Here is a 57,671-nt window from a genome sequence, read left to right as displayed (position 1 = left end):
GCGGAAAAGGTCACGGTCCAGGGCGAAGAGGTGAAGGTCAACGAGTTCGGCAACTTCACCGCGACCATCCCGACTCCCCCGGCGAAGATCGAGATCGGCGCGCAGGACGCGGCGGGCAACCGCGCGGCCGGGCGCGTCCCGGTGCGGGCGCGGCACCCCGGCATGCGCGGGGTGCACATGACCGCCGTGGCGTGGACGGCTCCGGCTCTGCGGGATCCGGTGCTGCAGATGGCGCGGGACGGGCTCATCGACACCGTCCAGCTGGACATCAAGGACGAGAGCGGCGAGGTCGGGTACAACTCGCAGGTGCCGCTGGCGAAGGAGATCGGCGCCGCGAAGAACTACTACGACCTGCGCGGGGTCGTCGAGCAGCTGCACAAGGAGGGCATCCGCGTCGTCGGCAGGCTGGTCGCCTTCCGCGACCCGGTCCTGGCCAGGGCGTCGTGGGAGTCCGGCAAGCGCGACCGGGTCGTGCAGAGCGCCGACGGGCAGCCGTGGGCCAGCGGGTACGGCGAGTACGCGTTCACCAACTTCGCCAACCGCGAGGTGCGGGAGTACAACATCGCGCTCGCGACGGAAGCCGCGCGGGCCGGGTTCGACGACATCCTCTACGACTACGTGCGGCGGCCCGAAGGCCCCATCGAGCAGCTGCGATTCCCCGGTCTGGAGGGCACACCGGAGGAAGGGATCGTGGACTTCCTCGCGGAGAGCCGCAACGCCGTGCGGGCAGAGGGTGCATACCTGGGCGCGTCGGTGTTCGGGATCGCGGTCAATCGGCCGACGCAGATCGGGCAGGACATCACGGCCATGGCACGCAAGGTGGACTACATCGCGCCGATGATCTACCCGTCGCACTGGGGCTCCGGCGAGTACGGGGTTTCCGACCCGGAGTCGCAGCCGCTGGAGATCACCCAGCGCTCGCTGGCGGCGTTCGCCGAAAAGGCCGCCGGGACGCAGACCGTGATCATCCCGTGGATCCAGGCATTCAGCATGTCCGTCCACTACGGACGGGACCAGATCCGGGCGCAGCTGGACGGCGCGCGCGCCAACGGGATGGACTCGTTCCTGCTGTGGAACGCCTCCTGCAAGTACAACGCGGCCGACCTGGCGCCCTGACCGGTCACCTCCGGAGGGGTTCGACCTCGTCCGGCGTCGCGTACTGGTACCGGGTCCCCACCCGGACCTCCAGGTGCAGGTCGCCGTCCTCATCGGACAGTACCGCGTGGACGGTCCCGGTGCGGCCGTCGCGGAGGCGCACCCGGCTCCCGGCCGACACCGCGACTCCGGAGACCACCACCTCGTCGGTTTCGGGTGACACCGGGCCGGGATCCCACCACACGTCCTCCGGGAGCCCGCGGCGCACGTACCGGATGCGTTCTTCGCCCTCCGGCACCACGACCGGGTGGTCGTACAGGGCGACCGGCGCGGCAAGCACCGCGGCGTCGTTGTCCCCCAGCAGGACCGGCCACAGCCGGTGACTTTCGCACTGCTCGGCGGCCGCCCGCGCCCACGACGGCGGGTCGGTCAGCGACACGAACCGGCCCGCGTTCACCGCGAGCACCAGGTGCGCGGCCAGCATCGCGTGCCGGAGCGCGACTTCCCGCGGCGAGTCCGGCTCGTACCACTCGGTGTTGTTGACGACGTCGGCCCGCAACCGGATGCCGCCGTTGGGGCCGCCCAGCACCTGCGCGCTCAGCCGCAGCTCGCCGGTGACCGTCCAGGTCCGGCGGACGAGCCGGTCCGCCACGCCGAGGACCTCGGTCCGCTCGGCGCCGCCGACGACGAACGGGACGCAGGTGCGCTGCGCGGTCAGCTCGGCGACCGGGAGCACGGCGTCGACCTCGCGCTCGACCGCCTCGTCCCAGCTGACGTGCTCGGCGCCGTCCTGGCGCACGACGCGCTCCTGCCCCTGAAGGAACCGCAGCCGGACGTGCAGCACGGCGTGGGAGCGGGGTTCCAGCAGGCACTCGACCCGGCAGTCGGCGAAGTCACCGGCCTGCGGTGAGGCGAACGCCGGCGGCATCAGCACGCCGAACCGCCAGTCCTGCGTCCGCGGGCGGTACAGGACCGCGTCGCCGATCGCCCTGGCGGTGTCGAACGCGGTGGTCATGCGACACGGTAAAACTGTAATACACGTCACACAAGCGCTATCGTCCGCGCGGGGGGCGTAAACGCTGGTCAAGAACAAGCGGGAGCCGATCGGGCACCGATCGTGGTTCACCCGATCAGCCCAGTTCGCGGCAAGCCGGACGCGGGTACGGCTGACGGACACGGGAGGGCGGCCCATGCGCACCGAACTGATCGACGCCCTGCTCGAACTGCTGGCGCGCGAATCCGAGGGCTTCGACGTGCACCGGTTCGCGCAGGACCTCGCCGAGCGCGCCACCGTCCTCGTGCCCGCGCGCGACGCCGGGGTGCTGGTGTCGTTCCCGGCCGAGCCGGCGGAAATCGCCGCCGGCACCGGGACCGCGCGCGATCTGGTGCGCCTCCAGCTCGAGCTCGGCGAGGGGCCGGCGCCGGAGTGCCTCCACAGTGGATCATCGGGCGGCGGCCCGTGGCCGCGGTTTTCCGCCGCCTGCACGGAAGCCGGTTACTCATCGGTACACACGTTGCCGATCGACGCCGACGGCGAGATCTTCGGCGCGCTGTGCCTGTTCGACGTCGGCGGAAATACCCACCCCGTCGGGCCGCGCCTGGCGCACGCGGCCGCGCTTCGCCTGGCCCACCAACGGGATCTGCACCAGCTCGGGGTGCGGTTGCGGCACCTGCAGACCGCCTTGGACAGCCGAGTCGTGATCGAGCAGGCCAAGGGCATGTTGGCGGAACGGCACAAGATCGGTGTGGACACGGCGTTCGAGGGCCTGCGGCGGTACGCGCGCGACCACAACCAGCGGGTCGCGGACCTCGCGCGGGCCATCGTCGAGGGTCGCGACCCGGTGCGGCCGAACGATTTCTGACCGATGAAGGGTCGTGTTCCGGACAATCGCCGGTTAGCATCGGGTTCCGCCGTCGCCAGGAGGCAGGCAGACGGCGGACGAGGAATCCGCTCCGGACCCCGGCGGTACCCGCTGTTGGAATTGACAATGCGAGGGGAGCACCGGATGACGACGACGTCCCACGACCACGAACTGCAGGCGGACGCCTTCCCGGTCGGCGAACGGCTGATGTACCTCGACCGCGACGACGACGGGCCGGACAAGGTGACCGTGCGCGTGGGTGTCGTGTCCGGAGAGTGCCGGGCAGGCGAGGACGGCCTGCGCGTCCCGATGACCGACGAAGACGGCGCCCAACGGTGGGTGGCCGCCTCGGACGTGCTGGGCAACGGCTCGAGATCGGGCAATCGGCACGAAACCGACCGGCCGGCGCGGTGGCGGCACCACCTGTCCCCTTCCGGGCGGCACCACCGGCGGGACGAACCTGGACACTGACGGGGCGGCCGTTCGGCCTAACCCGGGAAGGGGATTTTTCCAGGGGCGATTTTCACCGTGTCGCTGGGCGGCCCGGGGAACCGGACCGCCCAGCGTCACGCGAGAGCCTCGCTCAGCAGTTCGACGGGGCGTCCGTCCCGGCGAACCGGTCCACGATCCACCGGTGGGCATCCGCGTTGCCGGCGAAGATGCCGCTAAGGTGGTCGGACACGTAGGTGTTCCACTGCTCCGTCACGCCCGCCGCGCAGTACTGCTTGTGCAGGGCGTCCGCCTGCGGCGTGTTCACGATCTCGTCCGTCGCGGCGTGGTACTGGAACACGGGGACCCGCGGGGGCGCCGCGCCGAGCTTGTTCTCCGCCAGTCGCGCCTGCCACGCCGGGGTGTCCAACGGGTTCGACGTCGTGTAGTCGGAGATCTTCTTGAACGCGTAGTTCGTCAGCAGCTCGACCACGCACGCGTTCTGCTTGGCCTCGGCGATCTGCTGCCGTCCCGTGTCGTTGAGGTAGGAGTCCAGGTGGAGCTCCGGGTACGCCGCGTCCAGGCCGACCGCGGCGAACGCCAGGAAGCCGAAGCCGAGGTAGCCGTCCAGCCCCTTCGCCACCTCGGTCAGGTCCGCGGGCACCCCGCCGGCCACCACGCCGACCAGGTTCAGCTCCGGTGCGTACGCCGGCTGCTTCTCCGCCGCCCACAGCGCGCCGCCGCCGCCCTGCGAATAGCCCTGGAAGATCACCTTGGCGTCGTCGGACAGCCCCGCCTGCGACAACCGCTGCGCCGCGCGCACCGAGTCGATCACCGCGGGGCCCATGGACTGGCCGGTGATGTAGGTGGGCACCGTGGTCGGCGAGTAGCCCTCGTAGTCGGTGACCGCGACCGCGTAGCCGCTGGCCAGCGAGTCGTTGATGGCGGGCTGGTCGTAGAGCGTGCCGCGCTCGATCGCCTTCGACGGGGTGCACTTGAACGCCGGGCCCTGCGTCCCGACGGCGAACCCGACGATCGGCGCCTTCGCCGGGTCCACCCCCTTCGGCACCAGCACCGTGCCGGTCACCGCGTTGCGCGCGCCCAGCGCGTTCGTCGACAGGTACATGACCTCCCAGGCGTCCGCGTTCGCCGCGTTCATCAGCGGCACCGCGGGCCGCCAGCGGATCACGTCACCGGCGTCGCCTGCCGGGAGCGGTGACGGCGGGGTGTAGAACGAGTCGTCGAACGGGCCCGGCAGCACCGGGGCCGACAGTATTGGGCTCGACAGTATTGGGCTCGCCGCCACCGCGGACGGCGCCGAGAAGGCCACCGCGCCGCCGGCGAGCAGCACGAAACCCACCAGTGCGGCCAGCAGCCGTCGGCGGAAATTGCGGTTCTTCACAGATTCTCCTTCACAGACCAAGAGCCGGAGCGAGCACCGGCCACGAGTTGTGCAGTGCCCGTTCCCAGTACGGCCAGCTGTGCGTGCCTGCGCCGTAGTAGTCCACAGTGGCCGGAACGCCCATCCGCTTCAGCTTGTCGGTGAAGCTCTTGGACGTGAGCAGCGCCGCCGGTTCCAGCGGATCGGACTGCCCCGGCGGATCCAGCGGGCCGGTCCGGCCGTCGCCGCACGAGATGTAGAGCGCGGTGCCGCGCAGGTCGTCGATGTGGTCGTACGGGTTGCGGGACCACCAGATCGGCCAGCTGGCCTTCTCGTCGCCCCACAGGTCGAAAAAGTTGTAGTGCCCGGCGCGGATCAGGATGCCTTGGATCACCTCGGGCGTGCCGGGGAACAACGTGTTGGGGATCCCGCTGTAGGAGGCGGCCGCGCCGAACATCCCCTTGTGCAGGAACGCGTACGCCAGCGCGCCGTACCCGCCGATGGACACCCCGGCCACCGCGCGTTTCGTGCCGCCGCGGTAGCCGCGCTCGACGATCTGGCGGACCTCCTCGGTGTGGAACCGGTCCCAGTCCGGTGTGGACTTGAGCCCGAAGTTCCACCACTTCGTGTACATGCCGGCCTCGCCGTCGGAGGGCATGACGACGATCGCGTCCTTGTCCGCGGTGAAGGCCTTCACGTCGGTGAACCGGTCCCAGGACTGGTAGTCCGCCGGTTCGCAGCACCCGTGCAGCAGCCACAGTGTCGGCCAGGTCCGGGTGGGTTCGGCGCGCCACTTCACCGGCACGATCAGCCGCACCATGCCGGTCTCGCCCAGCGCGGGCGAGTCGATCTCCAGGTCGACCGTGCGGTCGTCGATCCAGGTCTCCTTGACCACTTTCGCTCCATCGTCGGCGCTGACCGTGGCGGCCGACACCGGCGCGGCAAGCGCGGCACCGGCGATCACGGCGACGACGGGTGACACCAGCAAGGCCCAGCGGCGACGGCGGCGCCCGGCCCGGTCGGTTCTCATCGGTTCTCCTCGGGTGGTTTCACAGCGGGATGTTGCCGTGCTTCTTCGCCGGCAGCGTTTGCCGTTTCGTGCGGAGCGTGCGCAGCGCCCGAGCCACCTGGAGCCGGGTCTGGGACGGCGGCACGACCATGTCCACGTATCCGCGCTCCGCGGCCAGGTACGGGCTCGCGTGGCGCTTGCGGTACTCCTCGGTCAGCCGCCGACGCGCCACCTCGCGCTCCGATGTGGACAGTGCGGCGAGCTCGTGCCGGTGCAGCACGCCGACCGCGCCCTCGGCACCCATCACCGCGATCTCCGCGGTGGGCCAGGCCAGGTTGACGTCCGCCCCGAGGTGCTTGGAACCCATCACCGCGTACCCGCCGCCGTAGGCCTTGCGCGTCACCACGGTCACCTTCGGCACCGTCGCCTCGGAGTAGGCGTAGATCAGCTTCGCGCCGCGCCGGATGATGCCCTGCCGTTCCTGCTCGGTGCCGGGCAGGTAGCCGGGCACGTCGGCCAGGGTGAGGACCGGGATGCCGAACGCGTCGCAGAACCGCACGAACCGGGCGGCCTTCTCGGAGGCGTCGATGTCGATCACGCCGGCCTGCCGGAGCGGCTGGTTCGCCACGATCCCGACCGACCGGCCCTCGACACGGCCGAACGCGCAGATCATGTTGGGCGCGAACGCGCCGTGGATCTCGGTGAACTCGCCGTCGTCGACCAGCCGCCGGATCACCTCGGTCATGTCGTAGGCCTGGTTGAGCGAGTCCGGGACGATCCGGTCCAGTTCGAGGTCGGCCGGGGTGATCTCGCGGGAGGTCTCGTCCGCGTACTCCGGCGGCGCGTCCAGGTTGTTGAGCGGCAGGTACCCGAGCAGGGTCTGCACCCAGTCGATCGCGTCCCGCTCGTCGGCGGCGCGGTGGTGGGCGTTGCCGGAGATCTCGCTGTTGACCGCCGCGCCGCCGAGCTGCTGCGCGGTGACCCGCTCGCCGGTCACGGCGTGCACGACATCCGGCCCGGTGACGAACATGTGCGAGGTGTCCTCGACCATCACGGTGAAGTCGGTGATCGCGGGCGAGTACACCGCGCCGCCCGCGCACGGGCCCATGATCATGGAGATCTGCGGGATCACCCCGGACGCGTGCGCGTTGCGCCGCCCCAGCTCGGCGTAGTAGGCCAGCGACACCACGCCTTCCTGGATGCGCGCGCCGCCGGAGTCGTTGATGCCGATGACCGGGCAGCCGATCGACATCGCCAGGTCCATCACCTTGAGGACCTTCTCGCCGAAGACCTCGCCCATGCTGCCGCCGAACACGCTGAAGTCCTGCGAGAACAGGCACACCTGCCGGCCGTCCACAGTGGCGTGCCCGGTGACCACGCCGTCGCCGTAGGGGCGGTTGCCGTCCATGCCGAACTCGGTGCAGCGGTGCCGCGCGAACTGGTCCAGCTCGACGAACGACCCGTCGTCGACGAGCAGGTCGATGCGCTCGCGGGCGGTCAGTTTGCCCTTGGCGTGCTGCCGGTCGATCGCGCGCTTCTCGGCGATGCGCACGGCCTCGTCCTGCCGGGCGGCCAGGTCGGCGATCCGGTAGGCGGTCGTCGGGGCGAACGGGACGTCCACTGCGGTCCTCACTTCCGTGTGATCCGGTCGCCGAGCGCGGCCGCGATGACGGACACGTGCGGCGGGTCGATCATCGAGACGTGGTCGCCGGGCACCCGCACGATCTCCAGGTCCGGGCAGAACTCGTCCCAGCCCAGCGCCTCGTCGGCACGCAGGTAGCGCGGGTCGAGCGCGGTGGTCAGCGGGTGCGGCTCCTGCGCGCGGAACAGCACGACCCGGCCGGGGTAGCGGCCCGGCGCGTACCGCTCCGCGACCCGCGCGTCCACATAGGACGTGTACTGGTGGTGCAGCACGCCTTCGCCCAGTCCGGGCACCTTCTCCGCCAGCTGCCGCATCACGAGCCCGATCTGCTCGCCCTCGCCGAGCCGGGCCAGTTCATCCCGCGGAATGTCCAGCGCGGCGCCGTAGGTCTGCTCGATGTGCGTGGCGAACCGGTCGAACCGGTCCAGCAGCAGGTCCTCGGCAGGCGCGCCGGCAGGCAGCGGGAGGATGGTGTCGATCAGGAACACCAGCTCCACCGGCTCGTCCAGCTGCCGCGCGCACTCGTAGGCGAGGCAGCCGCCGAACGACCACCCGCCGAGCCGGTACGGCCCGCGCGGCCGGATCTCGCGGATCATCTCCAGGTAACGGGCCGCCTTGGCCTCGACGGTGTCCAGGTCGTCCAGCCGTTCGAACCCGTACACCGGGAACTCGCCCGGCAGGTCGCGCACCAGTCGCGTGTAGACACTCGCCGGACCGCCGGCGGGGTGGAACAGGAACACCGGGGTCCCGGTGCCCGAACGCAGGCAGCGCACCGGGCCGGAGCCCTCGATCCGGTCGCGCAACAGGTCGGCCATCGCGGCGATCGTCGGCCGGTCGAACAGGTTCGCGGGCAGGTCCGCGAGTTCGGCCGACATCGCCGCCCGCAGCTCGGCCGGATCGCCCGGGAAGTCTTCGTGCACCCCGGAGAAGCGGCCGAGCACGTCGTGCCAGTGCCGGGCGACCCACCGCTCGGCGGGATCGCGCGGCCCGACGACGACCTCGGTGACCGCGGCCGGGCCGGCGTCGAACCCGGCTTGCTCCGCGAGATGCGCCGCCAGCTCGGCGAGGCTCGCACCACGCAGCAGCATCGGCACCGGCAGCGGGAGGCCGAAGTCCCGCTCGACCGCGCCCCGCGCCCGCATCGCGAGCAGCGAGTCCAGGCCGAGCTGGGTGAGCGGCACGTGCCGGTCGACCTGCTCCGGCGCGAAGCCCATCAGCCCGGCGACCAGCGACGTCAGGTGGTCGGCGATGGCCGCGTGCGCGGTCGCCGGTTCCAGCGCCGCCATGCCCGGCCACGCGGAGGCCGCCGTGCGCCGTGGCACGAGCAGGTCGAAGAACGGCCGGTCGGCGAGTCGCGGGAACAGTTCGAGCACGGCGTCCGCGTCGAGCCGGGCCACGCCGGTGGCCGCGCGGTCGCGGGCCAGGACGGCCTCCAGTGCTTCCAGCGCTTCGGCGGTGCCGAGCGGTTCGAGCACCGAGTTCGTCGTGCCGACCACGGCGCCTGCCTCGCCCCACGCGCCCCAGTTGATCGTCGCGGCGGGCAGGCCGTGGGCGCGGCGCCAGGCCACGAGCGCGTCGGCGTACGCATTGGCCGTCGCGTAGGCGGTCTGGCCGGGCGAGCCGAACAACGCGGCCGCGGACGAGTAGACCAGCCACCAGTCCAGGTCGTGGCCGAGCGTGGCCTCGTGCAGGCGCCAGGCGCCCCTCGCCTTCGGCCGCCACGCCGTCGCCAGCTGCTCCGGGGTCAGCGACACGGCCGCGCCGTCGGCGAGCACCCCGGCCGCGTGCAGGACGCCACGCAGCGGCACCCCACCGCTGGTCGCGGCCTCGACGAGCCGTTCCGCGACCCCGGGTTCGGCGATGTCCCCCGCCACCACCACCGCGCCGGGCATGTCGACCGCGCGCACGCTCCGGGACGACAGGACGATTCGGGTCGCGCCCCGCTCGGCCAGCCAGCGCGCCGCCACGAGGCCCAGCCCGCCGAGCCCACCGGTGATCACGTAGGCGCCGTCGCGCACCGTCGGGCGCTCGGCAGTCCCGAGCCGGGGCCGCGTCAGCTCCCGGGTGTGCCGGACGCCGCGGCGCCAGGCGATCTCGTCGTCCGGGCCGTCCGCGCGCAGCTCCGCGGACAGCTGGTCCAGCGACTCCGGGTCGAGGTCGACCAGGCTCGCGTGCAGCTCGGGGTGCTCGAACGCGAGCACCCGCACCAGCGCCCGCAGGCACGCCAGGTCCGGGCGGCCCGCCTCGCCGGAGTCGACCGCGAGCGCCGAACCGGTCACCAGCCAAAGCCGGGCCGGCGATTCGGCGAGCTCCGCGACCACCCGCGTGACCTCGTGCACGAGCTCCGGGCCGTCCGCCTCCCGGGCGAACCACACGACGCCGTCCGGCCGGGTCGCCAGTGCGGCACGCAGAGCCTGCGGGTCGTCCGGCGGGACCACGACCACGCGATCGTCGCCGAACCGCAGGCCCGGCTCGCCGTGGTGCACGAGTACCCAGGCCCGGTCCTCCTCGGCCGCGCCGGGCAGATCGGTCCGCGTCCAGGACGCCTCGAACAGCTTGCCGGACAACGGAACCGGCAGCGCGGACCGACGGAACCGGCGGGCGTGCACGTCGCGGAACTCGGCCAGCACCGCGCCGTCGGCGGCGACGAGCTGCACCGTGCCACGCAGGTCGTCGCCGGACAGCGAGTCCACGACGGCGTCGACCCGCACCCCGGTCCCCGGGTCACCGGCGACCGTGACCGCACCGATCGACATCGGCAGGAACAGCCCGTCGGCCTCGCGCAGCGCCGGTCCGGTCGCGGCGGCCAAGCCGTGCAGGCAGGCGTCGGCCAGCGCCGGGTGCAGCACGTGCCCGGCCGGCTTCGGCAGGTCGACGGCCGCCGACGCGCGTCCCGCCACCGCGGTGACGTCGCGCAGCAGCCGGAACGCCGGGCCGTAGCTCATGCCCATCGCGTCCAGCGCGGCGTAGAGGTCGACCGGCTCACCGTCGACCGGGCCGAGCGGCTCCAGCGGCACCTCCTCGCCGACTCGGGCGGTCGCGTGGCAGACCCAGTCGCCCGGCTTGGTGTGCACGCTGATCACGCCGTCCGCCAGCGACGTCGTGACCTCCTGCTCGGGGCCGAGCGGCAGGATCTGGCGCAGCTCGACGTCGGTGACGCGTGGTCCGGCCGCGGACAGCGCCAGCTCGACGAACCCGGTCGCCGGGAAGATCGGAGTGCCGAACGCCGCGTGGTCGGCGAGCCACGGGTGCCGGTCCGTGCCGATCTCCCCGCGCCACACGCGCTGGCTGCTGCCGGGCACCTCGGCGTGCGTGCCCAGCAACGGGTGGCCTGCCGCCCGTGCCCGCCGGTGAGCCCAGAACCGCTCGTGCCGCCACACCGCGCCGGGCAGGTCGGCAACCGGTTGCTTCGGCTCCCGCGTGGTCAACACGTCGGGGTGGCCGAGCACGTGCAGGCGGGCGAGGCTGGTCAGGAACGTGATCTGCTCGTCGGCCTTGCGGTTCGTCGTCGGCAACCCGGTCGCCCCGGCCTGCTCGATCGCCGCGAGGGCCACCGGGTGCGGGGCGATCTCGACGAACGTGCCGTGGCCGTCCTCCACCGCCGCCGCCAATGCCTGCGCGAACCGCACCGGGCGGCGCAGGTTGGCCGCCCAGTAGTCCACGTCGAACAGCGGCTTGTCCCGCGGATCGTCGAGGACGCTGGTGTAGCAGGGCACCTCCGGGCTGCCCGGCTGCACCGCCAGCCCGGCGCGGAAGCGGTCCAGGATCGCGTCGACCGCGGGCGAGTGCCCGGCCCCGCTCACCGGCAGCAGCTTCGCGAACCGGCCCTGCCCCTCCACATGCGACACCAGTGACGCGACCGCTTCGGCGTCACCGGTGACCGTGCACTGCGACGCCGACGCGAACACCGCGACCTCGACCCCGGCGAACTCGGCGATCTCCGTGGCCGACGCCTCGACCACGGCCATCGCGCCCGAGCCGGCCGCGTCGATCTCCCCCAGCAGCCGCGCCCGCGTCGTCATCACGCGCAGACCGTCGGCGACGTCCAGCGCTCCGGCGACCACGGCGGCGGCGACCTCGCCCATGGACTGCCCGAGCACCGCGGCGGGAGTCACGCCGTGCGCCCGCCACAGCCCGGCGAGGGCGACCTGCATGCCGAACAGCGCCAGCTGCGTCGCGGCGAGGTCCGGCGGCTCGCCGGCCAGCACCTCCCGCAGCGAGAACCCGGCCTCGGCGTGGAACACCGGGGCGAGCCGGTCCACCTCGGCAGCGAACGCGGGCTCGGTTTCCAGCAGCCGCCGTCCCATCCCGGTCCACTGCGAGCCGTAGCCGGAGAACACGAAGACGACCCCGTCGAGCCTGCCCTGCTCCGGCTGCACGTCCCGCAGCGCGGCAGCCAGCTCCTCCCGGCTGGAGGCGACGACGGCGGCGCGCACCGGCAGGTTGTCGCGGCGGTGGGCCAGTGTCGAGGCCACCGCGCTCAACGGGACGTCGGAGGACTCGACCCAGCGGGTCAGCTCGGCAAGCCGGTCCCGCAGCCCGTCCGCGGACCGGTCGGAGACGGCGAACACGTGCGGCCCGCCGTCGTCTTCGAAGCGCGGGTTCGCCGGCCACTCCTCCAGCACGACGTGCGCGTTGGTACCGCCGAACCCGAACGCGGACACGCCCGCCCTGGCCACACCGGAGTACCGCGGCCACGGCGCCGGTTCGGTAACCACGCGCAGGCCGTCGAAGTCGATGTGCGGGTTCGGCTCACGGTAGTGCAGGCTCGGCGGCACCTGCCGCCGAGACAGCGCGAGCACGGTCTTGATGAGGCCGGTGATGCCGGCCGCGCCCTCCAGGTGGCCGAGGTTGCTCTTCACCGAGCCGAGGAGCAGCGGCCGGTCCGCGCCGCGGCCGAGCACGCGCTTCAAAGCCCGGGCTTCGATCGGGTCGCCGAGCAGCGTCCCGGTGCCGTGCGCCTCGACGTAGTCCACAACGGACGGATCCAGCCCAGCCGCGGCGTAGGCGTCCCGCAGCAGCGCGGCCTGCGCCTCCGGGTTGGGCGCGGTGATGCCGTTGGAGCGGCCGTCGGAGTTGACCGCGCTGCCGCGGATCACCGCCAGCACCCGGTCACCGTCGCGGCGCGCCGCACGCAGCGGCTTCAGCACGACGACCCCGCAGCCTTCGCCGCGGGCGATCCCGTCGGCGTGCGCGTCGAACGGTTTGCACCGGCCGTCCGCGGCGAGCACCCCGGCCTCGGTGAAGTTCGCGGTGATCCCCGGGGTGAGCAGCAGGTTCACTCCGCCGACCAGCGCGGTGCCGATCTCACCGCGCTGCAGGCTCTGCACCGCCTGGTGGACGGCGACCAGCGAGGACGAGCACGCGGTGTCGATCGTGAGACTCGGGCCGCGCAGGTCGAGCAGGTACGACAGCCGGTTCGCGGCGATGCTCGCGGCGGCGCCGGTGCCGGACCACGCGTCGATCGCGGACACGTCGGTCATCGTCAGGTACCCGTATTCGGCGGCCGACAACCCGACGAACACGCCGGTGCGCGTGCCGCGCAGCGACGACGGCACGATGCCCGCGTGCTCCAGCGCCTCCCAGGCGACTTCGAGCAACAGCCGTTGCTGCGGGTCCATCGCCTCGGCCTCGCGCGGGGTGATGCCGAAGAAGGCGGCGTCGAAACCCAGCGCGTCGTCTAGGAACCCGCCCCGGCGCGGCAGCGCGGCCACCTCGGCGGCGTCGGCGAAGGACTCCCAGCGACCTTCGGGCCGGTCGCCGATCCCGTCGCCGCCGGACTCGAGGAACCGCCAGAACCCGCCGGGCGAGGTGATGCCGCCGGGCAGGCGGCACCCGATTCCGACGACGGCGACCGGCTCACCCGGCTCCGGGGTCCACGGCGCTGCCGTCTCCCGCTCCAGATCGGACAGTGCGGCGACGAGGTCGTTGATCGTCGGGTGCTCCCACACCAGGGTCGCGGGCAGCGACCGGCCGAGGAACCGGCCCAGGTCGCCGGTCAGCGTCATCGCGTCGCGGGAGGACAACCCGGTCTCCTGCAACGGCTTCGCCGGGTCGACCGCGGCGGCGGGGATCCCCAGCGTGGTGGCCACCCGGTCCACCAGCCAGGCACGCAGGCCGGTCATGCGAGCCGCCGCGCGTCGAGCGAGCCGTCCAGGTAGCGCTGGCGGGTCAGCGTCCGGCTGATCTTGCCGCTCGACGTTCTCGGCACCTCGCCGGGTTCGGTGAACACGACGTCCCGCAGCCGCAGACCGTGCACCGCGGACACCTCGGACCGCAGCCAGGCCGCCACTTCGCCGAAGTCGGCCTCGGTGTCGCGGGCTCGTTCCAGCACGACCACCGCCGCCTCGCCGTCCTCGCCCGGCACCGAGAAGGCGGCGGCGGAGTGCGGCCGCACCACCGGGTGCGCCTCGACGGTCTGCTCGACGTCCTGCGGGTAGTGGTTGCGGCCGTCGACGATGATCAGGTCCTTCATCCGGCCGGTCATGAACAGCTCGCCCTCGAACAGGACCCCGAGGTCGCCGGTCGCCAGCCACTCGCCGGGCTCACCGGGCACCTGGCGGCCGAACGTGGCGTCCGGCCGGTTCCAGTAGCCCCGGCCGACGTTCGGGCCGCTGACCCAGATCTCGCCGACCGTGCCGTCCGGAACCGGGACCCCGTCCGGGTCGACGATCCGGATCCGCTGGTCCACCGGCCGTCCGCAGGACACCAGTGTCGTGGTGGCGCCGCCGGACGCGGGGGTCGCGGTGCCGGCCGCGAGGCGGTCCCGGTCGAAGGTGACCTGCCGCGACGGCGATCCGGCGTCGGTCACCGACACCAGCACGGTCGCCTCCGCCAGCCCGTAGGACGCACGGTGCACCTCGGGCCGTAGCCCGCACTCGGCGAACGCGTCCTGGAACTTCGCGATCGTCGACGGCAGAACAGGCTCGCTGCCGTTGATCAGCGACACGACGCGGCTCAGTTCCAGGTAGCTCTTCTCCCGCTCGGAGACCCGGGACGCGCTGTAGGCGTAGGCGAAGTTCGGCGCGGCGCTGATCGCGCCCGGGCTCGCCGACAACGCACGCAGCCACCGCTCCGGCCGCTCCAGGAACGCCAGCGGATCCATCAGCACCGACGTCAGGCCGCCGACCACGGGCGCGCCGGCACCGAGGATCAGGCCCATGTCGTGGAACAGCGGCAACCAGCTCACCGTCGAGGTGGCGCCGCGTCGCGCGCCGTAGGCCCGCAACGCCTGCTGGGCGTTGGTGACCACGTTGCGGTGCGTCAGCATGACGCCCGCCGGGCTGCGCGTCGAACCGGACGTGTACTGCAGGTAGGCGAGGTCGTCCGGGTCCGGCGCCGGCCACTCCCGCGTGCCCGGCTCGGCCGGAACCGCGTCCACCACCACGATTTCCGGTCCGGTCACCAGGCCCTTGACGTCGTCGCGCTCGTCGTCGGTGGTCAGCACGAGCGCGGGCGAGCAGTCGTCAAGCACCGCGGTGAGCCGGTCGCCGTGCCCGGGCAGGGACGGCGCGAACAACGGGACGGCGACCAGGCCGGCGCGGATCGCCGCGAGGAACGCCACCACGTAGTCGGCGGACTGGTTCACCAGCACGGCCGCGCGGTCGCCCGGCTGGGCCAGCTCGCGGGCGCGCTCCGCCACCGCGCTCACGCGGTAGTCGAGTTCGCGCCAGGTCAGGGAAATCGCGTTGCCGTCGGCGCTGGCGCGGTAGTCCAGGAACGTCACGGCGATCTCGTCGCCCTGCACGCGGGACCAGTGTCCGAGCATGGTCGCGAACGAAGAGTTCTCAGTCATCGAGTCCCTCGGGGAATTTCCGTGCCCGAAAAATCCGTGCGCCGGAGGTTATTTTCGGGCTGAATGGGGTGTCAATCGATCGTGTCCGGGTTACTCACCGCGGGACGAGGATCCGGCCGACTCCGTTGTCACGACGGGCAGAACTTTGCGGGCGGGAGCGCGGAACACCCACAGGGCGAGCACCGCGCCGGCGATTTCCAGGGCCGCCGCGACGATGAGCCCGGCGGTGTAACCGGTGGCGAGCGCGGGCCCGCCCAGCGCGCCCTCGTCCAGCCGGGCGGCACGCACGGCGGTCAGCACCGCGCCGATCAACGCGACGCCCATGGCACTGGACAGCTCACGGGACGCCGTCAGCAGCCCCGAGGCGGTGCCCGCGTGCCGTTCTTCGATGATTTCCAGGGAGTACGAGGTCAGCGGTGTGGTCAAGGCCGAGCCGGCGCCGATCAGGAGCAGGCCGGGTATCCGCGGCGGCACCTCGGGGATGTGGTTGATCACGGCCACCGCGAGCAGACCGAGCGCCACGACCAGCAGCCCGACGCACACCGTCCGATGTGGACCGAGACGGGTCATGATCCGCGGCACCGCCGGGGTCACCGCCATGATGGCGACCGCGACGAGCACCAGCGGCAGGCCCGCGCCCACCGGGCTCAGGCCCAGCGAGTCCTGGTGCAGCAACGGGGTGAAGAAGAAGATTCCGGACACCCCGAGTCCCCACAGCAGTTGCACGGCCAGCGCGCCCGTGAACACCCGCTCCCGCAACAGCTCGCGTGGCACGAGCGGCTCCCGCGCGCGGCGTTCCCGCACCGCGAACCAGGCGATCAGGGCCGGCCCGCCCAGCAGCGGCGCCGCCTCGGACAGCCGGGCGTCGTCGCCGAGTCCGACCATCGCGGCCGCGACCAGCACGAGCCCGGCCGTCACGAGCACCATGGCGCCGAGCGCAGGCCGCCGTGCGCCCCGCACTCGTGCGGTGCCCGCGGTCGCCGGCAGCAACACGAGCATGACCAGCACGAACGGCACGTTGCTGAAGAAGATCCAGCTCCAGCCGAGGTACTCGGACAACAACCCACCCAGCGTCGGGCCGAGCGCGAGCGCCACCGCGAGGCATGCCGTCCACAGCGTCGCGCCGATGGCTCGTTGCCTGCTGTCCAGGTTGGTGCGCAACAGGCTGAGCAGGGCCGGCACCAGGAACGCCGCGGCCAGGCCCTGCACCACGCGCGCCGCGATCAGCAGCGCACCGGTGGTCGCGAAGCCGCCGGCCACCGCGCCCAGCCCGAAGGCGACGAGCCCGCCGCCCAGCGTGCCCCGCTGCCCCCACCGGTCCACCAGCGTCCCGGCGACCAGCAGCAGGCCCGCGAACGGCAGCATGTAGCCGATGCTGACCCACTGCAGCGTCGCGAGGTCCAGCGAGAGGTCGTGCCCGATCGAGGGCACCCCGGCGGCGACGATCGTGTTGTCCAGGGTCGTCACGAACGCGCCGAGCGCGACGACCAGCAGCGTGCGGCCCGCGTTCACGGCCGCTCACCGCGCCGCGTCTTCGTCGTGGAAGTCCTCTTCCAGCTGCTCCGGGCTGTAGTCCAGATCGATCTGGCGCACCGGCATCCCGCGCGCCGACTCGATCGCTTTGAGGCGGCGCATCGCGTGGTCGGCCGCGTACTCCATGACCCCGTCCAGCCGCAAGTCGAACGGGTCGCCGTCGAGCTTCCTCGTGGTCCACTCGATCTGCGCGATGGCGTGCGGCAGCAGCGCCTGCATCTCGTCCTGCACGACCTGCCAGTTCGCGTCGTCAGCCGCGACGTGGCGGCGGCAGGTGAACGTGCCCCACGCCATGTGCCGCCGTTCGTCGTCGCCGATGCGGCGGATCAGCTCCTGCATCCCGGGCAGGATGCCGTGCGCGCGGCAGGCCCGGTTCCACACGAAGTACCCGGTCAGCGCGAGCACGCCCTCGACGACGTGGTTGTAGACCACCGAGGCGCGGACCTGGTTGGCCGGGCAGGGATCGTGCTTGAGCCGCTCCAGTGCCGTGGGCAGGGCATCGTAGAAGATCGCCCGGTAGCCGGGGTTGTCCTCGACGTGCTCGTGCAGGTTCCCGGTGACTCCGACGGCGTCCAGCCACAGCCGGAAGACCTGCGTGTGCTTGGCCTCCTCGAAGCAGAACTGGGTCAGGTACATCTCGTCGGCGAACCGGCCTTCCGCGGCCATCGCGGACAGGAACGGCTGGATGTCGTGCGTGACGGCCTCCTCGCCGCCGGCGAACTGCGCGCACAGCATCGTCGCGGCGAACCGCTGCGCGTCCGACAGCGCCGCCCAGTCCCGCGCGTCCTGGCCGAAGTCGATGTCGGCCGGGTTCCAGAACTTCGCGTTGCCCTTGGCGAACAGGCGCAGCGGCAGGACGTCCCAGTTGAGGCCGCCGGCGCGCAGCGCGGTGAACTCCTCGCGGATGGTCGTGGTCACTCAAGCCCTCCCGGGTTGCACAGGTACGTCGAGCCAGGCCGGATCGGCGGCGGTGGACGCGAAACCAAGCCGCCCGCCGCCGGAGTTCCAGTCCAGGAACAGCGGGTCCTTGGAGTCGATGACGAGCGCGAGGTGGTGGCCCGCGGCGACGGTGTACGCGGTGGGGGTGAACACGAAGTCGGCCGGCAACGGCTGTCCGGGCGTGGCGGTCTTCCAGCTGTAGGGCAGGTAGCTGATCAGGCTGCCCATGCCGATCGGGTCGACGTCGTAGAGGTAGGCGACCGCGGTGCCGGTCGCGGCGGGCGGGATCACGGTCAGGTGCGCGTGCATCGAGCCGCGGATCTCGACCGGTTCGCCCGTGGGCGCCTGGTTCCACACCGCGCCGCTGCCCGGGTCCACCTGGGGCAGGAAGATGTTCGGCGGGTTGCCGGTCATCGCCTCCAGGCTGTAGGTCGCCAGCGGCACGCCGCCGTCGGCGACGGTGTCCCGGTTCGCCGCCACGCTGCGGCTCCACGCGGCGGGCTGGTCCTGCAGGGTGTCGGCGCCGAGGTAGGCACGCCTCGGCTCGCCCAGCACATCGTCCCAAGTGGACTGGTACGCCGGTCGCTGCATCCCGGGGCGGGCGCGGGTGACGACCGGCGGTTCGCCCGCGATCGAGGTGTCGGTGCCCGCCACGTGGGCGTCGAACCAGCGGTAGACCGAGGTCCAGGTGTCGCTGGGCAGCCCGAGCAGGCCGCCGGATTCGGTGGCCGCGTGGTCGCCGGGCACGAACTCGGCGCGCTTCGGCACGGTCAGGCGCTGGTAGAACTCGGCCATCTGGCCCGGCGGGAACATCGTCTCGCTCCACGTCTGGATGGCCAGCACCGCAGGCCGGTTCGCGTTGATGCGGTCCAGGTACGTCGCGGGCGAGCGGGGCCGGGACCACTCGATCACGGCCGCCGAGTCGGCGTCGGAGATGCGTGGTTCCAGGTAGGTCCGCAGCATGGCGTCGGTTTCCGCGCTGAGCGTGCCGTTCGCCTTGCCGGACAGGTAGAGCACCAGGCCGGCGAGGCCATGCCGGGTGTCGTTCGTGCTCAGCGAGGCGACCAGGTCGGCCCACCCGCTCAGCGAGGCCACGGCCCGGATCCGCGGGTCGAAACCGGAAGCGATCAACGCGATCCCGGCGCCGTAGGACACGCCGCCGACTCCGATGCGGGACGGATCCGTGTCGGTGTTACGCAGCGCCCAGTCGATCACCGTCGTGACGTCGCTGATGTCCTCCGGCCCGGCGACCTCGACCTCGCCGGTCGATTCGCCGAAACCCCGTGCGCCGTAGGACACGACCACGTAGCCGCGGTTCGCCAGGTTCCGTGCCGGAATGATGTTCTGCGTCCGGCCGCCGCCCCACGCTCCGATGAGGACGGCCAGCGGGTGCGGACCCGGCGACGACGGCTCCATCACCATCGAACCGAGCGCGACCCCGTCGGCCGCGTGGATGTCCAGGAACTGCGTGCCGAAACCCCCGGCGGCGGTGGACACTCCCGGAAGGACGGTCCCCAGCAACGCGAGAACGACGGCGGTCACGCGGTGTTTCATCGGGCCGACGCTAACGATCAAACCCTTGCCGTTCAATGGATCCACCCGGCTTTGTCACGTGCGTCAGGAATCGGCGCGGCCGGATGCTCACGACGGCGCGATGGCCACCAGTTCGCCGCGCCCAGCCGGACCATGACGGCGGGCACGAGCAGGCAGCGGATCACGACCGCGTCCAGCAGCACCGCGACGGTCAGCCCGACGCCGGCTTCACGCACGACCCGGCTGTCCACGAACGCGAACGCCGCGAACACCAGCGCCATGATCAATGCGGCCGCGGTGATGGTGCGCCCGGTCGAGACGAGCCCGAACACTGCCACCACCACGCCGATCGTCGCGCCCGCGGTGAGCAGGTTCATCACCGCCGCGGTCAGCGGGATCAGCACGCTGCGGAACACCATTGCCAGCAGCAGCACGGAAATCGCCACGACGGCGGCGAGGAAGAGCGGCAACCGGCTGGTCACCGCGGCCGAGAAGTCGGTCTGCACGGCGACCGCGCCACCGACGTACCAGCCGGGGCCCGCGACCTCCCGCAGCCATCCCACGAGTTCCGCGGTGGCCGGATCGTCCGGGCCGGTGCGGGGCATGACGGTGAGGACCGGTCCCGGCGAGACGTCCGCTCTGGTGGCCACGATCTCGCGCAGGGCATCGGCGGCCACTGGATCGGGCCGCTCGGCAACGAGGACCAGCTGGCCGTTCGCGCCAGGGCCGAACCCCTCGGCGAGCAGCGTGTCGGCGACCTTCGTCGGGCTGCCGGGCGGATCGTGGCCGGCGCCGGGCACGCCCAGCCGCAGTCCCAGCGCCGGCGCCGCCAGCACCGCGATGACCAGCACCGCGCCGATCACGTAGGGCGCAGGCCGCCGGGTGACCGAGCGCGCCAGCCCGGCCCAGCCGCGTCCGGGCGCGGAATGCCGGGGCAGCTTCCGCATGCCGGTGAGCCGCAGCAGCGCCGGGAGCATTGTGAGCGCCGCGAGCATGGTGAGGCCGACCGACACCGCGGAGGTGATGGCGATGCCGTTCAGGAACGCCATGCCGACGGTGAACATCCCGGCCAGCGACACGCACACCGTGACCCCGGCGAACACCACGCTGCGGCCCGAGGTGTCGGCCGCGCGTTCCAGCGCCGCACCCGGTGGCAGGCCTTCGCGCAGCCCCTGCCGGTAGCGGGTGAGCACGAACAACGCATAGTCGACACCGACGCCGAGGCCGAGCAGCGCGGCGATCTCGGTGCTGATCTTCGGCACGGTCAGCAGGTGCGACAGCAGCACGACCACGGCCAGCGCGGACCCGACCGACACCGCCGCGGTGAACACCGGCAGCACCACGCAGGTGAGCGAGCCGAACGTGATCAGCAGAACGATCGCGGCCGCGATCAGGCCGATGCCGGCGTTGCCGAGGTTGGGTGCGCCGACCGTCATCGCCGCGAGCTGCCCCGAGACGCCGACGGTCAGGTTGTCCGTTCGCGCGGTTTCGACGAGTTCCCCGGCCAGTTCGGGGCCGAGCTGGTCGGCGGGGGCGTCGAAGCTGACGACGATCACCGCGGTTCGCCGGTCGGCCGACACCAGTTCCGGCGCGGCGTACGGCGAAACCACTTGGCTGATGTGGTCCAAATCGGACAGTTTGCGGAGCAGCTGTTCGATCTGGTCCCTGGCCGCGTCGATCGTGCCGGTGGTGGTGATGACCACGCGTTCGGTGTCGCCCTTGGGCAACAGCTCTGCGGCGCTCGTGCTGTCCGCGGCAGGCAACGCGACCGTGTCCCGGTACGCGGCGCCGGCGTGTTGCGCGGCGAGCACGAGACCGGCGAGGGCGAGCAACCACAACGCGATCACCCAGGGCGCATGCCGGAAGCACCGTGACGCGAGTCCTGCCATCCACCTCCTCCCAACCTGGCCGGAGCGCCAAGCTAACAACGGCGTCCGCGCGGGAACAGGGGTGACGGGGTTTTTCGCCTGCCGGTGACACATTTTCCGCGGCGGGTGCGTTCAGGCGTGACAGTGTCGGCGGGCGAGCGTTGCGTGGTGTGGGCGGATGTGCGTTGATTCGGGATATGGCGACCGGTCAGGCACGGCGACTGTGGCTCTCGCTGCCCGCGGAGCTCGCCCGGCGGTTCCGCCCGCACGCGGACCGGCTGGCGACGAAGATCCTCGACGAGATCCAGCACGCGGTGCCCGAGTACGCGAAGCCGCTGGAGGGGCAGTTCGGCGAGGTGATCGTGCGGGCGATCGAACAGGCGGTGCTGAGTTGCCTGGACAGCATCGAGGACACACGGTCCACACCGGACCGTTGGGGCAAGTTGTTCCACGAGGTGGGCAAGCGCGTGTACCACGACGGCGGGAGCCTGAACTCGTTGCAGGCGGCGTACCGCGCGGGTGGCCAGGCGGCCTGGCGGTACGTGTCGAGCTTCGGCCAGTCGATGCGGCTGCCGGTGCCGATGCTGTGCGTGAGCGCGGAGGCGATTTTCGCGTACGTGGACGAGATCTCGTCGTACTCCGTGGAGGGTTACACGCTGGCCCAGGCGCGCGCGACGGGCACGCTGGAACGGCGGCGACGCCGGCTGCTGGAGCTGATCCTGGCCACGCCACCGTCATCGCCCGCGGCGGTCGCGTCGATGGCGAAGGCAGCGCAGTGGACGTTGCCCGAGTGGGTCACCGTGGTCGCGCTGGAGCCGCTGACGGAGGAGCAGTTCGCCCCCACCCTCGGCGACGACGTGTTGCTGGACCTGGAAGGCGCCGAGCCGTGCCTGATCACCCCGGACCCGTCCCGGGATCTGCCGGAAATGCCCCACTGGCGGGCGGCTGTGGGCCCCCGGGTGCGGATCTCAGACGCCGCAACGTCCCTCCACTGGGCGAGGCGCACGCTGGAACTGGCGCGCGGCGGCGTGATCCCGGCCGCGCAGGTGGTGCACGCGGCGGACCACCTGACGACGCTGTGGTTGCTGCAGGAACGCTTCCTGCTGGACGAGTTGTCGGCCCGGGTGCTGGCCCCGTTCGCGTCCCTGACGGCTAAGCAGCAGCTACGGCTGGCCGAGACGCTCCTGGCGTGGCTCAAGTGCAACGGAAGCACGCTGGAAATCGCGCGGTTGCTGGACATCCACCCGCAAACGGTGCGCTACCGGGTGGCACAGCTGACGGAGCTGTTCGGGGCCCGCCTGGGAGACCCTCAGGAGCGGCTGAAGATGCAAATCGCACTGGAAGCACACCACTTGCTCGGCACGAAGCCGGAGTAGCCGGGTGATAACGGGTTAACGCCGGCCGCAGTGGCTGCGACTGACAGATGTGAAGGCGCGCGTCGCCGGGTTGGTGGCAGCTGTGGTCCTCGCCGTGAGTGCCTGCGGCGAGAAGCCTGCCGCGCCTCCGCCCACGTCCGCGCCTCCGCCCACGTCCGCGCCGTCCACCAGTTCGCCGTCGGGGGCGACCTCGCCGCCCTCGCCGGTCCCGGTCACACCATCGGCGAGCACGTCCACCCGCCTGACGACCAAGCGCTCGCCGCGTGCGGACAGCGGGCCCGGCTGCGGCCAGCGGGCCGTGAACGCGGGCCGGTTCACCCCGAAGTGCCCCGAGTACCAGGGCTACCTCGACCCGGGCGGCCCAGGCCGCGGCAAGACCTCGGGCGACTTGCAGCGCGAGTACGCCTGCGAGCAGGGCTACCTGCCGAAGAGCGAGTGCTGACTACTCCTCCAGCTGCTCCAGCTCCTCGCGCAGCAGGTCGCGCTGCCAGGGCGTCAGGCGGCGCAACTGCAGGTCCAGCACCGCCCGCGCCTGCAGCTCGCTGACGCCGAGCACCTGCTGCACCGCGGCCTGCGGGTCCGTCGCCTCCCACAGGGCGTCGACCAGGTCGTGGCGCTGGTCGTAGATCGTCAGCAGCCCGCGCAGCACCGTGGCGCGGTCCTCCCGCGCCCGCCGCCCCCGGGCGCGGAAGAGCGCCGTCCGCAGGGTGGACTTACCGAACAGCTCCGAGCCCTCCGGCTGCTCCGCCATGTCCCGCTGCTCGACCACGTCCAGCTCGGCGAAGATCTCGCGCAGGTCCGCCGCCGAGTACGCCAGCCCGCCGCCCGTGCTGCCCTGCTCGTACACCTCCGCGTCGGACAGCGTGGCACCGCCCTCGCCGAAGCTGACCAGGCCGAAATAGCCGCCAGGGGCCAGCGTTCGCCGCAGCATGTCCACGTAGCTCAGCCGCCGGTGCGGCGGCAGGTGGTGGAAGCACCCGGAGTCGTAGACCAGGTCGTACCCGCCGCGGAGGGACACCTCGAAGATGTTCCCGCAGTGGAACCGCACACCGGCGTCCCCAGCCGCCCTCTCGATCGCGATTGGCGATATATCGACCGCATCCACGTCGAAGCCCTGGGCAGCCAGGTACCGCGCGTTGCGCCCCGGCCCGCAGCCCACGTCCAGCGCGCGCGCCGGCGGGATCAGGCCGCCCTCGATCCAAGCGACCAGGTTCTCGTCCGGCTTGTCCACCCCGAACGGCACGTCCCGGTCCGCGTAGAAGCCGTCCCACCCGCCGCCGCGGATCCCCGGCGCCACCATCCCGTCCAGCAGCCGGAGCACGTCCTCGGTCGAGCGGATCTCCCGGCTCACCGGTACCTCCCGAAGCAGCGTGCACGGGCGGATGCGCGCGGGCAGCAACGCGGCGAGACCGTCATACCCGGACTCTGTCAGCGGCGCCCCCGCTTCGGCAAGGCCGCCACGCCCGCCTCGGCCACCTCGGTGTCCTGCTCGACCGAACCGGCGCTGACCCCGATCGCCCCGACCACCTCCCGGCCACGCACCAGCGGGATCCCGCCGCCGAAGATGACCAGGCCGCCGTTGGTCACCTCGATCCCATACAGCGGCGCACCGGGCGCCGCCGCCTCGCCCAGCTGGGCCGTCGTCATCTTCAGCAGCGCGGCCGTGCGCGCCTTGCGGATCGCGATGTCGATGCTGCCGAGGATCGCGCCGTCCTGCCGGGCGAACGCGATCAGGTGCCCGCCGTCGTCGACGACGGCCACGTTCATCGGCTGCCCGATCTCCTCGGCCTTCGCCAGCGCGGCTTCGAGAACCGGCTGGGCATCGGCCAGTGCGAGACGTGGTGCCACGTTTTCTCCTTCACTTGAGCGGAATTCCGACGACCATGCGGGCCGCGTTGTGCCCGAGCACCCGCGCGCGGGACAGCGGCCCGGTCAGGGCGGGCGAACCAGCCGGGCGCTTGGCGTGGTGGACGCACACCTCGTCCGCCACCCCGATCCCGACATCCAAAGAGGACAGGCAGGCCGCCGCGTACCCCAGCACGAGCGCGTCCCCTTCGGACACTTCCTCGACCACCAGCGGCACGCCCTCCTCCTCCAGCCCGGCCCGGATCTCCCGCAGCACGGGCGACTTCGCGTCCAAGCACCGCAGCACCACCGCCGGCCCCTGCATCAGCCCGCCGTTTCCAGCGACACGTCCAGCGCGTGGCTCACGACCAGCCCGGTCGCCACCGCGTTGCGCGGCCCCTCGCTGCCGCGCACGTTGCCCGTGCCGCACACGATCCCCATCCCGGCCACCGCTTCCGCGATCATGTCCGGGATCTCGAAGTCCAGCGCGGACCCGCCGAGCACCACGACGAACCCGATCTGCCGCAGGTTCCCGCCCGGCGCGACCTGCTCCAGCGCCCGCAACGCGTTGACCACGAACACCTTGTGCTTCGCCGAGCGCCGCACCTGGCGGATCTTCTCCAGGTTGTGCCGGGTCGGCACCGGCCGCATCCCGGCGTCGGACAACACGACCACCCGCGCGAACGCCTCCGCCGGCAGTGGCTCGTCGAAGAACCGCGCGGTGCCGTCCTCCATCCGCACGTGGAAGAAGCTCTCGGCCTTGGCCAGCGGGTACTTCTTGATGTCCTCGGCCAGCTCGCGGTTGTCCAGGCCCAGCTCGGAGTCGATCAGCTTCGTCACCAGGTCGCCCGCCCCGGCCAGGTGCACCGACCGCACCACCCCGTCCCCGGCCACCGCGGCGTCCGTGGAGCCACCGCCGAGGTCGAGGATCGCGACCGGCCGCCCGGTGCCCGGCGTGGTCAGCGCGCCGAGCACCGCCATGTCGGCCTCGACCCCGCCGATCAGCACCTCGACGCCCAGCGCCTCACGCAGCTTCTCGGCGAGCAGCCGCATCGGTCCGCGGCTGGTGCGCACCATCGCGGCCAGCGCGACCGCGTTCTCCAGCGCGAACTCCCCGGCGAGCGCGCCGGTCACCTCCTGCGGCACGAACGTGTCGACGGCCAGCACGTCCTGGATCCGCACCGCGCCCACGGCGGTGCCGGTCAGCTCGGACATCGTGTCCCGCACCCGCGCCAGCATGCCGCCGACGTGGGTGCCCGCCTCGCCGGTGGCGTCGGTCAACGGCCGGACCCGGCGCAGGGTCGCCATGATCTCCGCGGCACCGGCGTCGATCTCCACCGACCGCTTGACCTGCTCACCGATCAACGTCAGGTTCCCGGCCGGAATGCGCCGCCCGGTGACGTCCCCGCTCGGCGTGCGCACGACGACCGCGGACCGGTTGCCGACCAGGGCCCGCGCGACCGGCGCGATCATCCGCGTCTGCTCGGCGTCGAGGTCGAAGACGGTCGCGATGCCGTAGGAGTTCGACAGGGTCCGGATGGTCCGGCCAGGCTCGGCCACCTCGACCGCGGCCGGCATGCCGAGCGGCACCTTCTCCACGAGCGTGACCTCGTCGACCACCGGGATCGGCGCCGACAACCGGTTCGCGATCAGTGTCGCGTCGTCGGCGTGCACGATCGCGCCGGTGACCTCGACGCCACGCGCGACGGCCGTGTTGATGCCCGCCGCCGCGTCCTCGAAGTCCACTCCGGACCCGACCACGCAGATCACCTTCGCGCCCGGCGCGCAGTCCGGCAGCGATCCAAAAGCGACGGTCTCGCCGACGCCGAGTCCCGCGCCGCCGGGCGTGTCCGGGTTGTGCCCGATCATCGTCGACTCGGTCACGATCGTCTCGGTGATCGTCTCCATCGCCAGCCCGCTGATCACCGGCGTGGCCTCGTTGACCAGCACCGCGCTCAGCTCGCGCACCGGCCGCCCCGCGGACGACAGCGCCCGCCGCACGACCTCGACGACCCCGGGCACGTTGTCGGTCGTGCCCTTCACCCCGGACGTCGGCGTGAGCGCCCCGGACAGGTACGTCACGCGCCCGCCCGGACCGATCTCCGCGACACAGGCCTCCGTGGTCGAGTTCCCGATGTCGACGCCAACCACGAGCGCCATCGCGATCAGCCCGCGTCGGCCAGCTGGATCCGCACGTCCAGCTCGACGGGTCCGGCGCCGGGCACCACGAACTCGGTCTCCTTGATGTGCAGCAACGCCGCCTTCGCCTGCCAGCGCGGGCGGGCCATGAAGTCGTTGCGCGCGGGCACCGGCTCCGGCGACTCGCCCTTGGCGTAGCGGGCGGCGTTGCGGCCGACCTTGCGGAAGGTCTCCAGGTCCATCAGCGGCGCCTGCGGGAACAGCTCCAGATTGGACAGTCGCACCAGGTCCTTCTGGTGGATCATCGTGGTACCCCGGGACAGCACACCGACCGCGATGCCCGAACCGGACAGCTTCGCCGCCGCATGGGCGATCACCGCGAGGTCCGAGCCGCCGCGGAACCGGATCACCCGCGCGTGCACGCCCTGCTCCTCGATGCCGGCGAGCAGCTCGCGCAGCACCTCCGCGTGCGGGATGTCCACGATGGTCTTGGTGAAGAAGTCGCCGAACGCGGGCGACAACCCGATGACCACCTCGTCGCTGCGCGTGCCCGGCCCGGCGGGCCCGCGCTCGTCGAGGGTGAGCGTGCGCCGGCTGCCCACACTGGTGTCCGTCATGGCACTCCTCCTCAGACGACTTCCTGCTCCGGGTTCTGCGCGCTCACCACGTGGCGCAGACGCTTCATCTCTTCCCAGCGCGCCCCGGTCGGCCGGTAGCCGCTGCCCGGGCCCGCGTAGTCGTTTACGTCGTTGATCGCGGACAGCGTCTCCAGCTCGGGCGTCAGGATGGCCGACGTGTGCAGCAGGTCCCCGGACACGCGCTGCCGCAGCACCGCCAGCAACGACTCGGCCATGTCGGTGAACCCCGCGCCGTCCAGGGCCTTCACGATGTCCACCCCGGTCACGCCGCGGTCCATCACCGACTGCGCCGCCTTCAGGTCCTCCAGCACGTCCCGCAGCGGCAGGTCCTTGCTGCCGTGCGCGTAGGTGACCGCCTCGACCTCCTTGTCGGTGATCGGCGGCAGGTCGAGCTGGGCGAACACGCCCTGCAGTGCGCGGGCGGCGCGGTTGCGGGCGGCGAGGATCTCCGCCTCCGGCACGTGCCGCAGTCCGCCGTCGACCTGGAGGTCGCGCTGCAGCACGTTCCAGTCGTCGTAGTCCTCGGCATCCACATTGGATCCGGCGAACATGTTGTCGTAGTTCGGCGTCGAGGAGTAGCCCGAGCAGACGAAGTCGGTGCCGGGCAGCAGCTGCGGCAGCAGGCGCGCGACGCGGCGCATGTCCGAGTGCGAGAAGGACTGGTCGTTGCCGGAGGCGCACTCGAGGTCGACCATGCTCGCGATCAGGTTCTCCGCGAGCACCGCGCGGATCCCGGCGGGCACCGCGCCGGGCACGCCGATGCAGCTGATCGACCCGTTCTGCAGGCCCTGCACCCCGGCGCCCTTGGTCACCAGGATGCAGCGGATCTCCAGGTACAGCATGGACTTGCCCTCGGCGTTGCCCATCTGCACCTCCGACCCGGTGCCCGAGGTGAACCGCATCTTGATGCCGCGCGAGGCGTAGGCCGAGGCGAGGAACGCCTTGGACCACGGCGTGTCGTCGCCGTCGCAGAACACCGGCTCCGTGCCGTACACCGAGATCGTCTCGGCGTACGCGGTGATCCCGCGCATGCCCAGCTCCAGCTCGGTGGCCTCTTCGAGCGCGCACTGGGTCAGCACGCCCGGGGTCCCGGCCTGGGCGCCGACCTGCAGCGCGATCGCCACCAGCGGCGCGTACCGCACGACACCGAGCGTGGTCTCCAGCTCGCGGAACCCGCGCAGCGAGGCTTCCGCGGCGTCGGCGGCGACCTGCACCGGGTTGTCCCGCGCGCTGGTCGCGTGCGCCTGGTTCGCCGGTGTGCGGCGGGCGCGCATCTTCTGCAGCGCCATCATCATCTCGACCACGTTCATGGTCTTGACGACCTCGAGCAGCTTCGCCGGGGTGAGCCCGCGGGTCAGGGCGAGCACGTCCTGCCGGGTGGCGCGCGGGTCGACCAGCAGGTGCGCGATCTCCACCGCGGGGACCGCCATCGCGTGCTCGGTGGCCTCGACGTCGATGGCGTGGTCGGCGATGAACTGGTCGAGGAAGTCGAACTCGGCCCGCGGCTTACCGTCCATCTCGACGATCACGCCGTCCTCGACGCGCACGCCCGGCTCCGGGTCGTACGGGCTGTCCATCGCGACCATGCCGACCTCGGGCCACTCCTCGACGAACCCGTCGAGGTTGACCGGCCGCTGCTCCAGAGCCTCGGTCCGCTTCGACCGTCGTGCGCCCGTCATCGGCCGTCCTCCCGTGCCAGGATGTCGCGTCGTTCGTAGACGTCGGCGGCCTCGCGGACGAGCTGCGCGCACAGCGTCGCGGAGTACTTCGACTCCAGTTCGTCGGCGATCTCGCCGAGCTGTTCCTTGGTGGAGGCGCGCGGCCGGAGCGAGTTGTAGATCGACAGCACCAGCTCGTCGGGCAGCGCGGTCAGCTCCGCCGCGCGGCGGAAGTTCTGGGCGAGCTGCGGGCGGCCGACGCGCTCGGCGATCTGGGCCTGCAGGCGCAGGGTCTCCGGCGCGATGCGCAGGTCCTCGGGCGCGACCTCACCGGCGAGCACGGCCGCCATGGTGAGCTCGTCGAGGCGTTTTCCGGTCGGGGTCTTCAGCAGTTCGGGGCGCCGCGCCGCGAGCGGGTAGTCCCGGCCCGGGTCGAGGTCCACCTGGCTCGGAGTAGTCACGGGCCGGACCGTAAGCGGCGTCACGTTGCATCAACGTTGCACTTCGCGGCTCGAGGTGAGTGGCCAATCGGCTCGGCGAACTCCCACTCGAATGGGCCAACGGGGCCGCAGCCGCCCCAGCGTGTTGGCACCCCGCCGCGGTCATCCCCGGCACCGTGATGGCCCCTTGCGGTGGCCTGCTCGCCGCTCCCGGCGGCGTGTTCGCCGCGCCGGGCGCCGTGTTGGTCCCTCCCGGCACCACCCCTGCCCTCCCCGGCGGGCACGGCAGCCACTCCCGCCAGGAGCCGAACACCCGGGCGAACCGCGGCCAACCCAGCGGCGCAACGTCGGTGCAACCCGCGGCTTCGCAACCTGTGCGGCATCCGTACTGCGTCAAGGAGGACCCAGTGACCGATGTGGCACCCCTGCGCCGGCCCGCCGGCCTGCACCGGTTGACCGGCGGCCGCGGCGACCTGCTCGCCGAGTTCTTCGGCACGTTCCTGCTCATCGCGCTCGGCGACGGCTGCGTGGCGATGGCCGTCGCCGGCCTGCCCGGCTCCGGGCGCACCGCCAGCGCCACCACGATCTTCCAGGGCACTGGCGACTGGCTGTTGATCGTGTGGGGCTGGGCCTTCGCCGTGGCCTTCGCGGTCTACGTGGCCGGCGGCGTCAGCGGGGCGCACCTCAACCCCGCCGTCACGCTCGCGATGGCCGTGCGGCGGCGGTTCCCGTGGCGCAAGGTGCCCGGCTACTGCGGCGCGCAGCTGGCCGGCGCGTTCACCGGCGCCGCGCTCGTGTACGCCGTCTACCGCCCGGCGATCAGCGCGTTCGACGCCGCGGCCGGGACGCCGAAGAGCGAGACGACGTTCTCGATCTTCGCGACCGTCCCGGCGCCGTACTTCGCCAGCTGGTTCGGCCCGCTGCTGGACCAGGTCGTCGGCACGGCGGTGCTGCTCGTGGTGGTGCTCGCCCTGATCGACGCCCGCAACAAGGCGGTCTCCCCGAAGATGGGGCCGCTGCTGATCGGCTTCACGGTTGCCGCGATCGGGCTGTCCTTCGGCGCGAACGCCGGCTACGCGATCAACCCGGCGCGCGACTTCGGCCCGCGGCTGTTCGCGTTCTTCGCCGGCTGGGGTGACACCGCGATGGCCCCCTACCTGTGGGTGCCGATCGTCGGCCCGCTGGTCGGCGCCGTGGTCGGCGCGCTGCTGTACGACTTCTTCATCGGTGATGTGCTGCACGCGCGGCAGGTCGCCGAGGAGAAGTTCGTCGGCTAGTCCTCGCCGAGCAGCCACTCCAGGCGGGCCGACGCCACGGCCCGCCTGGGGTCGTCGGCAGGCAGGCGGCGGGTGAGGTGCTCGAACACCTCGACGTCGTCCCGGCCCGTCTCGCTCTGCGCGAACGTCCACAGCACGTCCGGATCGGGGTGCCCGAGCACGGCGGTGCGCACGGCCGCGACCAGCTGCTCCCGCTCGGCGCGGATGGCGGGCGCGTCCGACCGGCTCAGCAGCGGCGCCGGGCAGGCCGCCACCGCCGCGGCGACATCACCGCTGTTCAACGCCAGCCGCACGCGCAGGAAATCGGCCTTGACCTCGGCTCGCAGCTGGTAGGGCTTGGCTCGCATGACGTCGCCGCCGAGCTGACCGCGCAGCCGGTGGATCTCCGCGCGCACGGTCGTCGGGTTGCCGTCGTCGCCGTAGAGCTGCAACGCCAGCTGCTCGGCGGTCAGCCCGGCGGGGTGCAGCGCGAGCAGGGCGAGGATCTCCGCGCGCCGCAGGGTGAGCGGCAGGGCGCGGCCGTTCATCACCGCGGCCGGGTTGTCGCCGAGGAAGGACAGTTCGAGCGTCGGGCGCCGGGTGGCCGTGGTCGTCCGGAGGCGCAGCAGGTACCCCTCCGGCAGCGGCTCGACGTGCGCCTCCCGGCCGTCGTCGAGCAGCACGCGGTCGGCGTCCACCGCGACCCGCTTCGGCAGCCGCCCGAGCCGGTCGGCCGCGATCACCCGCCCGGTCGGGGTGAGCAGCGCGCCCGGCTCGCCACGCAGCCGCGCGAGGTGCGGCATGTTCTTCGTCAGCAGCTGGCCGTCCAGCCACTCCATCCGCCGCCGCAGGTGGCTCTCGGCGAGTTGCGCGGTGGCGTTGACCAGCGAAACCGTCGCCGGGTGCAGCGTGTCGAGCAGCCCACTGACGTCGATCGCGCCGAGCAGGTCGCCGGTGTCCGGGTCGTGGATCGGGGCGGCCGCGCAGGTCCAGCCGTGGTAGGTCTTCACCAGGTGCTCGGCCGAGTAGATCTGCACCGGGGCGTCCACGGCGAGCGCGGTGCCCATCGCGTTGGTGCCGATCGCCCGCTCCGACCAGCCGGTCCCCTCGCACAGCCCGACCGGGTCGGCCTGGCTGCACAGGTTGGCGGGCCCCTCCCGCCACAGGATCGTGCCCTCGGCGTCGGTGACGATCATGACGTGCCGCGACTCGTCGGCGATGCTGCCCAGCAGTTCCCGCAGCGTCGGCAGAACGGCGTGCAACGGGTGGGCATCGCGGACGTCGGCGACTTCGTCCGGCGCGTAGACGATCGGTGGACGGAAATCGTCCGGATCGATGTGCGCGGCGAGTGAGCGTTGCCAGGACTCGGAAATCACCGGACGGGGTGAAAACTGCGCGCGAGCACCACTCAGAGTCGCATCGCGAACCTGTTGCAGCACCTCGAACTGCGCCGCCGGGTCCGACGCCAGGTGCAGCGCCGTCGGGGCGTCGGTCACGGTTTCGGCGTCCATTGAGCACTCCGGCGTCGTCGACGGAACGGGCACCGAAAGCATGCCGGGCGCGTGCCGCGTTCGGCAACCGTTGCAACGACGCTGCAACGTCGCCTTCCCTAGCTTGGCGCCCGGTGCGCCGAAGCCGTTCGCACCGAACACCGATCCAGGAGGCAGGCTCATGACGAAGTACGCCGCGCCGGGCGAAACCGGCAGCGTCGTCGCGTTCGAACCGCGGTACGACCACTTCATCGGCGGCGAGTACGTCCCGCCGGCGAAGGGCGAGTACTTCGAGAACCCGACGCCGGTCACCGGCAAGACCTTCACCGAGGTCGCGCGCGGGACGGCCGAGGACGTCGACCGCGCGGTCGCCGCCGCCACCGGGGCGGCCGCCGCGTGGGGTCGCACCTCCCCCGCCGAGCGCGCCGCCGTGCTGCTCAAGATCGCCGACCTGATGGAAGCCAACCTCGAGAAGCTCGCGGTGGCCGAGACCTGGGAGAACGGCAAGCCGGTCCGCGAGACCCTGGCCGCCGACCTGCCGCTGGCCGTCGACCACTTCCGCTACTTCGCGGGCGCCATCCGCGGGCAGGAAGGCAGCATCGCCGAGATCGACGCCGACACGGTCGCCTACCACTTCCACGAGCCGCTGGGTGTGGTCGGCCAGATCATCCCGTGGAACTTCCCGATCCTGATGGCCGCGTGGAAGCTGGCCCCCGCGCTGGCGGCGGGCAACTGCGTCGTGCTCAAGCCCGCGGAGCAGACCCCGGCGTCGATCCACGTGCTGCTGAGCCTGATCGCGGACGTCGTCCCGGCCGGCGTCATCAACGTCGTCAACGGCTTCGGTGTCGAGGCGGGCAAGCCACTGGCCCAGCACAAGGGCATCCGCAAGGTCGCCTTCACCGGTGAGACCACCACCGGCCGCCTGATCATGCAGTACGCCAGCGAGAACATCATCCCGGTCACGCTGGAGCTGGGCGGCAAGAGCCCGAACATCTTCTTCGCCGACGTCGCCGCCGAGCAGGACGCGTTCTACGACAAGGCGCAGGAGGGCTTCGCGATGTTCGCCCTCAACCAGGGCGAGGTCTGCACCTGCCCGTCGCGCGCGCTGATCCAGTCGTCCATCTACGACCGTTTCCTCGCCGACGGCGTCGCGCGCGTCGAGAAGATCAAGCAGGGCCACCCGCTGGACACCGACACGATGATCGGCGCGCAGGCCTCGAACGACCAGTTCGAGAAGATCCTGTCCTACATCGACATCGGCAGGCAGGAGGGCGCGCAGGTCCTCACCGGCGGCGGGAAGGCCGACCTCGGCGGCGAGCTGGCCGGCGGCTACTACATCCAGCCGACCGTGTTCGCCGGTGACAACAAGATGCGGATCTTCCAGGAGGAGATCTTCGGCCCGGTCGTGTCGGTGACGAAGTTCGACGACTACGACGACGCCATCAAGATCGCCAACGACACGCTGTACGGGCTGGGCGCGGGTGTCTGGTCGCGCGACGGCAACACCGCGTTCCGCGCCGGACGCGAGATCCAGGCCGGTCGCGTGTGGACGAACTGCTACCACGCCTACCCGGCGCACGCGGCGTTCGGCGGCTACAAGCAGTCCGGCATCGGGCGCGAGACCCACAAGATGATGCTCGACCACTACCAGCAGACGAAGAACCTGCTGGTGTCGTACTCGCCGAACGCGCAGGGGTTCTTCTGATCATGAGCCGGGTGGATCTCACCGACGCCGCCGCGGACCTGCTGCGGCGGCTGACCGGACAGCACGGTCCGCTGATGTTCCACCAGTCCGGTGGGTGTTGTGACGGCAGCGCGCCGATGTGCTACCCGGCCGGGGAGTTCCGCACCGGCGGATCCGACGTGCACCTCGGCGACCTCACGGTCGCCGGGGTGCCGGACCCGATCCCGGTGTGGATGTCGGCCGCGCAGTTCGAGTACTGGCGGCACACGCACCTGACGATCGACGTGGTTCCCGGCCGGGGCAGCGGGTTCTCGCTGGAGGCCCCGGAGGGTGTGCGGTTCCTGATCCGGTCGCGGTTGCTGACCGACGAAGAGTTGTCTGCTTTGGACTGAGAGGACGGGGCATGGGCGGGTACGCCGGCGTCTACGAGGAAAGTCTGCGTGATCCGGAGGGTTTCTGGCTGTCCGCGGCGTCGGCGATCAGCTGGACGAGGCAGCCGGACCGCGCGCTGGACGCCGAGCACCCGCCCTGGTACCGGTGGTTCCCCGGCGGCAGGCTGAACACCTGCTACAACGCGCTGGACCGGCACGTCGCCGCCGGGCACGGTGACCGCGTCGCGCTGATCTACGACTCACCGGTCACCGGTTCGTCGGCCCGCTACACCTATGCGGAGTTGCTGGACGAGGTCTCGCGGTTCGCCGGTGCGCTGCGCGGGCTGGGCGTCGAGCGCGGCGACCGGGTGGTGCTCTACCTGCCGATGATCCCGCAGGCCGTGATCGCGATGCTGGCGTGCGCGCGGCTGGGCGCGGTGCATTCGGTGGTGTTCGGCGGGTTCGCGCCGAAAGAGTTGGCGGTGCGGATCGCCGACGCGCGTCCGAAGGTGGTGGTGTGCGGTTCGTGCGGCATCGAGCCGGCGCGGGTGATCGAGTACAAGCCGATCGTGGACGAGGCGATCGCGTTGTCTGGCGAGTCGCCCCAGGTGGTGGTGTTCCAGCGGGATCAGGTGCGGGCTGCGCTACGACCGGGTGAACACGACTGGGCTGACCTGGTGGCGGACGCTTCGCCGGTGTCCTGTGTGGAGGTTGCCGCGACCGACCCGTTGTACGTGCTGTACACGTCCGGCACGACGGGCAAGCCGAAGGGCGTGGTGCGGGACAACGGCGGGCACGCGGTCGCGCTGGCCTGGTCGATGGCGAACATCTACGACATCGGGCCGGGCGACGTGTGGTGGACCGCGTCCGACGTCGGGTGGGTCGTCGGGCATTCCTACATCGTGTACGGACCGCTGCTGGTCGGGGCGACGACCGTGCTGTACGAAGGGAAACCGGTCGGCACGCCGGACGCCGGCGCGTTCTGGCGCGTGATCTCGACGTACGGGGTGAAGGCGCTGTTCACCGCGCCGACGGCGATGCGGGCGATCAAGAAGGTGGACCCGTCGGGTGAGCTCCTGCGGGACATGCCGACGCTGCGGACGCTGTTCCTGGCCGGCGAGCGGCTGGACCCCGAGACGTACCAGTGGGCGACGGCGCGGCTCGGGGTGCCAGTGGTGGACCACTGGTGGCAGACCGAGACGGGCTGGGCGATCGCGGCCAACCCGCGCGGGCTGGAGCCGCTGCCGCTGAAGCCGGGCTCGCCGAGCGTGCCGATGCCCGGTTACGACGTGCGGATCCTGGCGGAGTCCGGCGAGGAGGTGCCGCGCGGCGCGGAGGGCGCGGTATGCGTCCGGCTGCCGCTGCCGCCGGGCACGCTGCTGGGCTTGTGGAACGACGATTCGCGGTACGTGACGTCGTACCTGTCGCGGTACCCCGGGTACTACCTGACCGGCGACGGTGGATTTGTCGACCAGGACGGGTACCTGTTCGTGATGGGCCGGACCGACGACGTGATCAACGTGGCGGGCCACCGGTTGTCGACGGGCGCGATGGAGGCCGTGCTGGCGGCGCATCCCGCGGTGGCGGAGTGCGCCGTGGTCGGGGTGGCGGACTCGTTGAAGGGCCAGCTGCCGCGGGGTTTCGTCGTGTTGAAGGCCGGTGCGTCCGCGGAGGGCCTGGCGGAGGAGCTGATCGCCGCGGTGCGCCGGGACATCGGCGCGGTGGCGGCGTTCCGCTCGGTCACCGTCGTCGACGCGCTGCCGAAGACGCGATCGGGCAAGATCCTGCGCAAATCGATGCGCGCAATCGCCGAAGGCCGCGCCGAGGCAGTCCCGTCGACGATCGAGGACCCCGCGGTGCTGGAGAAGCTGCGGGAGGTGCTTTCCACAGGCGGCTAGCAGACAGCGCGACAACGGGTGGCGCGCGGTTCACCAGCCGGGACATCGCGGGCAGCAGCAGCGTCCGAAACCAGGCCGGAAAACGTCCTTCCCCACCGCATACCGGTCGGGTGCGACTGCGGACCCACATCGCGAACTGACGGCGGCTGGATGTTCACCGAGGACGCCGTGGCCGAACTGTCCTCCGGCAGCTTCGACTGCTACGGACGGGAATTCGCGATCACCTGGTTGACAGGCGACGAGGCGGTCGAGGTCCGCAGGCGGTTCGGCGCCTGAGACCCGAGCCCGCTCAGGCCGCCGGGCCGTGTGCGAGGACCCGCACCGTCGTGCGGCCCTTCCGGCTGGTCAGCGAGAGGTCCACCCACGTCGCGTTGTTGGTACGGTCCGCCTCGGTGAACCGCCCCTGCGCGTCTGCCGTGGCGATGAGCCGGTAGCGGCCGTCGGGGATGCCGGTGATGTCCACGAACTGGTCCGGCAGCGTCGACGCGTACCGGTCCGCCCACCCGACCGACAGTCCCATCGTCACCGTGAGCGAACTGCGGTCCCCGCAACCGCTTTCCGAGTACACTTTGGACCGCGGTGCGCCGGGCAACGAGCGCCGGTAGGAGCTCGTGTCGTAGAAGCAGAACCCGGCCTTCGCGGCCACGCTCACCACGCCGCCGTCCAGCCGAACGAGCTGGTAGGTCTCGAGGTCGCGGATGTGCCAGTGGTCGTGCCCGTCGCCGCCGTACACGAGCCCGGCCGGCACGCCCACGTCCGCCCGCGAGCCATCCGCCCGCGAGACCCGCTGCACGACCCGGAACGGCGCGTCCACCGACACACGGGACGCCTCGACCTCGAACGGACCCCGGCCCACGTTCACGATCGTCGCCGAGAACCGGAGCTGCTGCTGGCCGGCCGGGCTCGTCGTGACCTTCACGTCGGTGAGCGGCGCCATGCCGAGGTCGGGACGCAACTCCTCCTCGGCGGAGGCGACCCCGGGGACGAACAGGAGAGCCGCCAGCACGAGCGGCCCGATCCGGCGGAGCACGGTTACCTCCGGCAAGAGTCAGCGGTTGCCGGAGACGCACCCCGCGCTCGGCCACATCGACAGGTCAGTGCCCCCGACGGGGTTCGAACCCGCACTGAATCGATTTTAAGTCGACTGCCTCTGCCGGTTGGGCTACGGGGGCACCGTCAGCCTAGGCGAACGGCGCCCGTAGCCCCACCGCAGGTCAGGACTTCGAAGCCCGCGTGAACTCTTCCTTCGGGTTGTTGATCTGCCCCAGCGAGACGACCTCGCGCCGGAACAGGCCGCCCAGCATCCAGTCCAGCAGGATGTGCACCTTGCGGTTGAACGTGGGCATCGCCTTGAGGTGGTAGCCGCGGTGGAAGAGCCAGGCCGGGAAGCCCTTGATCTTCAGGTTCAGCGCGTCCGCGACGCCCTTGTGCAGGCCGAGGCCGGCCACCGCGCCGAGGTTCTTGTGGTAGTAGTCCACCGGCTGGCCGCCGCGCAGCGTCTTGATGATGTTCTTCGCCAGGTGCCGCGCCTGCCGGACCGCGTGCTGCGCGTTCGGCGGGCAGGTGGCCGTCGGGTCGCTCTCGGTGCGCGACAAGTCCGGCACCGCGGCGTTGTCGCCCGCGGTCCAGACGTCCGGGTGGCCGACGACCTGCAGCGCGGCGGTCGCCTCGACGCGGCCGCGCTTGTCGATCGGCAGGTCCGAGTTGGCCAGCACCGGGTTGGCCTTCACGCCGGCGGTCCAGATGATCGTGTCGCTGTCGAACTCGGTGCCGTCCGAGAGGACCACCCGGCCGTTCTCGAACGACTTCGCCGCGGTCGACAGGTAGACCTCGATGCCGCGCTTCTCCAGCTGCTCGACCGTCCACACGCCGAGCGTCTCGCGCACCTCGGGCAGGATCCGGCCCGCGGCCTCGACGAGCACCCAGCGGATGTCCTCGGGCTGGATGTTCTCGTAGTACCGCGTCGCGAACCGGGTCATGTCCTCGAGCTCGGCCAGCGCCTCGATGCCCGCGAACCCGCCGCCGACGACGGTGAAGGTGAGCAGGCGCTTGCGCAGCTCGGGGTCCAGCGTGCTGGCCGCCTCGTCGAGCTTGGTCAGCACGTGGTTGCGCAGGTAGATGGCCTCACCGATGGTCTTGATGCCGATGCCCTCTTCGGCGAGGCCGGGGATCGGCAGCAGCCGCGGCACGGCGCCGAGCGCGACCACGAGCACGTCGTAGTTCAGCTGCTCGATGTGCCCGTCGGCGGCCTCCACCGTGACGGTCTTGCGCTCGTGCTCGATCTTGTTGACCCGCGCGGTGAGCACGTGGCAACGCTTGAGCACGCGCCGCAGCGGCACCACGACGTGGCGCGGTTCGATGGCCCCAGCCGCCGCTTCCGGCAGGAACGGCTGATAGGTCATGTGCGGCTGAGGGTCGACGATCGTCACGGAGGCTTCGTTGGCGCGGAGCTTCTTCTGGAGTCCCAACGCGGTGTAGAGCCCGACGTAACCGCCACCCAGAATGAGGATCCGAGTCGGTTCCGACTTCGCTGCGGCCATAGACACATCTTCCCACTCCCACCGGCTGGGCGCTCGTAGACCCTCCTCACCTGTGACCAGGGTCGCGGACCAGCGCGAAACGATTCAGAGGAGTCCGGCCACAGTGGCCGCACGGCCCAGCACGTCGCGCAGCATGGCCGGGGTGAGGCGTCCGGTGAAAGTGTTCTGCTGCGAGACGTGAAATGACCCAAAAAGGTGAAGATCGGGGCTCCCGGACAGGACGAAGTGAGCGCCGTGGCCGAACTTCGGCGCGGGTTTCGGCACCGTCCAGGTCTGCGCCAGCACCGGCAGCAGCGCCTGCCAGCCGAACGCGCCGAGCACGACCACCGCGCGGAGTGTCGGAAGTAACAGCTCGAACTCCCGCACCAGCCACGGGCGGCAGTTGTCCCGCTCCGACGGCAGCGGCTTGTTGGCCGGCGGCGCGCACTTGACCGGCGCGGTGATGCGCACACCCCGCAACTCCAGGCCGTCGCCGATGTGGGTGGACGTCGGCTGCGACGCCAGCCCGATGTCGTAAAGCGCCTGGTAGAGGAAGTCGCCCGAGCGGTCGCCGGTGAACATCCGGCCGGTGCGGTTCGCGCCGTGCGCGGCCGGGGCGAGCCCGACGATGGCCAGCGACGCGTCCGCGGGCCCGAACCCGGGCACCGGGCGGCCCCAGTACGTCCAGTCCGCGAAGGCGGCCCGCTTGGTCGCGGCGACCTCCTCGCGCCACGCGACGAGACGCGGGCAGCGGCGGCACTCGCTCACCGCCGTGTCCAGTTCGGTCAGTGTGCGGGGTTTCGGTCGGGGCACGTTGTCAGTGTGCTCCGCTAGGTTGGCGACCATGCCGGAAACCCCCGAAGAGGAGACGAAGACCGAGGCCGCGCCCGAGCCGAGCGACGACCTCGTCACCACCCAGCACACGCTCACCGTCAAGCGGCGCAAACTCGCGTACACCGCCCAGACCGGTCGGATCGTGCTGCGCAAGGAAGTGCACACCGACGGCAAGTTCGACGGCCACACCGCCAAGGCCGAGGTGTTCCTCACCTCCTACACGCTCGACGGCGCGGAGCCGGGTTCGCGGCCGGTGACGTTCGCGTTCAACGGCGGCCCCGGCTCGGCGAGCGTGTGGCTGCACATGGGCGTGCTGGGGCCACGGCGGGTGGTGTCCGGCGACGTCGACTCGCCCGAGCCGCCGCCGTACCGCGTGGTGGACAACCCGGAAACGCTGCTGGCACACAGCGACCTGGTGTTCATCGACCCGGTGTCCACCGGCTACTCGCGGCCGAAGAAGGGCGAAAGCGCGAAGGACTACCTGGGATTCACCGCCGATGTGGAGTCGGTGGCGGAGATCATCCGGCTGTGGACGTCCCGCAACGGCCGGTGGCTGTCGCCGAAGTACCTGGCCGGCGAGTCGTACGGCACGCTGCGGGCGGCGGCGCTGGCCGGGCACCTGCAGGAGCGGCACGGGTTCTACCTCAACGGCCTGATGCTCATCTCGAGCGTGCTGGACTTCGGCACGATCCGGTTCACCGAGGGCAACGACCAGCCGTACCCGCTGTTCGTGCCCACGTACGCGGCGATCGCGCACTACCACGGCAAGCACGGCAAGCGGAAGCTGGCGGACGTGCTGGCCGAGGCGGAGGAGTTCGCCGCGCGCGAGCTGCCGTGGGCGCTGCAGCGGGGTGCGCGGCTGACGCCGGAGGAGAAGGCGGCGGCGGTGCGGAAGCTGGCGACGCTGACCGGACTGGACGAGTCCTATGTGGACCGGGTGAACCTGCGGATCGAGCACGTGCGGTTCTTCACCGAGCTGCTGCGGGAGCGCGGGCTGACCACGGGCCGGATGGACGGCCGCTTCACGACGTGGGAGCCGGACGGCGGACGCGAACTGATGAGCGACGACGCCTCGGTGTCGCGGATCATCGGGGCGTATTCGGCCGGCTTCAACCACTACGTCCGGTCCGAGCTTGGCTACGAGAACGATCTGCCGTACGAGGTCCTGTCGATGGACGTGGTGCGGAACTGGTCGTACTCGGAGTTCGAGGGCCGCGCGGTGTCCGCGGTGGAGGCGCTGAGCGCGGCGATGCGGGCCAACCCGCACCTGAAGGTGCACGTGGCGCTGGGCTACTACGACGGCGCGACGCCCTACTACGCCGCCGAGCACGTGCTGGCGCACCTGCAGATCCCGGAGAACCTGCGCGGCAACATCGAATCGGCCTACTACCCGGCCGGGCACATGATGTACGTGCACGAGCCGTCGCGGGTGCAGCAGTCCAAGGACCTGGCGGAGTTCGTGCGGTCGAGCAGCAACCGCTGACGTCGCGTGCCGCCCCGCTCAGCGGGCGGGGCGGCACGGTGGAGGTCCTCACCACGGTGGAGATTGCTCCACTCGGAGCAGTTGGTTCCCGGCAGGCGGGGAACCCGGCCGGCGTGGCGGAGGAACCGGACCCGGCGGTGCTCGCCTCGATGCGCCGCCGCCTGCGCATCGGCTCGACCCTGGTGACGGTCGCTCTGCTCACGGCGGTGCTGGCCGTCGCCGCCGGCTGGGTGAGCATCTCCACAGCCGCCGCTCCCATGGCCGGTCTCGCTGTCGGCGCCACCCTCGGCTGGTGGCAGTACGCGCACATCCGCTCAGCGTGAGAAGGGCCGCCCCCGCATGTGCGGGAGCGGCCCTTCCGTCACCACCTCAGCCGCGCAGGTACGCGGCTCCCCTGGTCACCGCGGCGTAGGCGTCCACCGCTCCGTGGCCGTAGAAACCGTTGAACGACGGGCTGCCCTGGCAGGTCGCGGTGTACGAGTCGTCCCGGCCCTCGTCCAGGTAGTCGACTGTCGCGGGCACCGGGCACGCGATCGGCGCCGCCGTGCCTTCGATGATCCGCTGCACCGCGTCCGGGCTCATCGTGATCCCGCCGCGGCTCGCCCGGCCGTACTCGGACACGATCAGCGCCGCCACGCCGCTCGCGTGCGGGGTGGCCATCGACGTGCCCTGCAGGAACTGGTAGTACGCCGCCCGGCCGTCCTTCGTGACCGCCTTCTGCACGCCCGCGGCCGCACCGTCGGGGGTCACGTTGCCGTCCGCGTCGATCGTGCCCTCGGCGACACCCACGTTGCGCGGGTACGCGGACAGGATCATGTTCTCGTTCGTGCGGTACCAGTCCGTGCCGAACCCGTCGCGGAAGTAGCCGCCCGGCGCGGACACCGAGATCTGCTCCAGGCCGTAGTTCGAGTAGTCCGCCTTCGCGCCGGACGGGCCGAACGCGGAGACCCCGATGGTGTGCGGGCCCTCGACCGGCAGCGACAGGCAGGTCGCGTTGTCGATCGTGCGCGGGTGGGTCGACGACGCCGGGTAGTCCGGGCTCGTCGTGTCCGGCTGCGGCGCGCCCAGGTCGGTGTGCTGGTTGCCCAGCGCCGCGACCTCGGTGACGCCCTTGCGGTAGGCGTAGTTCATCGCCCGCGTCATGGCCTCGGTGATCGTGCGCTGTTCCAGCTGCTGCTCGGCCGAGTCCGCCGGGTTCGAGGCGCAGTTGTAGAGCCACGGGTCGACGTAGAAGCTCATGTTGACGACGTCGACGCCCGCGTCACCGGCGTAGGTGATCGCGTCGACGACCGGCTGGAGGAAGAAGAACCCGGAGTCCTGGCCGGCACGCAGGTTCACCAGTGTCACGTTCGGCGCGACCCCGGAGATGCCGAACCCGTCCGCGGCCGCGGCGATCGTGCCCGCGACGTGGGTGCCGTGCCCGTTGTCGTCGTGGTCGGCCGGGTCGACGCAACCGCGGAACTCGCACGGCCCGTCCACGACCGCACCGGTCGGGTCGGTCGGGATGTCGCGGGTGAAGTTGCGGGACGCGCCGCGGTCGAAGTTGGGGGCGATGTCCGGGTGCGTGCCGTCCACACCGGTGTCGATGATGCCCACCTTGACGCGCTTGTCGCCCGGCTGCACGGTGCGCGACATGTCCGAGCGCACCGACTTGAGGCCCCACAGCTGGTCGTCCAGCGGGTCGGTGCCGGTGGCGCCGGTCGTCGCGCCGCTGCTCTTCGGCGCCTGGCGGCCTTCCTTCTCCACGTCGGACCGCTTGGGCGCGACCTTGCCGGTGGGCGCCTGGCCGATGGCCGTCGCCTTCGCCGCGCCGTAGACCGCGTCGTCGGCCGACACGCGCTGCACGAAGCCGTTCGCCGGGGCGGTGGCCGTGATCAGGCCGACCGCCGTGTTGGTCCGCACCACGGTTCCGCCCGCCGCGCGGACGGCCTGCTCGGCGGCGGCGACGCTCTGTTCGCCGGAGGCCAGCACGGTGAACTCCGTGGTCGGCCCGGACAGCGCGGCGGGTTGTGCGCTCGCGCTGGGAAGAACGACGGCCCCGCCGATCAGCGGGACCGCGAGCGCCGCGATGAGCAACCTGGTTCGTCTCAAGGAACTCCTCCTCATCAAGGTGAGGAGGAACCTACCTTCCGGATCGCCCGATCCGGTACGAAAACCCTACCTTCGTCGGGTGCGGGAGCCGCGGCTCAGGCGAGCGAGAGCGCGATCCCGTCGAGGATGTCGTGCTCGCTGACCACCAGTTCGGCCGGTCCGCCGCGGCGTCCGATCTCCTCGGCGAGGATCTGCACGATCAGCCCGCCGCCGCCGATGACGTCGACCCGGCCGGGGTGGATCACCGGGTTCGCGGCGCGCGCCTCGTGGTCGGCCTCCAGCAGGTGCCCCGACACGCGGGTGATGTCGGCCGGAGTCAGGCGCGACAGGTGCGTCCGCTCCGAGTCGTACTCGGGCAGGTCCTGGGCCACCGCGGACAACGTGGTCACCGTGCCCGCGACGCCGATCCAGGTGCGCGCCTTCGACACGTCCACCACGTCGAACGCCTCGGCCAGCACGCCGGTGGCGAATTCGCGCGCCGCCACGATCTCGTTGGACGTCGGCGGGTCCGACTTCAGCGCGCGCTCGGTGATCCGCACGCAGCCGATGTCGACCGACTTCGCCGCGGTGACCGTGGCGCGCTTGCCGTCCCACTCGCCGAGCACCAGCTCGGTCGAGCCGCCGCCGACGTCGACCACCAGGAACGGGCCGTCGTCCGGGTCCTGCTCGCCGACCGCGCCCATGAACGACAGCCGGGCCTCCTCGTCGCCGGAGATCACCTCGGCCTCGACGCCGAGGACCTCGCGCGTCATCGCGAAGAACTCGTCGCGGTTGCTCGCGTCGCGGGTCGCCGACGTGGCGACCATGCGGACCTTCTCCACACCCTTGCGCCGGGCGGCGATGGTGTAGTCCGTCAGCGCGGCGCGTGTGCGCTCCAGCGCCTCGGGCGCCAGCCGTCCGGTCGCGTCCACGCCCTGCCCGAGCCGCACGATCCGCATCTCCCGATGCAGGTCACGCAGGTCGAAGGTGCCGTCGTGACGCTCGGTCAGCTCGGCCACCAGCAGACGGATGGAGTTCGTTCCACAGTCGATCGCGGCAACACGGGGCATGCGCCCACCCTACGGGGTCGGCCCGGTCGTCGAACCCGTGGTCGAGGTCTCCGCGCCCGTCCCGGGCGGCGCGCACGGCGACGGGGTCTCCGACGTGGGCGGCGCCGTGGTGGACGTCGGCGAGGCCGGCGACGTGGGGGATTCGCAGGTCGGCGTGGTTTCCGGGGGCGGGGTGGTCGTGGTCGTGGTCGTCGTGGTCGTGGTGGTGGTCGTCGTCGTGGTGCTGCCCGTGGTCGTGGTGGTGACCAGGTCGGTGCGCCCGGACGGCGACGGCAGGGTGCTGGGCGGCGGCGCCGCGAGGATCGCCGGCGGCGGCGTGACCGGTGGCGGGGTCGGGACGGCGGTCGCGGACGGCGCGCCGACCGGCACGTCGCTGTCCGGCAGCAGGGCGACCCCGCTGCGGTAGGCCTCGGCCCAGCGGATCACCGTTTCCACGTAGGCGTCGGAGTTGTTGTAGCGGTAGATGGCGGCGCGCAGCTGCGCCGGGTCGGCGAGGTCCAGACCGCCGGAGCACAGGTAGCGCGCGGTGGCCAGGGCGGCGTCGTAGATGTTGTTCGGGTCGGCGACGCCGTCGTGGTTGCCGTCGGCGCCGTAGAAGTTCCAGGTGGTCGGGATGAACTGGGTGGGGCCGACCGCGCGGTCCCACACCGTGTCGCGGTCCCAGCGGCCGCCGTCGCTGTCCGGGATCGCGGCCACCGGGCCGATGCCGTTGAGCTGAGGGCCGAGGATCGGCTCGCGCGTGGTGCCGTTCGCGTCGAGGTAGCCGCCACGCGCGTGGTTGGACTCGATGCGGCCGATGCTCGCGATCAGTGCCCAGTCGATGTGGCACTCCGGGCGTTCGAGCGTCATCACGTCGGCCGCGTTGCGGTAGGCCTTGAGGGCCGTGCCCGGGATGCCGAGAGGGCCGGTGGGCAGGTCCTCCGCGGGGACCGGTTCCGGTGGTTTCGGCAGCTCGCCGTTGACGCTGACGCGCAGGATCTCCGGCGGCGCGCCCTGGATCGGGCCGATCGCGCGGTTCTGGTCGACCGGGGTGGCGGCCGTCCAGGTCTCGGTGCCGCCGCCGGCCAGGCCGGCCGGGATCACGGCGAGGACACCCCCCATGGCGGCGAGCGTGGTCTTGTGGGCCAAGCCGATTCTTCGCGCCTTGCGGCGGGCAGCCCTCACACGAGTCCGGCGCACATCCTCATCCCTCCCCGAGCGGCGACACATCCGATGCTGAACCGCGGGATGTGAAGTCCGTGTTACCGATAAGGGGATCGCCGGAACCGGCCAGAAGTGTTAGCCGGAAGTTCCGACGTTGGTAGGGGTTTTTGTGCGGCGGGTGCGGGTTTTTGTTGGCACGAAGTGGCCAATGGTGGGTGCGCGAGTGGGAATGTCGTGGTGTTACACGGCTTTCGGGCGCGTGGCTCTTGAGGCGAATTGGCGGATCGCTTGCGCCCGAACGGCCCAATGGTGGTGGGCAGGGTTGAACGGACCGTGCAACGGAGGCGCGCTCAGCGCCCAGCACCCACCGCCGACGGAGCTACTTCGCGCAGTCGCCGCTGGGCCAGTCCGCCTTGAGCAGCTCCAGCGTCTCGTCGCCGAACGGGTTCACCCCCGGGCCCATCGCGAGGCTGTGGGCGAGGTGCACGTGCAGGCACTTGACCCGCCCCGGCATGCCGCCCGCCGTGACCTGGTGTCCGAGCGGCTCCAGCGCGTCCCGCTGGGCCAGGTACGACTCGTGGGCCCGCTGGTACGCCGCCGCGAGCTCGGCGTCCTCCGCGAGCCGCTCGGTCATCTCCTTCATGATCCCGGACGCCTCCAGCCTGCCGACCAGCGACGTCAGCCTCGGGCAGGTCAGGTAGTACAACGTCGGGAACGGGGTGCCGTTCTCCAGCCGCGGGTTGGTCTGCACGACGGACGGGTGCCCGCTCGGGCAGCGCGCGGCCACCGCCCGCAGCGCACGCGCGGGCCGGCCGAGCTGCTCGGAGATGATGATCCGGTCAGCCTCGGTGACCGGTTCGAACGAGGGCAGGTCCGTCTTGCTCACGAACCCATTGTCGCAGCCACCGCGCGGTCAACCGCCGACGGTGCTCCACAACTGCTGATACCACGCCGCGTCGCCCGAGGCCACCGACCCGGCGTCTGCCCCGCGGGCGCGACGGACCCTTCACCAACCGCGCGATCAAGCGCCGACGGTGCTTCACAGCTGCTGATACCGGGCGCCATCCCGGACCCAGCGGCCTGCCCCGCGGGCGCAACAGCCCCTCGCCAGGGAACTGCACGATGCAGAGCGCCTCCCCGCGCACGACATGTCGCAGCCACCGCGCGGTCAACCGCCGACGGTGCTCCACAACTGCTGATACCAGGCGGCATCCCCGGAGGCCACCGGATCCGCAGCGTCCCCCGCAGGCGCAACAGCCCCCTCACCAGGCAGCTGCACGATGTAGGGCGTTTCCCCGGGCATGACGTACCGCAGCCGCCGCCGGGCCTCCGCCTCGACCTGCGCCGGGTCCGACACCGCGGCCTTGCGCTGCTCCAGGAGTTGCACGTCGTGCTGCAGCTGCGCCTGCCGCTGCTCCTGTTCGGCCACCTCGGCGCGCTGCGCGAGGTACGTGCGCAACGGCACCGCGACCGTGAACGCCAGCGCGCACACCACGATCGCGAGCACCGCGGCCCGCCGCGTCGTGGACATCCCCAGCACCCGCGCGGCGCCGGCGCCGGGCTTGCCCTGGCTCCGGCGCAGGCGCGCCTTCCCGGCGGCCACCCGCCGGGCCAGCTGCGGACGGCGCGCGGGCGCCCCCTCCGTACGGCGGGCCGACGAGCCCTCCGTGCGCCGGGGGCGCCTCACGCGCTGGGATCCGCGTTGCGTCATCTACGCCGGTCAGCTCTCCGCCGAGAACCGCGGGAACGCCAGCTCACCGGCGTACCGGGCGGCGTCGCCGAGGGTCTCCTCGATGCGCAGCAGCTGGTTGTACTTCGCCACGCGCTCGCTGCGCGCCGGCGCGCCGGTCTTGATCTGGCCGACCCCGGTCGCGACCGCGAGGTCGGCGATCGTGGTGTCCTCGGTCTCGCCGGAGCGGTGGCTCATCATCGACTTGTAGCCGCTGGACGTGGCCAGCGCGATCGCGTCGAGCGTCTCCGACAGCGTGCCGATCTGGTTCACCTTCACCAGCAGCGCGTTCGCGGCGCCGCGGTTGATGCCGTCCTCGAGGCGGTCCGGGTTGGTGACGAACAGGTCGTCGCCGACGAGCTGGACGCGGTCGCCGATCTGCTGGGTCAGCGCGACCCAGCCGTCCCAGTCGTCCTCGGACAGCGGGTCCTCGATCGACACGAGCGGGTAGGCGTCCACCAGCTCGCGGTAGTAGGCGCCCATCTGCTCGGCGGTGCGCTTGCTGCCCTCGAACGTGTAGGAGCCCGCGGAGAAGAACTCGGTGGCGGCGACGTCCAGCGCCAGCGCGATGTCCCGGCCCGGGGCGTACCCGGCCTTCTCGATGGCCGTGGTGATCAGGTCCAGCGCCTCGCGGTTGCTGGACAGGCTCGGGGCGAACCCGCCCTCGTCACCCAGACCGGTGGCCAGGCCGCGGCCCTTCAGCACCGACTTGAGCGAGTGGTACACCTCGGTGCCCCAGCGCAGCGCCTCGCGGAAGGACTCCGCGCCGATCGGGGCGATCATGAACTCCTGGATGTCCACGTCGGTGTCGGCGTGCGCGCCACCGTTGAGGATGTTCATCATCGGCACCGGCAGCACGTGCGCGTTCGGGCCGCCCAGGTACCGGAACAGCTCCAGCTCGGCCGACTCGGCGGCGGCCTTCGCGACGGCGAGCGACACACCCAGCAGCGCGTTCGCGCCCAGCCGCGACTTGTCCGGGGTGCCGTCCAGGTCGACCAGCTTCTGGTCCACGATCCGCTGGTCGACGGCGTCCACACCGGCCAGCTCGGGGCCGATCTCGTCGAGCACCGCGGCGACCGCGCGCTCGACACCCTTGCCGTTGTAGCGCTTGGGGTCACCGTCGCGCAGCTCGACGGCCTCGTGTTCGCCGGTGGACGCGCCCGACGGGACAGCGGCCCGCGCCAGCGTGCCGTCGTCGAGAGCCACCTCCACCTCAACGGTCGGGTTGCCACGCGAATCCAGGATCTCGCGCGCGCCTACCTGCTCAATGACCGCCACAACTGCTCCTCATCGGTTTGTCCAGCGAAGACGCGACCAGCGTAGCCGCCATCGCAGTTCACCCGGTGGAGGCACGCGTCACTCGTCGGCCCTGACCTCCTGCCACCCGGACGGCAGATCGGCGGTGTCCGAGATCTGCTGCCAGAACGTCCAGCTGTTGCCCCCGCAGTCCAGCACCGTGAACACCCGCGCCCCGTACGGCTGGTCCTGCGGCGGCGGCACGTCGCAGCCCTCTCCGAGCGCCGCGCAGACGTACTCGTGCTGCGCGTCGGCGTCGGGCACGTACACGACGTTGAGCTGCCCGACCGGGCGGTCGACGCCCTTCGCCTCCCAGTAGTCGGCGCCGACCCCGGCGAGCACGATCTCGGCGTCACCGGCGGCGACCACGGCCTGGAAGACCTGGCCGGACGCGTCCACGTAGCGGACCTTCTCGGTGAAGCCGAAGACGCGCACCAGCCAGTCGAGCGCCTCCGTGGCATCGGTGTAGTACAGGTAGGGCGAGAGTCCGAGATACCGCGGTTCTTCGCTCATGACCGGTTAGTGCATCATGCCGCCCCGAGCCACCCTGATCGCCCCTGCCGAAACGCGCTTTCCGGGGGTAACGTCGATCAGAAGATGGAAGACTCAGAGCCCCCGCGGGGAACAGCAGGCCGGCACCCGCTGCACGCTTTTCGCGAGGCGGAGGATCTCGTCGAGAAGCGGCGTCCGCTGGACGCGCTGAAGGCGCTGCAGCCGGTGCTGGAAAGCGAACCGGACAAGCCGAGCGTCCAGCTTCTCGCCGGGCGCGCCTACTTCCACTCCGCCCAGCTCAACCGCGCCGAGCAGGCGCTGACGCGGGTCCTCGAACTCGATCCGTCCGACCACTACGCCCGCTTCGTGCTGGGACGCACGCTCCAGAGGTTGGGACGGCTGGTCGAAGCTCTGGGACAGCTGCGCATGGCCTGGGCGATGAACCCGGTGCCGGAGTACCAGGACGCGCTGTCCGAGGTGAATGCGCGGGTGCGGTTGCAGGAGGGCTGATCGCCGGCTGATCTCTTCGCCGGGGTTCGCGCGGCTTCACAGATCAAGGGATGTCCTCGCCGGACGGGCAGGCTCCGGGATGACCACCCGGCTCGGCGTCGGTTCGAAGATCAGGCGCGTGGCGCTGCTTGGGCGAGTGTGGTGGCGGTGTCGAAGATCAGCTGCGCCTCGGGGGCCAGGGTGGGGCTGCCGGTGATCGCGGCCCACCAGCCTTGCGGGGTGGCCAGGTCGGCGCCCGTCGAGCACAGAGATCTCGCCACCGTCAGCGCCGCGTCGTCGATGTCCTTCGGGTCCGGCTGCTTTCCGTCGCCCGTCGCCCTGGCCGACCACTGCTTCCAGCTGTCCTCCGGGACCGGGAGCGGACCGGTGCCGACCGCCTCCGCCTGGCCGATCGCGGCGAGCGTCGCCCACGACAGGTGGCATCCGGACCACTCCGCGCGCATCCACATCTCCGCCCGGCCGTAACCGGCCAGCAGGCGCGCCGGCAGCTTCGTCGCCGCGGCGATCTCGTTCGACCACGTGTCCAGGGCCCGCAGGTCCGACTCGCGCGGGCGGTCCTCCGGTGCGAGCCGGCCGGGTGGCGGGGCGGTCGCGCCGGGCGGAGGCCCCGAGGTCCGGGCAGCGGCGGCGGGCTGGGTCTGCGGCGGCGTCTCGCCGGGGCGCGTCACGCCGATGGTCAGGATGAGCACCAGCCCGGTCCCGGCCACCGCCGCCCCGGTGAGGACGCGCAGGGAAAACCGCCGGATCCGGGCGTCCCCCGGCTGAGTGGGTTCTGCCACCCGGACAGGTTATCCAGTCCCACTGCCAGAGGAATCACACAACTTCGTTATCGACCCGTTCCCATGCCGGCTAGCTGCGCAAACACGATACGTAGTGCCGGATTTGCGAGGTTACGCCGTTCAGGCGAACAAGATCGGGGTGGACTTTCAGGTGAGCCTTACCTAAACCTAAGCCGTCCGATGCGTCCAGGGAGGCCGCCGTGTTGTTCTCGAGCCTGCTCATCGGCCTCCGGGAAGGCCTGGAGGCCGCCCTCGTCGTGAGCATCCTCGTCGCCTTCCTGGTGAAGACCGGCAGGCGATCGGCGCTGCGCTGGGTCTGGCCGGGCATCGCCGCGGCCGTGATCCTCTCGATCGGCGTCGGCGCGATCCTGACCTTCACCACCGCCCAGTTGTCGTTCGAGCAACAGGAACTGCTGGGCGGGAGCCTGTCGATCGTGGCCGTCGGGTTCGTCACCGCGATGATCTTCTGGATGCGCAAGGCGTCGAAGAGCATCGCGGCCGAACTGCGCGGCAAGATGGACGAGGCGCTCGCGGTCGGGCCGCTCGCGGTCCTGCTGCTGTCCTTCCTCGCCGTCGGGCGGGAAGGCCTGGAGACCGCGGTCTTCTTCTACGCCGCCGTGCAGACCGCGCAGGGCGGCACCACGCAGCCGTTGATCGGGTTCGCCGTCGGCATCGCCATCGCCGTCGCGATCGCCTACGGCCTCTACCGCGGCGCCATCCGCTTCGACCTCGGCAAGTTCTTCACGATCACCGGCGTGCTGCTGGTGTTCGTCGCGGCCGGTGTCCTCGGCTACGGCCTGCACGACCTGCAGGAAGCCGGTTTCCTGCCCGGCCTGCACACCCTCGCCTTCGACGCGTCCACCGCCATCCCGGAGACCTCGTGGTACGGCGCGCTGCTCAAGGGCGTCTTCAACTACTCGCAGCAGACGACCGTGCTCCAGGCCATCGCCTGGATCGCCTACGTCGTGATCGTGCTGCCGCTGTTCCTGCGGCGGCCCGCAGACAGGACCACCCCCGTGGTGGCCGGTTCCAAGGAGTGACCTTGCGCAAGACCCCACTCGCCGCCGCGGGACTCGGCGCGCTGCTCGTGCTGTCCGCCTGCTCCGGCGGTGACCAGAACGCCGCTGCCGGCGGCCCGATCACGGTCGACGCCACCGACACCGCGTGCACCGTGTCGGCGACGACCGCGAACGCGGGCAACGTGACGTTCGAAGTGACCAACAAGGGCACCAAGGTCACCGAGTTCTACCTCTACGCCGAGGGCGACCGGATCATGGGTGAGGTCGAGAACATCGCCCCAGGGCTGACCCGGAAGCTGACCGTCGAGGTGCCCGAAGCCGGCACCTACCAGACGGCGTGCAAGCCGGGCATGACCGGGGACGGCATCCGCGGCGCGTTCACCGTCACCGGTGGCGCCACGCGCCAGGCCGACGCCAACACCAAGCTGGGCGACGCCACCAAGAGCTACGCCACCTACGTGGCCAGCCAGAGCGACGCGCTGCTGACCGAGACGCAGAAGTTCGCCGACGCCGTCAAGTCCGGCAACGTCGACGACGCCAAGGCCCGCTACGCGCCGACCCGCGTCTACTACGAGCGCATCGAGCCGGTCGCGGAGAAGTTCGGCGACCTCGACCCGGCCATCGACGTCCGCGAGGCCGACCTCGAAGAGGGCCAGCAGTTCACCGGCTTCCACCGGCTGGAGAAGGACCTGTGGGTCACCGGGCTGCAGGCCGACAGCGCGCAGGTCGCCGACAAGCTCGTCGCCGACGTCACCACCCTGGTGACGCAGGCGAAGGCCATCCAGCTCACGCCGCTCGACCTGGCCAACGGCGCCAAGGAACTGCTCGACGAGGTCGCGACCGGCAAGATCACCGGCGAGGAGGAGATCTTCTCGCACACCGACCTGTGGGACTTCCAGGCCAACCTGGACGGCTCCGAGGCCGCGATCCAGGCGCTGCGACCGGTGCTGGCCGAACGCGACCCGCAGTTGGTGTCCGAAGTGGACGCGCAGTTCAAGAACGTGCAGACCCTGCTCGACGCGCAGCGCGCCGGCGACGGGTTCAAGTACTACACCGAGCTGTCCCAGGACCAGATCCGCGAGTTCGCCTCGGCCGTGGACGCGCTGAGCGAACCGCTGAGCAGGACCGCGGAGGTCGTCGCGCAATGACGCAGGTGTCCCGCCGCCGGCTGCTGGGGATCGCGGGTGCCGGCGTCGCTCTCGCCGGAGCCGGCGCGGCGGCCGGCGCCGGGATCGACCACGCGCTGTCCGCTCCGCAAGCGCAGGCCACGCCGGAGATCGTGCCCTTCCACGGCGAGCACCAGGCCGGGATCGTCACACCCGCGCAGGAACACCTGCACTTCGCCGCGCTCGACGTGACGACGAAGGACCGGGCGAAGCTGGTTTCGTTGCTGCGCAAGTGGACCGACGCCGCCCGCCGGATGACCGCCGGGCAGGAAGTGGTCCAGGGTGGCGCGGTGGGCGGCGCGGGCGCCGCGCCGCCGGGCGACACCGGCGAGGCGCTCGACCTGCCCGCGGCGTCGCTGACGTTGACGATCGGGTTCGGCCCGTCGCTGTTCGACGACCGCTTCGGGCTCGCAGGCAAGCGGCCGGCCGCGCTGGCCGACCTGCCCGCGTTCCCGAAGGACAACCTGGACCCGGCCCGCAGCGGCGGTGATCTCTGCATCCAGGCGTGCGCGAACGACCCGCAGGTCGCGGTGCACGCGGTGCGCAACCTGGTGCGGATCGGGTTCGGCACCACCGAGGTGCGCTGGTCGCAGCTCGGGTTCGGGCGCAGCGCCTCGACGTCGACGTCGCAGGTGACACCGCGGAACTTGTTCGGCTTCAAGGACGGGACGAACAACCTCAAGGCCGAGGACCCGGCCGCGCTGGCGCAGCACGTGTGGGTGGCGCCGGGCGACGGCCCGGAGTGGATGGCGGGCGGCAGCTACCTGGTCGCACGACGGATCCGCATGCACATCGAGACGTGGGACCGGACGTCGCTGGACGAGCAGGAGCGCATCGTCGGCCGCGCGAAGGGCACCGGGGCGCCGCTCGGGCAGGCCGCCGAGTTCGACCCGGTCGACCTGCACGTCGGTGGCGCGGACGGCGAACCGCTGATCGCCACGGACGCCCACATCCGGCTGGCGTCGGCGGAGAACCTGAACGGGGCCCGGATCCTGCGCCGCGGCTACAACTTCGTCGACGGCTCGGACGGCGTCGGGCACCTCGAAGCGGGCCTGTTCTTCATCTGCTTCAACCGCGACCCGCGCACCCAGTTCGTGCCGATGCAGAAGGCGTTGTCGGCGAAGGACTCGATGATGGAGTACGTCGAACACACCGGCTCGGCGCTGTTCGCGGTTCCGCCCGGCGTGACCGAGACCGGCTACTGGGGTGAGTCGCTGTTCGCCTGAGGCCAGTGGGCGCGCCAGGCGTCGGCGTCCATCGCCGCCGGGTCCAGTCCGGCCGCCCTGGCCGCCTTCTCCGCCGCCCGCACGTCCGCCGCGAACCGCTTCGCCACGGCGCGCAGCTCGCCCTCCGGGTCGACCCCGGACCGCCGCGCGGAGGCGGCCAGCCGGAACAGCTGCTCGGCGGGCGAATCGCCACCGGGGAACAGCTCCGCGGGCAGGCCGGCGCGGCCGGTGCGCTGCCCGAGCTTCCCCGCCAGCGCCACCGCGGGCTGCCCGAGTGCCACACCGTCCACGCTGGACTCGCGGCGCTTCTCGGCCTGCTTCAGCTCCTCCCAGCGCACCTGCTGGTGCGCCGCGGTGTGCACGCGCTCGGCGTCGGTGAACACGTGCGGGTGCCGCCCGACCAGCTTGGCGACCAGCGCGGACGCCACCGCGTCCACGTCGAACGGGTCCTCGGCGTCCTCGGCGGCCACCCGCGCGTGGAAGAGCACCTGGAGCAGCACGTCGCCCAGCTCCTCGCGCAGCGCGGCGCGGTCGCCCTCCTCGATCGCGTCCAGCAGCTCGTAGGTCTCCTCGACCAGGTACTGCCGCAGCGAGTCGTGGGTCTGCTCGGCGTCCCACGGGCAACCGCCCGGGGAGCGGAGCCGGTCCATCACCTTCGCGGCCTCGACCAGACCCGCGCCGGAGGGCTGGGCGATCACCCGCGAACCGGCCCGCACCAGGGCCGCCACCGCGGGGTCTTCGGCGTCCGCGGCGAACAGCACCACCGGGCCCGGCTCGGCGGCCAGGTCGTCCGGCGCCGGCTTCGCGCCCAGCAGGTCGGCCAGCTCACTGTCGATCCCGGACGCGTACACGGTGTGCGCGCTGCGCAGGAACGGCACGGCGGCCGGCGGGATCCCGGCGTCCGGGTAGGGCAGGAGCACGACCGTCACGGCTGTGCGGCACCCTTCACCGGCACGACGGCGCCGGTGGTTTCGGCGCTGCTCGGAGCGAGGTTCATGGCCACAGGATCCCACACGCCGTAGCGCGGGTTGATGCGAACGCCGGCCTCCTCGACGTACGGCTGCAGCAGCCGCTGGCCGATGGCCGCGAGCTGCCCCGCCGACGGCTGCGTGACCTGCTCGCCCGACGACGGCGCGTTCAGGTTCCGCTCCCGCACGATCGCGACGATCCACACCGCCTGCTCCTGGCTCGGCTGGAACGCGACCACCGTGCCGGGCTGCACCCCGAACAGGACCAGCGTGGCGAGGTCCGGGGCTTGCGCGGCCGGCACCACCTCGCCGGTGCTCGTGCGCTCCCCCGCGGCCGCATCGGCCCGGATGACCTCGGCGGCGGCCGTCGGGCTCTGCGCCATCTCCTCGGCCTTGGCGATCGCGCGCTCCCGCCGGTCCAGCGGCTGGTCACCACCGATGTCGGAGGACACCGACGTGTAGTCGAACGTGACCGACATGCGGTCGAGATACTTCTGCCCCAGCGCCTGCAGCAGCAGGCTGTCGGTGATCACCTCGCGGTGGTCGCGCACCCGGTTGGCGATCTGCTGCGCCAGCTGCGAAGGATCCGCGCCCGCGGTGTCGACCGGGTCGGCGAGCGGGTCGGCGGCGAGGAACTGGTCGAGCAACCGGGGGTCGACGGCCAGCCCCTCCCGCTGGGCGGCGCGCATGAGGACGTCGTGGACCACCAGCTGGCGCACGATCTCGCGGCCGAGCAGGTCCAGCTTGTGCTGCTGGGACAGCTGCTGCGCGACCGGCTGCTCGCGCACAGCCTTGTCCAGCAGGTCCTGCACCTGGTCCACGGTGACCTCGCGGTCGCTGAAGATCACTGCGGAGCCCACCTGGCTCGGCCCGGACCCGCAGCCGGCGAGCAGCAGGCAGGCGGCGAGCGCGGCGAGCAGCGACCGGGAGCGACCCATGATCCGCATCACACCGCGTACCCTCTCATACCGGACCCGAACGGGCGAACCTCACTGCCCCTGCGGCCACCGCACGTGCGCGTCGTGCTCGGGGTGCTTGCGCAGGTACGCCGCGATGAACGGGCACAGCGGCACGATCGTCTTGCCGCGCTCCACCACGTCCTCGACGGCCGCCTTGGCGAGCTTCGAGCCGAGGCCCTGTCCGGAGAACGCGTCGTCGATCTCGGTGTGCGTGAAGATCACGTTGTCGCCGCGCTCGCGGTACTCGGCGAACCCGCCCAGCTTGTCCTCGACGAAGATCTCGTAGCGGCTCTTCTCTTCGTTCCGCGTGACCACGGCGTCTCCTAACCGACGGGGGCGGGTTTCTTGGTCAAGTTGATCAATAGCTTGGTGCACCAGTCCAGCAATGCGTCGTCACGCAGCGCGGGCGCGCCCATGCGGCCGCCCGCCGGGCCTTCGGTCGGCTTCGGCACCGTCACCATCCGCATCGCGGCCTTGTAGTTCGCCTTCGGGTACAGCCGCTTCAGCCGCACCATCTGCGAGTCCATCAGCTCCAGCGGCGCGAAGCGGATGTTGTTGCCCTGTGCGGAAACCTCGGTGACGCCCGCCGAGCGGCAGACGTGCCGGAACCGCGCCACCGCGAGCAGCCGCTGCACCGGAGCGGGCGGCTGGCCGTAGCGGTCGATCAGCTCCTCCTCGACCGCGCGCAGCTCGTCGTCGTCCACCGCGGCCGCGATCTTGCGGTAGGCCTCCAGGCGCAGCCGCTCGCCGGGGACGTAGTCGTGCGGGATGTGCGCGTCCACCGGCAGGTCGACGCGGACCTCGCGCAGCTCCTCCTCCTCGGCGGGCGCCTCGCCGGCGCTGCGGCGGAACACGTCGACCGCCTCGCCGACCAGCCGCACGTACAGGTCGAACCCGACGCCCGCGATGTGCCCGGACTGCTCGGCGCCGAGGATGTTCCCGGCGCCGCGGATCTCCAGGTCCTTCATCGCGACCGCCATGCCCGCGCCCAGCTCGGTGTTCTGCGCGATCGTCGCGAGCCGGTCGTGCGCGGTCTCGGTCAGCGGGCTCTCCGGCGGGTACAGGAAGTACGCGTAGCCGCGCTCCCGCCCGCGCCCGACGCGGCCGCGCAGCTGGTGCAGCTGCGCCAGCCCGAGCAGGTCGCCGCGCTCGACGATGAGCGTGTTCGCGTTCGAGATGTCCAGGCCGGTCTCCACGATCGTCGTGCAGACCAGCACGTCGTACTCGCGCTCCCAGAAGCCCTGGATGATCTTTTCGAGCTTCTCCTCGTTCATCTGGCCGTGCGCGGTGACCACCCGCGCCTCGGGCACCAGCTCGCGGATCCGGCGCGCCGCCTTCTCGATCGAGGACACCCGGTTGTGCACGTAGAACACCTGGCCGTCGCGCAGCAGCTCACGCCGGATAGCGGCGGCCACCTGCTTGTCGTCGTACGCGCCGACGTAGGTCAGGATCGGGTGCCGGTCCTCCGGCGGGGTCAGGATCGTGGACATCTCACGGATGCCGGCCAGCGACATCTCCAGCGTGCGCGGGATCGGCGTGGCCGACATGGTCAGCACGTCGACGTGCGTGCGCAGCGCCTTGATGTGCTCCTTGTGCTCGACGCCGAACCGCTGCTCCTCGTCGACGATGACCAGGCCCAGGTCCTTGTAGCGGATGCCGGTCTGCAGCAGGCGGTGCGTGCCGATCACGATGTCGACGGTGCCGTCGGCGAGCCCGGCCAGCGTCGCCTCCGCCTCGATCTTGTCGGTGAACCGGGACAAGCCCTTGATGGTCACCGGGAACGACGCCATCCGGCCGGCGAACGTGTTCAGGTGCTGCTGCGCGAGCAGGGTGGTCGGCACCAGCACCGCGACCTGCTTGCCGTCCTGCACCGCCTTGAACGCCGCGCGCACCGCGATCTCGGTCTTGCCGTAGCCGACGTCACCGCAGATGACGCGGTCCATCGGCACGCCGCGCTCCATGTCCGCCTTGACCTCGTCGATCGCGGCGAGCTGGTCGTTGGTCTCGGTGAACGGGAACGCGTCCTCCAGCTCGCGCTGCCACGGCGTGTCCGGCCCGAACGGGTGGCCGGGCGAGGCCTGGCGGGCGGCGTAGAGCTGCACCAGCTCGGCGGCGATCTCCTTGACCGCCTTGCGCGCCTTGGCCTTGGTGTTCTTCCAGTCCGAGCCGCCCAGCTTGTTCAGCGTGGGCAGCTCGCCGCCGACGTAGCGGGACACCTCGTCGAGCTGGTCGCTCGGCACGTACAGCCGGTCGCCCGGGTGGCCGCGCTTGGACGAGGCGTACTCCAGCACCAGGTACTCGCGGGTGGCGCCGCCGACGGTGCGCTGCACCATCTCCACGAACCGGCCGATGCCGTGCTGGTCGTGCACCACGTAGTCGCCGGGCTTGAGCGCCAGCGGGTCGACCGCGTTGCGGCGGCGGGAGGGCATCTTCGTGCCCAGGTCGCGCGTCGCCGAGCCGGCGGTGGCGCCGCGGCCGGTCAGGTCGGCCTCGGTGAGCACGACCAGCCGCAGCTCGGGAGCGACGA

The 57,671-nt window shown here is 71.6% G+C and carries 49 protein-coding genes and 1 tRNA gene (1 of these 50 running past the window's edge); 16 read left to right on the top strand and 34 right to left on the bottom strand.

Features of this window, described 5'->3' with window-relative positions:
- On the top strand, positions 1–1,116 hold the 3' portion of the coding sequence (locus ACCP09_RS17575; protein ID WP_433747941.1) for a putative glycoside hydrolase. It extends 459 nt beyond the left edge of the window; 1,116 of the gene's 1,575 nt are visible here — the last part of the coding sequence; its start codon lies off the left edge, out of view; it ends in the stop codon at positions 1,114–1,116.
- Positions 1,117–1,120: 4 nt separating this feature from the next.
- Here the strand turns inward: ACCP09_RS17575 and ACCP09_RS17570 are convergent, their stop codons facing one another.
- On the bottom strand, positions 1,121–2,110 hold the full coding sequence (locus tag ACCP09_RS17570) for a hypothetical protein (protein ID WP_123684891.1): 990 nt from the start codon (positions 2,108–2,110) through the stop codon (positions 1,121–1,123).
- Between the two features lie 175 nt (positions 2,111–2,285).
- Here ACCP09_RS17570 and ACCP09_RS17565 point away from each other — a divergent pair, with 175 nt between their 5' ends.
- A complete protein-coding gene (locus ACCP09_RS17565) occupies positions 2,286–2,957 on the top strand; it encodes an ANTAR domain-containing protein (protein WP_378362937.1) in 672 nt (223 codons plus the stop codon).
- Positions 2,958–3,101: 144 nt separating this feature from the next.
- Complete coding sequence (locus tag ACCP09_RS17560) at positions 3,102–3,428, top strand: hypothetical protein (RefSeq protein ID WP_027934065.1); 327 nt, start codon at positions 3,102–3,104, stop codon at positions 3,426–3,428.
- 112 nt (positions 3,429–3,540) lie between these two features.
- Here ACCP09_RS17560 and ACCP09_RS17555 read toward each other — a convergent pair whose 3' ends face one another.
- From ACCP09_RS17555 to ACCP09_RS17515, 9 genes are all read right to left on the bottom strand, one after another.
- The gene (locus ACCP09_RS17555) at positions 3,541–4,788 is read right to left on the bottom strand and encodes a lipase family protein (RefSeq protein WP_027934064.1); all 1,248 of its coding nucleotides are present in this window, start codon (positions 4,786–4,788) and stop codon (positions 3,541–3,543) included.
- A 10-nt stretch (positions 4,789–4,798) separates the two neighbouring features.
- Positions 4,799–5,797 carry an alpha/beta hydrolase gene (locus ACCP09_RS17550; RefSeq protein WP_027934063.1) on the bottom strand — a complete coding sequence of 333 codons (999 nt, stop codon included), beginning with the start codon at positions 5,795–5,797 and terminating at the stop codon, positions 4,799–4,801.
- A 19-nt stretch (positions 5,798–5,816) separates the two neighbouring features.
- Entirely contained in the window at positions 5,817–7,409 is a 1,593-nt protein-coding gene (locus ACCP09_RS17545; protein ID WP_433747935.1) for an acyl-CoA carboxylase subunit beta, read from the bottom strand.
- A complete protein-coding gene (locus ACCP09_RS17540; RefSeq protein WP_433747932.1) occupies positions 7,406–13,543 on the bottom strand; it encodes a beta-ketoacyl synthase N-terminal-like domain-containing protein in 6,138 nt (2,045 codons plus the stop codon). The genes ACCP09_RS17545 and ACCP09_RS17540 overlap by 4 nt, the downstream gene beginning before the upstream one ends.
- Positions 13,540–15,213, bottom strand: a complete 1,674-nt coding sequence (locus ACCP09_RS17535; protein WP_433747929.1) for a fatty acyl-AMP ligase — start codon at positions 15,211–15,213, stop codon at positions 13,540–13,542. Before ACCP09_RS17535 ends, ACCP09_RS17540 begins: the two co-directional genes overlap by 4 nt.
- Before the next feature lie 90 nt (positions 15,214–15,303).
- Entirely contained in the window at positions 15,304–16,725 is a 1,422-nt protein-coding gene (locus tag ACCP09_RS17530; RefSeq protein WP_433747926.1) for an MFS transporter, read from the bottom strand.
- 6 nt (positions 16,726–16,731) lie between these two features.
- Positions 16,732–17,664 (bottom strand): R2-like ligand-binding oxidase, encoded by a 933-nt coding sequence (locus ACCP09_RS17525; protein WP_433747923.1) that lies wholly within the window; start codon positions 17,662–17,664, stop codon positions 16,732–16,734.
- Positions 17,665–19,239: a CocE/NonD family hydrolase gene (locus ACCP09_RS17520; protein ID WP_433747920.1), complete on the bottom strand. Its 1,575-nt coding sequence runs from the start codon at positions 19,237–19,239 to the stop codon at positions 17,665–17,667. It abuts the gene before it with no gap.
- Positions 19,240–19,271: 32 nt separating this feature from the next.
- Positions 19,272–21,107, bottom strand: a complete 1,836-nt coding sequence (locus ACCP09_RS17515; protein WP_433747917.1) for an MMPL family transporter — start codon at positions 21,105–21,107, stop codon at positions 19,272–19,274.
- Between the two features lie 176 nt (positions 21,108–21,283).
- Between ACCP09_RS17515 and ACCP09_RS17510 the strand changes: the two genes are divergently transcribed.
- Positions 21,284–22,462, top strand: coding sequence for a helix-turn-helix domain-containing protein (locus ACCP09_RS17510; protein WP_400990885.1), 1,179 nt, complete (start codon positions 21,284–21,286; stop codon positions 22,460–22,462).
- A 298-nt stretch (positions 22,463–22,760) separates the two neighbouring features.
- Entirely contained in the window at positions 22,761–22,904 is a 144-nt protein-coding gene (locus tag ACCP09_RS17505) for a hypothetical protein (protein WP_433747914.1), read from the top strand.
- Here the strand turns inward: ACCP09_RS17505 and ACCP09_RS17500 are convergent, their stop codons facing one another.
- From ACCP09_RS17500 to ACCP09_RS17470, 7 genes are all read right to left on the bottom strand, one after another.
- Positions 22,905–23,813 carry a methyltransferase domain-containing protein gene (locus ACCP09_RS17500; RefSeq protein WP_433747911.1) on the bottom strand — a complete coding sequence of 303 codons (909 nt, stop codon included), beginning with the start codon at positions 23,811–23,813 and terminating at the stop codon, positions 22,905–22,907.
- A 77-nt stretch (positions 23,814–23,890) separates the two neighbouring features.
- Positions 23,891–24,310 carry a GlcG/HbpS family heme-binding protein gene (locus ACCP09_RS17495; protein WP_123684877.1) on the bottom strand — a complete coding sequence of 140 codons (420 nt, stop codon included), beginning with the start codon at positions 24,308–24,310 and terminating at the stop codon, positions 23,891–23,893.
- Between the two features lie 10 nt (positions 24,311–24,320).
- Positions 24,321–24,632, bottom strand: a complete 312-nt coding sequence (locus ACCP09_RS17490; RefSeq protein WP_433747908.1) for a glycerol dehydratase reactivase beta/small subunit family protein — start codon at positions 24,630–24,632, stop codon at positions 24,321–24,323.
- Entirely contained in the window at positions 24,632–26,467 is a 1,836-nt protein-coding gene (locus ACCP09_RS17485) for a diol dehydratase reactivase subunit alpha (RefSeq protein WP_433747905.1), read from the bottom strand. Before ACCP09_RS17485 ends, ACCP09_RS17490 begins: the two co-directional genes overlap by 1 nt.
- 5 nt (positions 26,468–26,472) lie before the next feature.
- On the bottom strand, positions 26,473–27,063 hold the full coding sequence (locus ACCP09_RS17480; RefSeq protein WP_020419373.1) for a propanediol/glycerol family dehydratase medium subunit: 591 nt from the start codon (positions 27,061–27,063) through the stop codon (positions 26,473–26,475).
- Positions 27,064–27,074: 11 nt separating this feature from the next.
- A complete protein-coding gene (locus ACCP09_RS17475; RefSeq protein ID WP_020419374.1) occupies positions 27,075–28,763 on the bottom strand; it encodes a propanediol/glycerol family dehydratase large subunit in 1,689 nt (562 codons plus the stop codon).
- The gene (locus tag ACCP09_RS17470) at positions 28,760–29,203 is read right to left on the bottom strand and encodes a diol dehydratase small subunit (protein WP_223842968.1); all 444 of its coding nucleotides are present in this window, start codon (positions 29,201–29,203) and stop codon (positions 28,760–28,762) included. The genes ACCP09_RS17475 and ACCP09_RS17470 overlap by 4 nt, the downstream gene beginning before the upstream one ends.
- Before the next feature lie 386 nt (positions 29,204–29,589).
- Here ACCP09_RS17470 and ACCP09_RS17465 point away from each other — a divergent pair, with 386 nt between their 5' ends.
- Entirely contained in the window at positions 29,590–30,459 is an 870-nt protein-coding gene (locus ACCP09_RS17465) for an MIP/aquaporin family protein (protein ID WP_433747899.1), read from the top strand.
- On the opposite strand, the gene ACCP09_RS17460 is transcribed toward ACCP09_RS17465, so the two are convergent.
- Entirely contained in the window at positions 30,456–31,949 is a 1,494-nt protein-coding gene (locus ACCP09_RS17460) for a helix-turn-helix domain-containing protein (RefSeq protein ID WP_378334071.1), read from the bottom strand. The genes ACCP09_RS17465 and ACCP09_RS17460 overlap by 4 nt on opposite strands.
- 160 nt (positions 31,950–32,109) lie before the next feature.
- Between ACCP09_RS17460 and adh the strand changes: the two genes are divergently transcribed.
- The 4 genes from adh to ACCP09_RS17440 all read left to right on the top strand — a co-directional run bounded on the left by adh (position 32,110) and on the right by ACCP09_RS17440 (position 36,157).
- Complete coding sequence (gene adh, locus ACCP09_RS17455; protein ID WP_433747895.1) at positions 32,110–33,633, top strand: aldehyde dehydrogenase; 1,524 nt, start codon at positions 32,110–32,112, stop codon at positions 33,631–33,633.
- A gap of 2 nt (positions 33,634–33,635) precedes the next feature.
- The gene (locus ACCP09_RS17450) at positions 33,636–34,004 is read left to right on the top strand and encodes a DUF779 domain-containing protein (RefSeq protein ID WP_027934046.1); all 369 of its coding nucleotides are present in this window, start codon (positions 33,636–33,638) and stop codon (positions 34,002–34,004) included.
- An 11-nt stretch (positions 34,005–34,015) separates the two neighbouring features.
- The gene (locus ACCP09_RS17445) at positions 34,016–35,881 is read left to right on the top strand and encodes a propionyl-CoA synthetase (protein ID WP_433747891.1); all 1,866 of its coding nucleotides are present in this window, start codon (positions 34,016–34,018) and stop codon (positions 35,879–35,881) included.
- Between the two features lie 150 nt (positions 35,882–36,031).
- A complete protein-coding gene (locus ACCP09_RS17440) occupies positions 36,032–36,157 on the top strand; it encodes a hypothetical protein (protein WP_267283910.1) in 126 nt (41 codons plus the stop codon).
- A 13-nt stretch (positions 36,158–36,170) separates the two neighbouring features.
- Here ACCP09_RS17440 and ACCP09_RS17435 read toward each other — a convergent pair whose 3' ends face one another.
- The 4 genes from ACCP09_RS17435 to ACCP09_RS17420 all read right to left on the bottom strand — a co-directional run bounded on the left by ACCP09_RS17435 (position 36,171) and on the right by ACCP09_RS17420 (position 39,246).
- A complete protein-coding gene (locus tag ACCP09_RS17435) occupies positions 36,171–36,911 on the bottom strand; it encodes a lysyl oxidase family protein (protein ID WP_433747887.1) in 741 nt (246 codons plus the stop codon).
- 68 nt (positions 36,912–36,979) lie between these two features.
- A tRNA-Leu gene (locus ACCP09_RS17430) sits at positions 36,980–37,053 on the bottom strand.
- Between the two features lie 42 nt (positions 37,054–37,095).
- On the bottom strand, positions 37,096–38,421 hold the full coding sequence (locus ACCP09_RS17425) for an NAD(P)/FAD-dependent oxidoreductase (RefSeq protein ID WP_017984860.1): 1,326 nt from the start codon (positions 38,419–38,421) through the stop codon (positions 37,096–37,098).
- Between the two features lie 84 nt (positions 38,422–38,505).
- Positions 38,506–39,246: a uracil-DNA glycosylase gene (locus ACCP09_RS17420; protein ID WP_208722392.1), complete on the bottom strand. Its 741-nt coding sequence runs from the start codon at positions 39,244–39,246 to the stop codon at positions 38,506–38,508.
- Here ACCP09_RS17420 and ACCP09_RS17415 point away from each other — a divergent pair.
- Together ACCP09_RS17415 and ACCP09_RS17410 are read left to right on the top strand one after the other, a co-directional pair.
- Entirely contained in the window at positions 39,245–40,717 is a 1,473-nt protein-coding gene (locus ACCP09_RS17415) for a S10 family peptidase (RefSeq protein ID WP_433747883.1), read from the top strand. The genes ACCP09_RS17420 and ACCP09_RS17415 overlap by 2 nt on opposite strands.
- A 113-nt stretch (positions 40,718–40,830) precedes the next feature.
- Positions 40,831–41,040, top strand: a complete 210-nt coding sequence (locus tag ACCP09_RS17410) for a hypothetical protein (RefSeq protein ID WP_400990874.1) — start codon at positions 40,831–40,833, stop codon at positions 41,038–41,040.
- 46 nt (positions 41,041–41,086) lie between these two features.
- Here ACCP09_RS17410 and ACCP09_RS17405 read toward each other — a convergent pair whose 3' ends face one another.
- The 7 genes from ACCP09_RS17405 to ACCP09_RS17375 form a co-directional block, all read right to left on the bottom strand.
- On the bottom strand, positions 41,087–42,808 hold the full coding sequence (locus ACCP09_RS17405) for a S8 family serine peptidase (RefSeq protein ID WP_433747880.1): 1,722 nt from the start codon (positions 42,806–42,808) through the stop codon (positions 41,087–41,089).
- A 95-nt stretch (positions 42,809–42,903) separates the two neighbouring features.
- Positions 42,904–43,857 carry a Ppx/GppA phosphatase family protein gene (locus ACCP09_RS17400; RefSeq protein WP_123684866.1) on the bottom strand — a complete coding sequence of 318 codons (954 nt, stop codon included), beginning with the start codon at positions 43,855–43,857 and terminating at the stop codon, positions 42,904–42,906.
- A 9-nt stretch (positions 43,858–43,866) separates the two neighbouring features.
- Complete coding sequence (locus ACCP09_RS17395; RefSeq protein WP_433747877.1) at positions 43,867–45,066, bottom strand: lytic transglycosylase domain-containing protein; 1,200 nt, start codon at positions 45,064–45,066, stop codon at positions 43,867–43,869.
- Between the two features lie 313 nt (positions 45,067–45,379).
- Positions 45,380–45,886: a DUF501 domain-containing protein gene (locus ACCP09_RS17390; protein WP_017984867.1), complete on the bottom strand. Its 507-nt coding sequence runs from the start codon at positions 45,884–45,886 to the stop codon at positions 45,380–45,382.
- A gap of 282 nt (positions 45,887–46,168) precedes the next feature.
- A complete protein-coding gene (locus ACCP09_RS17385; RefSeq protein ID WP_084022732.1) occupies positions 46,169–46,687 on the bottom strand; it encodes an FtsB family cell division protein in 519 nt (172 codons plus the stop codon).
- Between the two features lie 33 nt (positions 46,688–46,720).
- Positions 46,721–48,007, bottom strand: coding sequence for a phosphopyruvate hydratase (gene eno / locus ACCP09_RS17380; protein ID WP_017984869.1), 1,287 nt, complete (start codon positions 48,005–48,007; stop codon positions 46,721–46,723).
- Positions 48,008–48,085: 78 nt separating this feature from the next.
- Complete coding sequence (locus ACCP09_RS17375; protein ID WP_017984870.1) at positions 48,086–48,538, bottom strand: VOC family protein; 453 nt, start codon at positions 48,536–48,538, stop codon at positions 48,086–48,088.
- 84 nt (positions 48,539–48,622) lie between these two features.
- Here ACCP09_RS17375 and ACCP09_RS17370 point away from each other — a divergent pair, with 84 nt between their 5' ends.
- Positions 48,623–49,027, top strand: coding sequence for a tetratricopeptide repeat protein (locus ACCP09_RS17370; protein ID WP_017984871.1), 405 nt, complete (start codon positions 48,623–48,625; stop codon positions 49,025–49,027).
- Positions 49,028–49,137: 110 nt separating this feature from the next.
- On the opposite strand, the gene ACCP09_RS17365 is transcribed toward ACCP09_RS17370, so the two are convergent.
- Complete coding sequence (locus ACCP09_RS17365; RefSeq protein ID WP_027934036.1) at positions 49,138–49,806, bottom strand: hypothetical protein; 669 nt, start codon at positions 49,804–49,806, stop codon at positions 49,138–49,140.
- Positions 49,807–50,006: 200 nt separating this feature from the next.
- Here ACCP09_RS17365 and efeU point away from each other — a divergent pair, with 200 nt between their 5' ends.
- Genes efeU through efeB form a run of 3 tightly spaced genes read left to right on the top strand, consistent with a single transcriptional unit; the run spans position 50,007 to position 53,217 of the window.
- Positions 50,007–50,846, top strand: coding sequence for an iron uptake transporter permease EfeU (gene efeU / locus ACCP09_RS17360; RefSeq protein ID WP_027934035.1), 840 nt, complete (start codon positions 50,007–50,009; stop codon positions 50,844–50,846).
- A complete protein-coding gene (gene efeO / locus ACCP09_RS17355; RefSeq protein ID WP_027934034.1) occupies positions 50,843–51,973 on the top strand; it encodes an iron uptake system protein EfeO in 1,131 nt (376 codons plus the stop codon). The genes efeU and efeO overlap by 4 nt, the downstream gene beginning before the upstream one ends.
- Positions 51,970–53,217, top strand: a complete 1,248-nt coding sequence (gene efeB, locus ACCP09_RS17350) for an iron uptake transporter deferrochelatase/peroxidase subunit (protein WP_433747868.1) — start codon at positions 51,970–51,972, stop codon at positions 53,215–53,217. The genes efeO and efeB overlap by 4 nt, the downstream gene beginning before the upstream one ends.
- On the opposite strand, the gene ACCP09_RS17345 is transcribed toward efeB, so the two are convergent.
- From ACCP09_RS17345 to mfd, 4 genes are all read right to left on the bottom strand, one after another.
- Entirely contained in the window at positions 53,190–54,146 is a 957-nt protein-coding gene (locus ACCP09_RS17345) for a MazG family protein (protein WP_027934032.1), read from the bottom strand. The genes efeB and ACCP09_RS17345 overlap by 28 nt on opposite strands.
- The gene (locus tag ACCP09_RS17340; RefSeq protein ID WP_228685072.1) at positions 54,143–55,123 is read right to left on the bottom strand and encodes a hypothetical protein; all 981 of its coding nucleotides are present in this window, start codon (positions 55,121–55,123) and stop codon (positions 54,143–54,145) included. Before ACCP09_RS17340 ends, ACCP09_RS17345 begins: the two co-directional genes overlap by 4 nt.
- 51 nt (positions 55,124–55,174) lie before the next feature.
- Positions 55,175–55,459, bottom strand: a complete 285-nt coding sequence (locus ACCP09_RS17335) for a GNAT family N-acetyltransferase (RefSeq protein ID WP_027934030.1) — start codon at positions 55,457–55,459, stop codon at positions 55,175–55,177.
- Positions 55,460–55,467: 8 nt separating this feature from the next.
- The coding region (gene mfd / locus ACCP09_RS17330; RefSeq protein WP_433747863.1) for a transcription-repair coupling factor at positions 55,468–57,671 on the bottom strand (2,204 nt) is incomplete at its 5' end.

Source organism: Amycolatopsis sp. 3B14, assembly GCF_050958625.1.
Lineage (GTDB): Bacteria > Actinomycetota > Actinomycetes > Mycobacteriales > Pseudonocardiaceae > Amycolatopsis_E > Amycolatopsis_E thermoflava.
Note: the sequence above shows the minus strand (reverse complement) of the source record. Positions and strands in the feature narration are given on the sequence as shown.

Coding starts and splice junctions, on each gene's coding strand:
- ACCP09_RS17570 (WP_123684891.1), bottom strand. CDS start 2,110: ATGACCACCGCGTTCGACACCGCCAGGGCGATCGGCGACGCGGTCCTG.
- ACCP09_RS17565 (WP_378362937.1), top strand. CDS start 2,286: ATGCGCACCGAACTGATCGACGCCCTGCTCGAACTGCTGGCGCGCGAA.
- ACCP09_RS17560 (WP_027934065.1), top strand. CDS start 3,102: ATGACGACGACGTCCCACGACCACGAACTGCAGGCGGACGCCTTCCCG.
- ACCP09_RS17550 (WP_027934063.1), bottom strand. CDS start 5,797: ATGAGAACCGACCGGGCCGGGCGCCGCCGTCGCCGCTGGGCCTTGCTG.
- ACCP09_RS17540 (WP_433747932.1), bottom strand. CDS start 13,543: ATGACCGGCCTGCGTGCCTGGCTGGTGGACCGGGTGGCCACCACGCTG.
- ACCP09_RS17535 (WP_433747929.1), bottom strand. CDS start 15,213: ATGACTGAGAACTCTTCGTTCGCGACCATGCTCGGACACTGGTCCCGC.
- ACCP09_RS17520 (WP_433747920.1), bottom strand. CDS start 19,239: ATGAAACACCGCGTGACCGCCGTCGTTCTCGCGTTGCTGGGGACCGTC.
- ACCP09_RS17515 (WP_433747917.1), bottom strand. CDS start 21,107: ATGGCAGGACTCGCGTCACGGTGCTTCCGGCATGCGCCCTGGGTGATC.
- ACCP09_RS17510 (WP_400990885.1), top strand. CDS start 21,284: ATGGCGACCGGTCAGGCACGGCGACTGTGGCTCTCGCTGCCCGCGGAG.
- ACCP09_RS17490 (WP_433747908.1), bottom strand. CDS start 24,632: ATGCAGGGGCCGGCGGTGGTGCTGCGGTGCTTGGACGCGAAGTCGCCC.
- ACCP09_RS17485 (WP_433747905.1), bottom strand. CDS start 26,467: ATGGCGCTCGTGGTTGGCGTCGACATCGGGAACTCGACCACGGAGGCC.
- ACCP09_RS17480 (WP_020419373.1), bottom strand. CDS start 27,063: ATGACGGACACCAGTGTGGGCAGCCGGCGCACGCTCACCCTCGACGAG.
- ACCP09_RS17475 (WP_020419374.1), bottom strand. CDS start 28,763: ATGACGGGCGCACGACGGTCGAAGCGGACCGAGGCTCTGGAGCAGCGG.
- ACCP09_RS17460 (WP_378334071.1), bottom strand. CDS start 31,949: ATGGACGCCGAAACCGTGACCGACGCCCCGACGGCGCTGCACCTGGCG.
- adh (WP_433747895.1), top strand. CDS start 32,110: ATGACGAAGTACGCCGCGCCGGGCGAAACCGGCAGCGTCGTCGCGTTC.
- ACCP09_RS17450 (WP_027934046.1), top strand. CDS start 33,636: ATGAGCCGGGTGGATCTCACCGACGCCGCCGCGGACCTGCTGCGGCGG.
- ACCP09_RS17445 (WP_433747891.1), top strand. CDS start 34,016: ATGGGCGGGTACGCCGGCGTCTACGAGGAAAGTCTGCGTGATCCGGAG.
- ACCP09_RS17440 (WP_267283910.1), top strand. CDS start 36,032: ATGTTCACCGAGGACGCCGTGGCCGAACTGTCCTCCGGCAGCTTCGAC.
- ACCP09_RS17425 (WP_017984860.1), bottom strand. CDS start 38,421: ATGGCCGCAGCGAAGTCGGAACCGACTCGGATCCTCATTCTGGGTGGC.
- ACCP09_RS17415 (WP_433747883.1), top strand. CDS start 39,245: ATGCCGGAAACCCCCGAAGAGGAGACGAAGACCGAGGCCGCGCCCGAG.
- ACCP09_RS17420 (WP_208722392.1), bottom strand. CDS start 39,246: ATGGTCGCCAACCTAGCGGAGCACACTGACAACGTGCCCCGACCGAAA.
- ACCP09_RS17400 (WP_123684866.1), bottom strand. CDS start 43,857: ATGCCCCGTGTTGCCGCGATCGACTGTGGAACGAACTCCATCCGTCTG.
- ACCP09_RS17395 (WP_433747877.1), bottom strand. CDS start 45,066: ATGTGTCGCCGCTCGGGGAGGGATGAGGATGTGCGCCGGACTCGTGTG.
- ACCP09_RS17375 (WP_017984870.1), bottom strand. CDS start 48,538: ATGAGCGAAGAACCGCGGTATCTCGGACTCTCGCCCTACCTGTACTAC.
- ACCP09_RS17370 (WP_017984871.1), top strand. CDS start 48,623: ATGGAAGACTCAGAGCCCCCGCGGGGAACAGCAGGCCGGCACCCGCTG.
- efeB (WP_433747868.1), top strand. CDS start 51,970: ATGACGCAGGTGTCCCGCCGCCGGCTGCTGGGGATCGCGGGTGCCGGC.
- ACCP09_RS17340 (WP_228685072.1), bottom strand. CDS start 55,123: ATGGGTCGCTCCCGGTCGCTGCTCGCCGCGCTCGCCGCCTGCCTGCTG.